The organism is Stenotrophomonas sp. STEN009 (genome assembly GCF_056760395.1).
Genome location: NZ_JBRRES010000003.1, coordinates 57,672 through 112,905, shown reverse-complemented (window position 1 = coordinate 112,905; position 55,234 = coordinate 57,672). Strand labels below are relative to the sequence as shown.

The 55,234-nt window shown below is 66.6% G+C and carries 54 protein-coding genes (2 of these 54 only partly in view); 28 read left to right on the top strand and 26 right to left on the bottom strand.

The annotated features are described in order from the left end of the window. Both hmgA and hppD read right to left on the bottom strand, forming a co-directional pair. A protein-coding gene (gene hmgA / locus ACVOMM_RS02490) for a homogentisate 1,2-dioxygenase (protein WP_065174368.1) crosses the window boundary here: on the bottom strand, positions 1-419 show its 5' end (the start). 880 nt of this gene lie to the left of the window's left edge; 419 of the gene's 1,299 nt are visible here — the first part of the coding sequence; the start codon lies at positions 417-419; its stop codon lies beyond the left edge, outside the window. A gap of 83 nt (positions 420-502) precedes the next feature. Continuing rightward, a complete protein-coding gene (gene hppD / locus ACVOMM_RS02485) occupies positions 503-1,615 on the bottom strand; it encodes a 4-hydroxyphenylpyruvate dioxygenase (RefSeq protein WP_227255313.1) in 1,113 nt (370 codons plus the stop codon). A gap of 129 nt (positions 1,616-1,744) precedes the next feature. Between hppD and ACVOMM_RS02480 the strand changes: the two genes are divergently transcribed. Beyond that, complete coding sequence (locus tag ACVOMM_RS02480; RefSeq protein ID WP_065174367.1) at positions 1,745-2,239, top strand: MarR family winged helix-turn-helix transcriptional regulator; 495 nt, start codon at positions 1,745-1,747, stop codon at positions 2,237-2,239. A gap of 43 nt (positions 2,240-2,282) precedes the next feature. On the opposite strand, the gene ACVOMM_RS02475 is transcribed toward ACVOMM_RS02480, so the two are convergent. The 4 genes from ACVOMM_RS02475 to ACVOMM_RS02460 form a co-directional block, all read right to left on the bottom strand. Beyond that, positions 2,283-3,422: a hypothetical protein gene (locus tag ACVOMM_RS02475; RefSeq protein ID WP_128988911.1), complete on the bottom strand. Its 1,140-nt coding sequence runs from the start codon at positions 3,420-3,422 to the stop codon at positions 2,283-2,285. 131 nt (positions 3,423-3,553) lie between these two features. After that, the gene (locus ACVOMM_RS02470) at positions 3,554-4,153 is read right to left on the bottom strand and encodes a thioredoxin family protein (RefSeq protein WP_053519849.1); all 600 of its coding nucleotides are present in this window, start codon (positions 4,151-4,153) and stop codon (positions 3,554-3,556) included. Between the two features lie 16 nt (positions 4,154-4,169). After that, a complete protein-coding gene (locus ACVOMM_RS02465) occupies positions 4,170-5,669 on the bottom strand; it encodes a peptide MFS transporter (protein ID WP_053519850.1) in 1,500 nt (499 codons plus the stop codon). A 179-nt stretch (positions 5,670-5,848) separates the two neighbouring features. Next, positions 5,849-6,724 carry a tryptophan 2,3-dioxygenase gene (locus ACVOMM_RS02460; protein WP_053519851.1) on the bottom strand — a complete coding sequence of 292 codons (876 nt, stop codon included), beginning with the start codon at positions 6,722-6,724 and terminating at the stop codon, positions 5,849-5,851. Positions 6,725-7,059: 335 nt separating this feature from the next. Between ACVOMM_RS02460 and pdhA the strand changes: the two genes are divergently transcribed. From pdhA to ACVOMM_RS02440, 4 genes are read left to right on the top strand one after another with little or no spacing between them, the layout of a single operon-like run. Continuing rightward, positions 7,060-8,142: a pyruvate dehydrogenase (acetyl-transferring) E1 component subunit alpha gene (pdhA, locus tag ACVOMM_RS02455; protein WP_414488283.1), complete on the top strand. Its 1,083-nt coding sequence runs from the start codon at positions 7,060-7,062 to the stop codon at positions 8,140-8,142. Then, positions 8,135-9,202 carry an alpha-ketoacid dehydrogenase subunit beta gene (locus ACVOMM_RS02450; protein ID WP_053519853.1) on the top strand — a complete coding sequence of 356 codons (1,068 nt, stop codon included), beginning with the start codon at positions 8,135-8,137 and terminating at the stop codon, positions 9,200-9,202. Before pdhA ends, ACVOMM_RS02450 begins: the two co-directional genes overlap by 8 nt. Before the next feature lies 1 nt (position 9,203). Further along, positions 9,204-9,557, top strand: coding sequence for an SH3 domain-containing protein (locus tag ACVOMM_RS02445; RefSeq protein WP_053519854.1), 354 nt, complete (start codon positions 9,204-9,206; stop codon positions 9,555-9,557). Next, positions 9,554-10,939 (top strand): dihydrolipoamide acetyltransferase family protein, encoded by a 1,386-nt coding sequence (locus tag ACVOMM_RS02440; RefSeq protein WP_053519855.1) that lies wholly within the window; start codon positions 9,554-9,556, stop codon positions 10,937-10,939. Before ACVOMM_RS02445 ends, ACVOMM_RS02440 begins: the two co-directional genes overlap by 4 nt. Before the next feature lie 169 nt (positions 10,940-11,108). On the opposite strand, the gene ACVOMM_RS02435 is transcribed toward ACVOMM_RS02440, so the two are convergent. From ACVOMM_RS02435 to ACVOMM_RS02425, 3 genes are all read right to left on the bottom strand, one after another. Beyond that, positions 11,109-11,495 (bottom strand): VOC family protein, encoded by a 387-nt coding sequence (locus ACVOMM_RS02435; protein WP_065174364.1) that lies wholly within the window; start codon positions 11,493-11,495, stop codon positions 11,109-11,111. Positions 11,496-11,617: 122 nt separating this feature from the next. After that, complete coding sequence (locus tag ACVOMM_RS02430; RefSeq protein ID WP_065174363.1) at positions 11,618-12,325, bottom strand: helix-turn-helix transcriptional regulator; 708 nt, start codon at positions 12,323-12,325, stop codon at positions 11,618-11,620. Then, entirely contained in the window at positions 12,325-12,960 is a 636-nt protein-coding gene (locus ACVOMM_RS02425) for a Rossmann-fold NAD(P)-binding domain-containing protein (protein ID WP_262101377.1), read from the bottom strand. Before ACVOMM_RS02425 ends, ACVOMM_RS02430 begins: the two co-directional genes overlap by 1 nt. A 105-nt stretch (positions 12,961-13,065) precedes the next feature. Between ACVOMM_RS02425 and ACVOMM_RS02420 the strand changes: the two genes are divergently transcribed. Next, a complete protein-coding gene (locus tag ACVOMM_RS02420) occupies positions 13,066-14,604 on the top strand; it encodes a GGDEF domain-containing protein (protein WP_053519859.1) in 1,539 nt (512 codons plus the stop codon). A 52-nt stretch (positions 14,605-14,656) separates the two neighbouring features. On the opposite strand, the gene ACVOMM_RS02415 is transcribed toward ACVOMM_RS02420, so the two are convergent. Beyond that, positions 14,657-15,583, bottom strand: coding sequence for a DUF808 domain-containing protein (locus ACVOMM_RS02415; protein WP_065181519.1), 927 nt, complete (start codon positions 15,581-15,583; stop codon positions 14,657-14,659). A 210-nt stretch (positions 15,584-15,793) separates the two neighbouring features. Between ACVOMM_RS02415 and ACVOMM_RS02410 the strand changes: the two genes are divergently transcribed. Next, positions 15,794-17,437: an ABC1 kinase family protein gene (locus ACVOMM_RS02410; protein WP_227255316.1), complete on the top strand. Its 1,644-nt coding sequence runs from the start codon at positions 15,794-15,796 to the stop codon at positions 17,435-17,437. Between the two features lie 283 nt (positions 17,438-17,720). Then, positions 17,721-19,826: a phosphoglycerol transferase I gene (locus ACVOMM_RS02405; RefSeq protein WP_478053500.1), complete on the top strand. Its 2,106-nt coding sequence runs from the start codon at positions 17,721-17,723 to the stop codon at positions 19,824-19,826. Between the two features lie 538 nt (positions 19,827-20,364). Here ACVOMM_RS02405 and ACVOMM_RS02400 read toward each other — a convergent pair. Together ACVOMM_RS02400 and ACVOMM_RS02395 are read right to left on the bottom strand one after the other, a co-directional pair. Beyond that, positions 20,365-22,785 (bottom strand): DUF3772 domain-containing protein, encoded by a 2,421-nt coding sequence (locus ACVOMM_RS02400; protein WP_263176248.1) that lies wholly within the window; start codon positions 22,783-22,785, stop codon positions 20,365-20,367. 113 nt (positions 22,786-22,898) lie between these two features. After that, entirely contained in the window at positions 22,899-23,147 is a 249-nt protein-coding gene (locus tag ACVOMM_RS02395) for a hypothetical protein (RefSeq protein ID WP_053520409.1), read from the bottom strand. A gap of 182 nt (positions 23,148-23,329) precedes the next feature. Between ACVOMM_RS02395 and ACVOMM_RS02390 the strand changes: the two genes are divergently transcribed. The 3 genes from ACVOMM_RS02390 (at position 23,330) to ACVOMM_RS02380 (ending at position 25,650) form a co-directional block, all read left to right on the top strand. Beyond that, positions 23,330-23,824, top strand: coding sequence for a lipocalin family protein (locus ACVOMM_RS02390; protein WP_053520408.1), 495 nt, complete (start codon positions 23,330-23,332; stop codon positions 23,822-23,824). A 9-nt stretch (positions 23,825-23,833) separates the two neighbouring features. Further along, on the top strand, positions 23,834-25,042 hold the full coding sequence (locus ACVOMM_RS02385; RefSeq protein ID WP_481525852.1) for an NAD(P)/FAD-dependent oxidoreductase: 1,209 nt from the start codon (positions 23,834-23,836) through the stop codon (positions 25,040-25,042). 125 nt (positions 25,043-25,167) lie between these two features. Further along, the gene (locus tag ACVOMM_RS02380) at positions 25,168-25,650 is read left to right on the top strand and encodes a hypothetical protein (RefSeq protein ID WP_074900053.1); all 483 of its coding nucleotides are present in this window, start codon (positions 25,168-25,170) and stop codon (positions 25,648-25,650) included. Between the two features lie 86 nt (positions 25,651-25,736). Here the strand turns inward: ACVOMM_RS02380 and ACVOMM_RS02375 are convergent, their stop codons facing one another. Further along, positions 25,737-26,171 (bottom strand): PepSY domain-containing protein, encoded by a 435-nt coding sequence (locus ACVOMM_RS02375; protein WP_053520368.1) that lies wholly within the window; start codon positions 26,169-26,171, stop codon positions 25,737-25,739. A gap of 147 nt (positions 26,172-26,318) precedes the next feature. Here ACVOMM_RS02375 and ACVOMM_RS02370 point away from each other — a divergent pair, with 147 nt between their 5' ends. The 3 genes from ACVOMM_RS02370 to ACVOMM_RS02360 are packed head-to-tail and all read left to right on the top strand — an operon-like array spanning position 26,319 to position 28,608. Next, on the top strand, positions 26,319-26,609 hold the full coding sequence (locus ACVOMM_RS02370; protein ID WP_053520369.1) for a PepSY domain-containing protein: 291 nt from the start codon (positions 26,319-26,321) through the stop codon (positions 26,607-26,609). Continuing rightward, positions 26,609-27,268: a response regulator transcription factor gene (locus ACVOMM_RS02365; protein WP_053520370.1), complete on the top strand. Its 660-nt coding sequence runs from the start codon at positions 26,609-26,611 to the stop codon at positions 27,266-27,268. Before ACVOMM_RS02370 ends, ACVOMM_RS02365 begins: the two co-directional genes overlap by 1 nt. After that, entirely contained in the window at positions 27,265-28,608 is a 1,344-nt protein-coding gene (locus tag ACVOMM_RS02360) for an ATP-binding protein (protein ID WP_481525851.1), read from the top strand. The genes ACVOMM_RS02365 and ACVOMM_RS02360 overlap by 4 nt, the downstream gene beginning before the upstream one ends. Before the next feature lie 27 nt (positions 28,609-28,635). Here ACVOMM_RS02360 and ACVOMM_RS02355 read toward each other — a convergent pair whose 3' ends face one another. Beyond that, positions 28,636-28,956, bottom strand: coding sequence for a DUF6122 family protein (locus tag ACVOMM_RS02355; protein WP_065174355.1), 321 nt, complete (start codon positions 28,954-28,956; stop codon positions 28,636-28,638). A 43-nt stretch (positions 28,957-28,999) separates the two neighbouring features. After that, positions 29,000-30,889: an arginine decarboxylase gene (speA, locus tag ACVOMM_RS02350; protein ID WP_053520373.1), complete on the bottom strand. Its 1,890-nt coding sequence runs from the start codon at positions 30,887-30,889 to the stop codon at positions 29,000-29,002. A 206-nt stretch (positions 30,890-31,095) separates the two neighbouring features. Here speA and speE point away from each other — a divergent pair, with 206 nt between their 5' ends. Further along, a complete protein-coding gene (speE, locus tag ACVOMM_RS02345; protein WP_053520374.1) occupies positions 31,096-31,950 on the top strand; it encodes a polyamine aminopropyltransferase in 855 nt (284 codons plus the stop codon). Between the two features lie 77 nt (positions 31,951-32,027). Here speE and ACVOMM_RS02340 read toward each other — a convergent pair whose 3' ends face one another. Beyond that, entirely contained in the window at positions 32,028-32,933 is a 906-nt protein-coding gene (locus tag ACVOMM_RS02340; protein ID WP_181452161.1) for an aspartyl/asparaginyl beta-hydroxylase domain-containing protein, read from the bottom strand. Positions 32,934-33,380: 447 nt separating this feature from the next. Here ACVOMM_RS02340 and ACVOMM_RS02335 point away from each other — a divergent pair, with 447 nt between their 5' ends. Then, the gene (locus ACVOMM_RS02335; RefSeq protein ID WP_053518133.1) at positions 33,381-34,040 is read left to right on the top strand and encodes an RIO1 family regulatory kinase/ATPase domain-containing protein; all 660 of its coding nucleotides are present in this window, start codon (positions 33,381-33,383) and stop codon (positions 34,038-34,040) included. A 147-nt stretch (positions 34,041-34,187) separates the two neighbouring features. On the opposite strand, the gene ACVOMM_RS02330 is transcribed toward ACVOMM_RS02335, so the two are convergent. Continuing rightward, on the bottom strand, positions 34,188-34,526 hold the full coding sequence (locus ACVOMM_RS02330; protein WP_065174353.1) for a P-II family nitrogen regulator: 339 nt from the start codon (positions 34,524-34,526) through the stop codon (positions 34,188-34,190). A gap of 313 nt (positions 34,527-34,839) precedes the next feature. On the opposite strand from ACVOMM_RS02330, the gene ubiK reads away from it, so the two are divergent. After that, positions 34,840-35,091, top strand: coding sequence for a ubiquinone biosynthesis accessory factor UbiK (gene ubiK, locus ACVOMM_RS02325; RefSeq protein WP_053518135.1), 252 nt, complete (start codon positions 34,840-34,842; stop codon positions 35,089-35,091). 126 nt (positions 35,092-35,217) lie between these two features. Beyond that, positions 35,218-35,652 (top strand): NAD(+)--rifampin ADP-ribosyltransferase, encoded by a 435-nt coding sequence (gene arr / locus ACVOMM_RS02320; RefSeq protein ID WP_065181514.1) that lies wholly within the window; start codon positions 35,218-35,220, stop codon positions 35,650-35,652. 4 nt (positions 35,653-35,656) lie between these two features. Here the strand turns inward: arr and ACVOMM_RS02315 are convergent, their stop codons facing one another. From ACVOMM_RS02315 to ACVOMM_RS02295, 5 genes are all read right to left on the bottom strand, one after another. After that, positions 35,657-36,091 carry a DUF4279 domain-containing protein gene (locus ACVOMM_RS02315; protein ID WP_481525850.1) on the bottom strand — a complete coding sequence of 145 codons (435 nt, stop codon included), beginning with the start codon at positions 36,089-36,091 and terminating at the stop codon, positions 35,657-35,659. Between the two features lie 104 nt (positions 36,092-36,195). Beyond that, on the bottom strand, positions 36,196-36,798 hold the full coding sequence (locus ACVOMM_RS02310) for a DUF998 domain-containing protein (protein WP_481525849.1): 603 nt from the start codon (positions 36,796-36,798) through the stop codon (positions 36,196-36,198). A gap of 557 nt (positions 36,799-37,355) precedes the next feature. Further along, the gene (locus tag ACVOMM_RS02305; RefSeq protein WP_065181511.1) at positions 37,356-40,349 is read right to left on the bottom strand and encodes a TonB-dependent receptor; all 2,994 of its coding nucleotides are present in this window, start codon (positions 40,347-40,349) and stop codon (positions 37,356-37,358) included. A gap of 313 nt (positions 40,350-40,662) precedes the next feature. Next, on the bottom strand, positions 40,663-40,866 hold the full coding sequence (locus ACVOMM_RS02300) for a hypothetical protein (protein ID WP_128988335.1): 204 nt from the start codon (positions 40,864-40,866) through the stop codon (positions 40,663-40,665). Between the two features lie 4 nt (positions 40,867-40,870). Continuing rightward, the gene (locus tag ACVOMM_RS02295; protein WP_481525848.1) at positions 40,871-41,164 is read right to left on the bottom strand and encodes a hypothetical protein; all 294 of its coding nucleotides are present in this window, start codon (positions 41,162-41,164) and stop codon (positions 40,871-40,873) included. A gap of 88 nt (positions 41,165-41,252) precedes the next feature. Here ACVOMM_RS02295 and ACVOMM_RS02290 point away from each other — a divergent pair, with 88 nt between their 5' ends. After that, positions 41,253-42,758 carry a YifB family Mg chelatase-like AAA ATPase gene (locus ACVOMM_RS02290; protein WP_481525847.1) on the top strand — a complete coding sequence of 502 codons (1,506 nt, stop codon included), beginning with the start codon at positions 41,253-41,255 and terminating at the stop codon, positions 42,756-42,758. A 7-nt stretch (positions 42,759-42,765) separates the two neighbouring features. On the opposite strand, the gene ACVOMM_RS02285 is transcribed toward ACVOMM_RS02290, so the two are convergent. Further along, positions 42,766-43,203, bottom strand: a complete 438-nt coding sequence (locus tag ACVOMM_RS02285) for an NUDIX hydrolase (protein ID WP_253119191.1) — start codon at positions 43,201-43,203, stop codon at positions 42,766-42,768. A 194-nt stretch (positions 43,204-43,397) separates the two neighbouring features. On the opposite strand from ACVOMM_RS02285, the gene ACVOMM_RS02280 reads away from it, so the two are divergent. The 4 genes from ACVOMM_RS02280 to ACVOMM_RS02265 are packed head-to-tail and all read left to right on the top strand — an operon-like array spanning position 43,398 to position 47,778. Continuing rightward, positions 43,398-44,093: a response regulator transcription factor gene (locus ACVOMM_RS02280; RefSeq protein WP_053518144.1), complete on the top strand. Its 696-nt coding sequence runs from the start codon at positions 43,398-43,400 to the stop codon at positions 44,091-44,093. A gap of 3 nt (positions 44,094-44,096) precedes the next feature. Next, complete coding sequence (locus ACVOMM_RS02275; RefSeq protein ID WP_065181498.1) at positions 44,097-45,359, top strand: sensor histidine kinase; 1,263 nt, start codon at positions 44,097-44,099, stop codon at positions 45,357-45,359. A gap of 60 nt (positions 45,360-45,419) precedes the next feature. Continuing rightward, complete coding sequence (locus ACVOMM_RS02270) at positions 45,420-45,836, top strand: diacylglycerol kinase (RefSeq protein ID WP_180875596.1); 417 nt, start codon at positions 45,420-45,422, stop codon at positions 45,834-45,836. 49 nt (positions 45,837-45,885) lie between these two features. Continuing rightward, positions 45,886-47,778 (top strand): phosphoethanolamine transferase, encoded by a 1,893-nt coding sequence (locus ACVOMM_RS02265; RefSeq protein ID WP_481525846.1) that lies wholly within the window; start codon positions 45,886-45,888, stop codon positions 47,776-47,778. Positions 47,779-47,991: 213 nt separating this feature from the next. Here ACVOMM_RS02265 and yidA read toward each other — a convergent pair whose 3' ends face one another. Then, the gene (yidA, locus tag ACVOMM_RS02260) at positions 47,992-48,825 is read right to left on the bottom strand and encodes a sugar-phosphatase (RefSeq protein ID WP_065174342.1); all 834 of its coding nucleotides are present in this window, start codon (positions 48,823-48,825) and stop codon (positions 47,992-47,994) included. A 149-nt stretch (positions 48,826-48,974) separates the two neighbouring features. Between yidA and ACVOMM_RS02255 the strand changes: the two genes are divergently transcribed. Beyond that, on the top strand, positions 48,975-49,637 hold the full coding sequence (locus ACVOMM_RS02255) for an exopolysaccharide biosynthesis protein (protein WP_111187236.1): 663 nt from the start codon (positions 48,975-48,977) through the stop codon (positions 49,635-49,637). A gap of 130 nt (positions 49,638-49,767) precedes the next feature. Here the strand turns inward: ACVOMM_RS02255 and ACVOMM_RS02250 are convergent, their stop codons facing one another. Continuing rightward, entirely contained in the window at positions 49,768-51,078 is a 1,311-nt protein-coding gene (locus ACVOMM_RS02250) for a PQQ-dependent sugar dehydrogenase (protein ID WP_481525845.1), read from the bottom strand. Continuing rightward, positions 51,071-51,511: a DUF2231 domain-containing protein gene (locus tag ACVOMM_RS02245; RefSeq protein WP_053518153.1), complete on the bottom strand. Its 441-nt coding sequence runs from the start codon at positions 51,509-51,511 to the stop codon at positions 51,071-51,073. Before ACVOMM_RS02245 ends, ACVOMM_RS02250 begins: the two co-directional genes overlap by 8 nt. A gap of 286 nt (positions 51,512-51,797) precedes the next feature. Here ACVOMM_RS02245 and ACVOMM_RS02240 point away from each other — a divergent pair, with 286 nt between their 5' ends. From ACVOMM_RS02240 to ACVOMM_RS02225, 4 genes are all read left to right on the top strand, one after another. Then, a complete protein-coding gene (locus ACVOMM_RS02240) occupies positions 51,798-53,573 on the top strand; it encodes a S8 family serine peptidase (protein ID WP_065174339.1) in 1,776 nt (591 codons plus the stop codon). Then, the gene (locus tag ACVOMM_RS02235; protein ID WP_481525844.1) at positions 53,573-54,169 is read left to right on the top strand and encodes a S8 family serine peptidase; all 597 of its coding nucleotides are present in this window, start codon (positions 53,573-53,575) and stop codon (positions 54,167-54,169) included. The genes ACVOMM_RS02240 and ACVOMM_RS02235 overlap by 1 nt, the downstream gene beginning before the upstream one ends. Before the next feature lie 181 nt (positions 54,170-54,350). After that, positions 54,351-55,175, top strand: a complete 825-nt coding sequence (locus ACVOMM_RS02230; RefSeq protein ID WP_414487821.1) for an AraC family transcriptional regulator — start codon at positions 54,351-54,353, stop codon at positions 55,173-55,175. Positions 55,176-55,205: 30 nt separating this feature from the next. Beyond that, a protein-coding gene (locus ACVOMM_RS02225; protein ID WP_481525843.1) for an alpha/beta hydrolase family protein crosses the window boundary here: on the top strand, positions 55,206-55,234 show its beginning. The gene runs 1,060 nt beyond the window's last position; the window shows 29 of its 1,089 coding nt (coding positions 1-29); its start codon is at positions 55,206-55,208; its stop codon lies off the right edge, out of view.

The following is a 55,234-nucleotide window of genomic DNA, read 5'->3' as shown; positions in this document are numbered from 1 at the left end:
TCCCGGTTCGCGGCATACAGATGAATGCCGACGCCGGCGTGGGCATCCGGCGAACCATTGCCGCCCATGGTGTACAGCCCTTCGACGAAGTCGGTGGGCAGTTCCGGCAGCGGCAGCGGGCTCCAGCGCAGCTGGTTCGGCGAGGCCGGCTGCGAGCCGAAATCGCACTGCAGGCGCGATTGCGCGAACGGGGTGAACTCACCATGGGTCACCGCCGGGCGGATCCGGTACAGCCAGCTGCGCCGGTTGCTGCCGCGCGGCGCGGTGAAGGCGGTGCCGGACAGCTGCTCGGCATACAGGCCATGGGCCACCTTCTGCGGCGAGTTCTGCCCGACCGGCAGCGCGCCGGCCACGGCTTCGGTGGCGAATTCGTTGCCGAAACCGGACTGGTAGCCACGGGCGGTGATGGAGGTGGACATGGGGGCTCCTGGAACGGCAAGGCCGGAACGGAAAGCCGCCGGGCATGGCCCGGCGCTACCGCTGAGGGTGCAGGTCTGAAACGTTACAGCACGCCGCGGCGGATCTGGTCGCGCTCGATGCTCTCGAACAGCGCAGTGAAGTTGCCTTCGCCGAAACCTTCATTGCCCTTGCGCTGGATGATCTCGAAGAAGATCGGGCCGATGCAGTTCTGGGTGAAGATCTGCAGCAGCTTGCGCTGGTGGGTTTCCGGATCGGCGTCGATCAGGATCTTGTTCTTCGCCAGGCGCGGCACGTCCTCGCCATGGTTCGGCACGCGCTGGTCGATCACGTCGAAGTAGGTGTCCGGTGTGTCGAGGAAATCCACACCCTGCGCACGCATCGCCTCGACGGTCTCGTAGATGTTCTCGGTGAAGCAGGCGATGTGCTGGATGCCCTCTCCCTTGTAGGCATCCAGGTATTCGTTGATCTGGCTCTTCGGATCGGACGATTCGTTGAGCGGAATGCGCACGATGCCGTCCGGCGCGGTCATGGCCTTGGACACCAGGCCGGTCTTCAGGCCCTTGATGTCGAAGTAGCGGATCTCGCGGAAGTTGAACAGCCGCTCGTAGTAGTCCGACCACTGCTGCATGTTGCCGAAGTACAGGTTGTGGGTCAGGTGGTCGATGAAGGTCAGGCCGAAGCCCACCGGATGCTGATCGACGCCGGCGATCGGCTCGTAGTCGCCGTCGTAGATGCTGCCGGCGCTGCCATAGCGGTCGACCAGGTACAGCATGCAGTCACCGATGCCCTTGATGACCGGCGCGCCGACCGCCTTGCTGTCCGGCTTGAAGCCGATGGCCTCGGCACCGTTGCCCAGCGCGGTCTGGTAGACCTCCTGGCCCGGCTTCTTGAAGCGGATGGCGAAGCCGCAGGCGCACGGACCATGCTTTTCGGCGAAGTCGGCAGCGAACGAATCCGGGTCTTCATTGACCAGGAAGTTGACGTCGCCCTGGCGATAGACGGTAATCGGACGCTGCTTGTGCCTGAGCACCGCCGTGAAGCCCATCCTGCGGAAGTAGTCGTGCAGCTCCTGGCCGCGGCCGGCCGGGGCAGCAAACTCGACGAACTCGAAACCATCGATGCCCATCGGGTTCTCGAAGGTGGTGACCTGCATGCCCGGATTGGGATGCGAGGAGGGCTGGACTGCGGTATTCATGGCGGGGCTCCGAATCGGTACCGCATCGGTACAAACCAGGTGCGGGCAGGTAACGACCCGGCGAGAATGCAGGGTCTGGACCCAACCCTTATAGTTACACTTGAAACCACCAGCAAGGTGCACCGCAACATGAGCCCCGCCGATCCCGCTTCGACACGCCTGCGTGCATCGCACGTCCTGCTCGACCTGGAACAGTTCCTGCCCTACCGGCTGAGCGTGCTGTCCAACCGGGTCAGCGGCAACATCGCCAAGCTGTACGGTGATCGCTACGGTCTGGCCATTCCGGAATGGCGGGTCATCACCATCCTGGCGCTGTATCCCGGGTCGTCGGCCAGCGAGGTCTCCGACCGCACGGCGATGGACAAGGTGGCGGTCAGCCGCGCGGTGGCGCGCCTGCTCGAGCGTGGCTTCATCAAGCGCGAGACCCATGGCGACGACCGTCGCCGCTCGGTCCTGGCCCTGTCGGCAGCGGGCTTCGAGGTGTACGAGACCATCGCGCCGCTGGTGATCGAGATCACCCGCAAGCTGATGTCGGTGCTGAGCGAGGAGGAGGAACAGCTGCTGGAAACGCTGATCCTGCGCCTGGCGGGCGATGGCCTGGAACGGATGGGCGAAGGCGTCTGAGGCGTGCCGCCGGGGCTCGGCCCCGGTCTCAGGACAGCACGGTTCAGCTCAGGTGCTTGCGCCGCGCATGGATCCACGGCACTGCGAGTGCCCCGATCGCGCCACCGGCAAAGCCCAGCGACGCGGCAACCGTGGCCGCTTCGACCGCCCCCGGCAGGGCCAGCGCGGCAGCCACCAGCAGCAGGGACGGCACGCCGACGAAGGTGCCGAGGAAGAAATGCCAGCGCGGCGACCACGTGTTGAGCTGCAGCAGGCTGACCGGCTGCCATGCTTCGCCGGCTGCGTCTTCGGCCATCTTCGCCACCACCTTGCCCAGATCCACCTCGGGCAGCGCGCGTCCCTGGCGCGCGGTCGCCAGCGCCTCGGCAACGGCGTCCACGGGCGGGAACGCGGACGGCCACGGCACCGGTGCGGGCACCCCGTACGCCGTCAACAGCGGCACGCTCAGCCATGGCGCGACCAGTGGACGCATGCGACGGCGAGCGTGCACGCACCAGACCTGCGACTGGCCATGCGCGACCACGCTGTACAGCGCCAGCTCGGTGGCCGCCGGATAGCCCAGCATGGTCACCCGCGCGGCCAGGCTGTCCTGCCCCACGGCACGCAGGAATCCCGCGCGGCTGCGCCCCTCCTGCATCCACGCCACGCCCAGCGCCCCGACCAGAAAGGCTTCGGCCACGTCCCTGCCGCCCGCAGTGGCGCGTTCGTCACTGGCCAGGTACCACGCCAGCGACTTCGGTTCGGCCACATCCGGCAGGCCCCAACGGCTGTCGTCGCCCAGCACATGCCGCACCGGCAGGCGTGCGGCCGCGGTCTCGCCACGTTCTCCCGGCTGCAGGAACGGCAGCACGCCCTGGATGAAGGTGGACAGCTCGATGGCGCGTACGCCGTTGCCCTGCCATTCCGGCGGCAGCAGGCCGGCCAGCTGGCCCTGCGACGCCAGCGCATCGAGTCGCGATTTCTGTTCCACCAGCGTCTGCACCGCGCCCTTCAGCACGACGTTGTCAGGCAGTGCGATCTGCGGCAGGCGATGGTGCGGCGGGGCCGCTTCGGGGGCACTGTCGCCGATGCCGACGTCATCCAGCAGTGCGTCCTGTGCCGGCAGGGTCACGCCCTCGCCAGCACCACCCTCGCCCAGGCTGCTGGCAGGATCGGGCAATCGTTCGGCGTGGTCGCTGTGCATGGGCGTTCCGGTAGGGTGCGTCGACGTCGGGTCGACCGGGAGCCTTGCCGGTAACGGCGTGCGTGCGATGAAATTGAGGCGGCGATGCTGGGAATGTGACGGCGCGCGCATCCGCCGGGCATGGCCCGGCGCTACCGATCAGGCGCCCACTGCTTGAGGAAGGCCATCACCTGCGCCGGCAGGTAGGTCTCGCCTCTGCGCATTGCCGCCGTTGCCTGCGGTGCCAGCAGGGTGCCGTCGGCATCGAGCACCAGCAGGTAGGGGTAGTCGCGGCCCATCTCCGGGAACTGGCCGAGGAAAGCGCTGTTGGGCTTCTCGTCGCTCTCATTGACCTTCACCCACACGTAGTGGGCATCGCGGAAACGGCGCAGGTCGCCATCCCCCTCCACGATCTGGTCCAGCGCATGACAGCGGTCGCAGCCGGCGTTGCCGACCTCGAGGATGATGCGCTTCTTGCCACGCTGGGCTTCCACCTTGGCGGTGGCCAGATCGTCGGCGGGGTCGCGGGCCGGGTCGAACTGTGCACTGAGCCCGGCGATGGCGGCGATATCCGCCGCCACCGGGGTGTTGCCCGAGGCCACCGGTTCGCTGGGGTCAGCGACCGGTGGCTCGGTGGGACGGGTATCCAGTGGCTGCGTCGGCCCGGTGGCGGCGGGTGGCGGGGGTTGCGAACACGCGCCGATCAGCGCCGCACAGACCATCCCCATCGCACCACCGAGCTTCGTACGCATGCCAGCTACCCTCTCATCACTTGACGCCGTGCATCAGCTTGTTGATCAGCGGGGCAATCAGGAACAGCACCACGCCGGAACCGATCAGGGCCCAGAAGCCGAAGGTATACCCCTTCAGTGCCGAATCGATCGTCATGCCGCCTTCACCACTGACGGCGCCGGCGAAGATGCCCGACAGGTTGTTGCCGATGCCGGTGGACAGGAACCAGCCACCCATGCCGAAGCCGACCAGGCGGACCGGGGCCAGCTTGGTCACCATCGACAGGCCGATCGGCGACAGGCACAGCTCACCGACGGACTGGATGACGTAGACCATGAACAGGGTCCAGAACGGGATCTTGCCGTCCACGACCATCTGCGACAGGGCAAACATCAGCAGGGCGAAGGCCGCGCCGTTGAACAGCAGGCCCAGGCCGAACTTGCGCGGGATGGACGGATTGGCGCGACCCAGGGCCACCCAGATCCAGGCGATCAGCGGCGCCAGGGTGATGATGGCCACCGAGTTCACCGACTGGAACCACGCGGTCGGGAAGGTCCAGTTGCCGAAGTCACGGTTGACGATGTTCTCGGCCAGGAAGGTGAACGAGCTGCCGGCCTGTTCGAAGAACATCCAGAACATGACGTTGAACGCGAAGATGATCAGCATGGCGATCACGCGGTCGCGCTGCACCTTGCCCTCGCGGATGCCTTCGACCAGCAGCAGCACGGCCAGCGCAGCGAACATCACGCCCAGGATCCAGGCCAGCGCGGTGGCGCCGGTCGCCAGCAGGAAGTAGGCGACCGGGATGGCCACCAGCGCGCCTACCAGCACCATCACGATGCGACCGAAGCCTTCGGCACCGGCCGGCGGTGCGCCGATGCCCTTCAGGCCGGCCCGGCCGATGTAGAACCACACCAGCGAGATCAGCATGCCCACGCCGGAGGCGATGAACACGACCTTGTACGACGGCATTTCCGAAGTGCCGAACACCTTGCGGGCCAGGTACTCGGTCAGCACCGGGGCGATCATCGCGCCGATGTTGATGCCCATGTAGAAGATGGTGAAGCCCGAATCGCGGCGCTCGTCCTTCAGGCCATACAGCTTGCCGACCATGGTGGAGATGTTCGGCTTGAACAGGCCGTTGCCCACGATGATCGTGGCCAGGCCGAGCTTGAACAGATGCTCTTCCGGCAGCGAGATCATGAACAGGCCGGCCGCCATGATGATCGCGCCGGTCAGGATCGAGCGCTGGTAGCCCAGCACCCGGTCGGCCACGTAGCCGCCGAAGATCGCCGCCGCGTACACCAGCGCCAGATAGGCACCGTAGATGCGGCTGGCATCGCCCTCGCCGGCGGCGTTGCCGTTGTAGAACTGGGCGACGATGTACAGCACCAAGGCCCAGCGGATGCCGTAGAACGCAAAGCGTTCCCAGAACTCGGTCATGAACAGCATCCACAGCGGGCGCGGGTGGCCCAGCGTGGTCTTGAAGTCCGGCAGCGCCGGCTCCGGGGTGTTCGCAGTGGCGTTTACGCTCATGCGGGATTCCTGGTTCGGTGGATGACGAGCACGTCCGATGTGCAATGGAGCAACGCGCGAGGATCACCGACTTGTGGCGTTCACGTCAAATACACGCCGTTTGAGGCAGGTGGCCGCCTGCTCGCTGAACTTGCATCTGAAACGATCCAGCCGCCGGCCGGGATCCGGATGAATGGGGATCAGCCCAGCTCCGGCGGGGGCGCGGCCTGCAGCGTGGTCCGCACCTGGAACAGCTCGGGGAAGAAGGTCAGCTCCAGCGCCTGGCGCAGGAAGCCGACCCCGGACGAGCCTCCGGTACCACGCTTGAAGCCGATCACCCGCATCACCGTACGCATGTGGCGGAACCGCCAGAGCTGGAAGGCCGTCTCCAGGTCCACCAGGTCCTCGCACAGCGAATACTCGCGCCAGTAGCGGTCGGTGTCCTGGTAGATGCGCTCGAAGACCGGCTGCAGGGCGTCGTCGGCCACATGCGGCTGGGTCCAGTCGTGGGTCTCGTACATCGCCGGCACGGCGTGGCCGAAGCGGGCCAGGTACTTCAGGAATTCCTCGTACAGGCTGGGTGCCTCCAGCACGCTCCGCAGCTGCGCCTGCCCGGCCGGATCATGCTCGAACACCTGCAGCATCTGCGCGTTCTTGTTGCCCAGCAGGAACTCGATGTAGCGGTACTGCAGCGACTGGAATCCCGAGGAAGGCCCCAGCACGTCGCGGAAGCCCATGTATTCGGACGGGGTCAGGGTTTCCAGCACCGACCACTGCTCGGTGAGCTGGCGCAGCACCTGCTTGCTGCGGGCCAGCACCTTGCGGCACTGCCAGACTTCATCGCGCTGCAGGAAGCCGATGGCCGCGCCAAGCTCGTGCCCCAGCAGCTTCAACCACAGCTCCGACGTCTGGTGCTGGATGATGAAGAGCATCTCGTCATGGTGCGGCGGGTTGGACAGCGGCTGCTGGGCACTGAGCAGCTGGTCCAGCCGCAGGTAGCCGCCGTAGGTCAGCCGGCCGTGCAGGTCGGTGTGGATGCCGGCTTCGAGATCGCGTTGGTTGTTGTCGACGGACATGAGCGGGACCAGATCGGGGGCGGCAAGGGTAGCGCGTTGCCGCCGCGCTGGCAGCCGGAGGGTCCATACCGGGCCGTGCGGTGGGCCGTGGATCACCCGGCAATGGCGGGCCCGCGCGTGGAACCGTTTGCGACGTTGCGCGGGCAGTCAGCCGGAGGCGTATTCTGATGCTATGCAGCAACGACTGAATACGTTGTTGTTATTGGCCCTCCACCCGCCGGCAGGGGTACAACGGGGAATCGCCGTGTTGCGCCGCAGGAAGGCTATTTCGTACGCGTTCCTTAACATGGCGATTCATATCATTTGTAACTTCTCTGTCGAAGGTGCAGTACGCGATGACGGTTGCCGCTGAATTCAAGATCGAATACCTGCAGTATCTGGATGCGGACGGCACGCTCGTCCGCGACGACCTGCCCGAATCCCTGAAGGATCCGCGCGTCCTGGTGCCGCTGTTCAAGCAGATGCTGTACGTACGCACGTTCGACAGCAAATCCATCGCCCTGCAGCGCACCGGCAAGCTGGGTACCTATGCCGCCTGCCTGGGTCACGAGGCGGCGCACGTGGGCATCGGCGCCGGCATGCGCGAAGGCGACGTGCTCGGCCCGAGCTACCGCGAGTACGGCGCGATGTTCATGCGTGGCGTGCGCCCGTACGACGTGCTGATGTACTGGGGCGGCGACGAGCGCGGCAACGACTTCATCGGCAATGCGGTGAAGGACTTCCCGTTCTGCGTGCCGATTTCCACGCAGTGCCTGCACGCTGCGGGCGCCGCGCTGAAGTTCAAGCTCAACAACGAGCAGCAGGTCGCGGTGGCGGTGTGTGGCGATGGCGGCAGCTCGAAGACCGACTTCTATGCCGCGCTGAACTCTGCCGGTGCCTACAAGCTGCCGCTGATCCTGTGCATCGTCAACAACGGCTGGGCCATCTCGGTGCCGCGCTCGGCGCAGACCGGTGCCGAAACGCTGGCACAGAAGGGCCTGGCCGGCGGCCTGCACTGCCTGCAGGTGGACGGCAACGATCTGATCGCGGTGCTGGCGGCGATGGAACAGGCGCGCGAGCGCGGCCTCGCCGGCGAAGGCGGCACCGTGCTGGAACTGATGACCTACCGTCTGTCCGACCACACCACCGCCGACGACGCGCGCCGCTACCGCGACGACGCCGAAGTGAAGGATGCCTGGACCCGTGAGCCGATGCTGCGCCTGCGCAAGTACCTCACCGCCCAGGGCGTGTGGAGCGAGGACGAAGAAAAGGCCTGGGTGGAGCAGTGCGGCGCCAGGGTCGACGAGGAAGTGAACCAGTACCTCAATACCCCGGTGCAGCCGGTCGAGGCGATGTTCGACTACCTGTATGCCGATCCGCCGCCGGATCTTCTGGCCCAGCGCGCGGCCGCCATTGCCCTGGAGCAGCGCCATGGATGACATCAAGACGGGCGCTTCCGCTTCCCAGGCCAATGCCGCCGACAGCGCTGCTGTCGCCGGTGGAGACATCGCAATGACCGCTACCCCCATCACCCTGATCGAAGCCATCACCCAGGCGCTGGCCTGGGAGCTGGAACACGACCCGTCGGTGCTGGTGCTGGGCGAGGACGTGGGCGTCAACGGCGGCGTGTTCCGCGCCACCGCCGGCCTGCAGCAGCGCTTCGGTGCGCAGCGCATCCTCGACACCCCGCTGGATGAAACGACCATCGCCGGCCTCACCGTCGGCCTGGCCGCGCAGGGCATGAAGCCGGTGGCCGAAGCCCAGTTCGATGGCTTCGTCTACCCGATGGTCGACCACATCATCTGCCACGCCGCGCGCCTGCGCACCCGTACCCGTGGCCGCCTGCACTGCCCGATGGTGCTGCGCGTGCCGTGGGGCGGTGGCATCCGTGCGCCGGAACACCACAGCGAAGCCAACGAATCGATCTTCACCAACGTGCCGGGCCTGCGCGTGGTGCTGCCGTCCAGCCCGCAGCGCGCCTATGGCCTGCTGCTGGCCGCCATGCGCGATCCCGATCCGGTGATCTACATGGAGCCCAAGCGCATCTACCGCCAGTACAAGGAAGTGGTCGTCAACGACGGCGAAGCCCTGCCGCTGGACGTGTGCTTCGTGCTGCGCGACGGCACCGACGTGACCTTGGTCGCCTGGGGTGCGCAGGTAAAGGAAGCGCTGGAAGCGGCCGACAAGCTGGCTGGCGAGGGCATCAGTGCCGAAGTCATCGACGTGGCCACGCTGCGTCCGCTGGACTTCGCCACCATCGCCGAGTCGGTGTCCAAGACCGGCCGCTGCGTGATCGTGCAGGAGGCCCCGAAGACCGCGGGCTTCGGTGCGGAAATCGCCGCGCGCCTGGCCGAGGAATCGATGTACGACCTGCTGGCCCCGGTCGAGCGCGTTACCGGCTACGACACCCACATTCCGCTGTTCCGCCTGGAGATGAAGTACCTGCCGAGCGTGGACCGGATCGTGACCGCGGCCAAGCGCGCGGTGGCGGCAGGCTGACATGCGGGCCCGCCTCCTTGGGGCTTACCGCAGCCAGTATCCCAACCCGCTCCGGTTCCGCACCGGCCAGATCGTCGAAGTAGGCGTACGTGACGAGGAATGGCCGGCGTTTGCCTGGGTACGCACCAGCGATGGACGCGCCGGCTGGGCGCCCGTCGCCTGGCTGCAACTGCTGGACGACGGTCGCGCCGAAGCCCTGCGCGATTACGACGCCCGCGAGCTGGATGTGGAAAGCGGCGAGATGGTCAAGCTGCATCACGAACACGGCGGATGGTGGTGGTCCGAGCGCGCCAATGGTGCGACGGGCTGGCTGCCGGCCCGCGAACTGGAACTGCTGGAAGAGAACTGCAAATGAGCCAGACCAAGAATTTCAACCTGCCCGACCTGGGCGAAGGCCTGCCGGACGCGACCATCGTCGAGTGGTTCGTGAAGGAAGGCGATGTGATCAAGCTGGACGAGCCGCTGGTGTCGATGGAGACCGCCAAGGCCGTGGTGGAAGTGCCGTCGCCGGTCTCCGGCAAGGTGCTGAAGCTGTCCGGTGCGGCCGGTGACATCATTCCGACCGGCTCGGTGCTGGCCAGCTTCGAGATCGACCCGAACCTGCCGCAGCGTGCCGATGGCCAGGACACCGGCCACAGCCACGGCCATGCGCCGGCACCGGCTGCGGCCGCAGCACCGACCCCGCCGCCGCTGCCGACTCCGGCACCGGCCGCCGCCGAGGACGCCAAGGCCGAGCGCGATGACGCCGGCACGGTGGTCGGCGCGATGCAGAGCTCCAATGCCGTGCACACCGAGCAGGCGCTGGCCGTCGGTGGCGTCAAGGCCGTACCGGCGGTGCGTGCGATGGCCCGCAAGCTGGGCGTGGACCTGAGCCGCGTGCGCGCCACCGGCAGCGATGGCGCGGTGACCATGGCCGACGTCAAGCAGGCCGCCGCCAACGGCACCGCCAAGCTCGGCGCCGCGCCGGCCCCGGCTGCCGCTGCGGCCTATGCCGCGCCGGCCCCGGCGCAGGTGTCTGCGCCGGTACAGAACGAAACCCGCACCCCCTTGTCTGCGGCGGGCAAGCCGATGCGCACGCAACCGCCGGGCGTGGTCGCCAAGGGCCAGCCGGAACCGCTGAAGGGCGTGCGCCGCAACATGGCGCGGGTGATGGCCGATGCGCACAGCAAGGTCGTACCGACCACGCTCAACGACGACGCCGACATCCATGCCTGGCTGCCCGGCAACGACGTCACCGCCCGCCTGGTGCGTGCCATCGTGGTTGCCGCGCAGAAGGTGCCGGCGATGAACGCCTGGTTCGATGGCGAAGCGCTGACCCGCACCCTGCACGCGCAGGTGGACATCGGCATCGCCGTGGATACCGATGACGGCCTGTTCGTGCCGGCCCTGCGCAACGCCGACATGCTGGACGCCCGTGGCATCCGCGAAGGCGTGAACCGCCTGCGCGAGCAGGTGGAAGCGCGCTCGATCGCGGCCTCGGAACTGAGTGGCTACACCATCTCGCTGTCCAACTTCGGCATGTTCGCCGGCCGCTACGCGACCCCGGTCGTGGTGCCGCCGTGCGTGGCCATCGTCGGTGCCGGCCGTGCCCGCCATCAGATGACCCCGGTGATGGGCGGCGTGGAAGCGCACAAGGTCATCCCGCTGTCGGTCACCTTCGACCACCGCGCAGCCACTGGCGGCGAAGCTGCCCGCTTCCTGCGCGCGATGATGGACGACCTGGCCCTGGCCAGCTGATCGACCACCACCTCTGAAACACAGAAGACGCCGGGCAGTGCCCGGCGTTTTTTGTACGCGCTCTACGGTGAGCCGAGCCCATGCTCGGCAGCTTCTTGCTGGTCAACCGAAAGGTGGGCGGAACCACATCCGGGAACAGCGGAACCGGCAGGTACCGGCTCCCCTCATTTCAACCGCGCGCGGGCAGGCCCTCGGCGCGGCTGTACACACGCAGGCGGTGCCCATCCGGATCAACACCCACGAAGGTATGCCCGAATTCCAGGGTGACCGGGGCCTGCACGATCTGCACGCCGAGTGCGCGCCACGCGTCGTGCATCTGCTGTACAGCCTCCGGGTTGGCGACCACCATCGCCAGTTCCGCGGCGCCGGCCTGCGTGGACACCGGCGGCTGCACGTCATCGCGCTGCCACAGGCCGAGCGCGGCGCCGTCGCCGAGCAGGAACAGGGCAAAGCCGGGCGACTGCTCGACGGGGGGTGTGCCGAGGATGCCGCTGTAGAAGGCGGCGCTGGCAGCGACATCGCTTGCGTACTGCAGCAGGGTGCTGGGCCTGAACATGGGGACGCTCCGTTGTTGGGAGCCTTCATGGTGGTACCGCCCTGCTGACAGATTCTGTCAGCAGCATCGCGATTGTTCGCCCGCTGTTCGCCAAGCTCGAAGGCCGTCGAGCAAGCCCGATGCTACGAACGATCCAACCAGTCCGGTGCGATGCCCTGGGCCTTCTGCCAGCGCCGCAGCAGGATCGCGCGTGGCACGTGATAGCGATCCTCCAGCGCGCGCACCTGCCGGATGCGGTCCAGCCGGAAGTGGCGGAAGTCTTCGCGGCTCTCGCACCACGCCGCCAGCATCGGAACTTCGTCGAAGTAGCCCAGCGCGAAGGGCCAGACGATGCGCTCGCTGCGCTGGCCGTGCGCATCTTCGTAGCCGAACTTCAGGCGCTGCTGTGCGCTTACGGCTTCGCGCACGGCCTGGAGCCGGGCCGCCGGTACCTTCGCCGCTGTTCGTGAAGGGCCCACGCGCAGACCGCTGTCACGCAGTGCCTCGCGGCGGGCGGCGGGCAACACATGCGCGATGCGCGCCAACGCATCACGGGCAGCCTCGGCCAGCGCCGGCTCGGTGCGGGCCGCAACCCAGCGCAGGCCCAGCACCAGCGCGTCGATCTCGGCCGGTGGCAGGGTCATCGGCGGCAGCGTGTCGCTCGGCGCGAGCTGGTAGCCGACGCCGGCCTCGCCGCGCAGGTCAGCGCCCTGCCCGCGCAGCGTCTCGATGTCGCGGTACAGCGTACGCAGGCTGATACCCAGCGCATCGGCCAGCACCTGTCCGGCCACCGGCCGTCGATGGCGGCGCAGCAGCTGCAGCAGCTGGGTCAGGCGCAGCGCACGCGACATCAGCCGACCAGTGCGCTTGATGTCACCACGTGCTCACCCGGTTGCGGGGCCAGCGCGGCTCCGGTCAGTGCCCTGGCGATCTCGACGGCTGGATTGATCCGCCATGCCCGCGGCAGTGCCGGCCCCAGGGCACCGAGCACCGCCAGTGCGAAACGCTCGCCACGACGGACCTCGGTGCGCTCGCCGCCGATCAGTCCAGGCCGCACCAGGGTCAGCGAGGCGAAGCCCAGCGCGCGCAGGTCACGCTCCAGCTCGCCCTTCACCCGGCTGTAGAAGATCGACGACTGCGGGTTGGCACCGGCGGCGGAATTCAATACATAGGTCTTCGCGCCCTGTGCCTGTGCGAGGCGGGCGAACGCCAGCGGATAGTCATGGTCGATGCGGTGGAAGGCCGCGCGGCTGCCGGCCTGGGCGATGGTGCTGCCCAGCGCGCAGATGACCGCGTCCACGCGCGCCCACTCAGGCGAGGCCGGCAGCGCGTCAAAGGCCAGCACCGGGTTCTCCAGCTTCCCATGGGTCAACGCCAGCGGACGCCGGGTGGGCGCGATCACGGCGCTGCAGCGCGGGTCGTCCAGCAGCCCGGGCAGTGTCAGCCCGCCGACCAGGCCGGTCGCCCCCAGCAACATCACGCGCATCACCACCTCCCGTGCGGCATCCTGTCGCCCATCCTAGCCGTTCAAGCCATCGGCAGCCGCGCCGATATGCTGGAACCAGACCCTGCCAGCCCCAGGATTCGCTCCATGACGGACCACCCCGATCCGCGCCCCGCCCCCGGCACCGCCCTCGGTCCGCCGGCACGCGTGCGCGCGGTTGCCGACGCGGGTGAGGGCGAGCGCGTGGTCCTGCAGGGCGGCAGCAGCGCAAGCCTGCAACGGCTCTTTGCCGGTGCCGATGCGCCGGAGCCGCTGCTGGCCGCGTTCGCCAATGGCATGGCGACGCTGCCGGGCGAACTGGGCGACATGGGTGATCGCCTGCAGTCCGCGCAGGCCAGCGCCGACTGGCCACGCTACGGGCGGGCGATGCGGCAACTGATCGACAAGTACATCCGCACCATCGACCAGCATTCACCGGATGGGCAGCCCGACAGCCTGCGCCTGTCCGAACAGCTGCGCCTGCTGCTGGGCGGCGCGGTAGTGGCGCTGCTGCAGCACGACCCGGACCTGCGCGAGCAGGCGCAGGCGCTGTCCCTTCGCCTGCGCCACTGGCAGCCGGGCAGCGCCCTGGAGCCGATCGAGCAGGGTGTGCGCGAGCTCGGCCATCAGATCGGCGTGCGTGCCGGCAGCTGGCAGGAACAGCAGGCGCTGCTGCTGGAGCTGTTCGCACTGCTACTGGAGAATGTGAGCGAACTGCTGGACGATCGCAGCTGGCTGCAGGGCCAGATCGCGGCGGTGCGGCAACTGCTGTCCGGCCCGCTGCAGGCCGAGGCCGTTGAACGAACGCGTGCCGAGCTGCGCGAGGTGATCTACCGGCAGGGCCTGCTGCGCCAGGGCATCGACGACTCCAAGGCGGCGATGCGCGGACTGATGGGGGATTTCATCGAACGCATGGATGGCATGGCCACCAGCACCGGTGAATACCATGACCGTATCGGCAGCTACGCACTGCAGCTGCGCGAGGCGCGCAGCATCGCCGATCTGAACCAGCTGCTGCAGGAGGTGATGCGCGATACCGGCAAAGTGCAGCAGCAGGCCGCGCAGGCACGCGACCACCTGGCTGCCGCACGGCTGGACGTGGAGCGCGCTGAACAACGCATCGCCGAGCTGGAACAGGAACTGCGCATGGCCGGCGACCTCGCGCGCATCGATCCGCTGACCCAGGCACTGAACCGCCGGGGCCTGGACGAACTGCTGCAGCGCGAGCTGGCGCGCGCCGAACGCAACAACACGCCGCTGGGCGTGGCGGTGATCGATCTGGATGACTTCCACCAGACCAACAACGCGCATGGTCACGCCGGCGGTGACGCGCTGCTGCAGCACATGGTGGCGGTGTGCAGGCTGCTGCTGCGCGCCACCGATGGCATCGCGCGGCTGGGCGGCGACGAGTTCGTGCTGGTGCTGCCGGAGACCCCCGGTGCGGACAGCATGGCCACCGTGCAGCGCCTGCAGCGCTCACTGGCGCATCGGGTACTGACCGTGCAGGACCGGCGCGTGCCGGTGCATTTCAGTGCCGGACTGGCGCAATGGCAGCCCGGCGATGACAGCGAGGCGCTGCTGCGACGCGCCGACGAGGCGCTGTACGCGGCCAAGCGGCAGGGCAAGAACCGCGTGCAGGCGGGCTGAAGCGCTCCGCCGGGCATGGCCCGGCGCTACCGCCGCCCGTCCGGCGACGCGGCTACTTCCCGCGCAGCTTCTGGATGCCGGTCACCGCCGCCAGCACGATGGCGCCAGCGACGATACCCACCACCATGTTGGCAACCGCGCCGATCAGCCAGCCCCACTGGCCCTCGCCACCGAGCGCCTGCACCGCGTGGTGCAGCGCCGGCACGTTGTGCACCAGAATGCCGCCGCCGACCAGAAACATGGCCACGGTGCCGGCGATCGACAGGAACTTCATCAACCACGGCGCCGATGCGACCAGGCCGCGTCCGAACGCTGCGACCGCTCCGCCCTTACCCGAGAGGTACAGGCCCGCGTCGTCCAGCTTGACGATGCCGGCAACCAGTCCGTAGACGAACACCGTCATCGCCAATGCGACCACCACCAGGGTGAGCACCTGCTGGGAGAACGAGGCGGCGGCAACCACGCCCAGTGTCAGGACGATGATCTCGGCAGAGAGGATGAAGTCGGTACGGATCGCACCTTTCACCTTGTCCTTCTCCCACGCCACCATGTCCACCTCCGCATCGGCCAGCGCCCTGCGCCGCTCGGCCTGGTGCTCGGCGTCCTCGTCCGCCGAATGCAGGAAACGGTGCGCCAGCTTTTCCACGCCCTCGAAGCACAGGAATGCGCCACCGATCATCATCAAGGGCACGATCAGCGGCACGTTCCAGCCACGACCATGCAGCCAGGCTTCCAGGGCGCTGATCGCCAGCGCGGCCGGAACCAGGATCACCTTGTTGAGCAGCGAGCCTTTGGCCACCGCCCAGACCACAGGCAGTTCACGGTTGGCGGAAACACCGGTTACCTGCTGCGCGTTCAGCGCCAGGTCGTCGCCAAGCACACCGGCCGTCTTCTTCGCGGCCACCTTGGTCAGGATCGAGACGTCATCGAGCAGCGTCGCGATATCGTCGAGCAGGGCAAACAGGCTGGCACCGGCCATGGGGGTTCCAGGAGGGAGGATGGACGGATTCTGACCGATCCAACGGCCCGGGAGGAAGTGGATTCACCGCGTGCCTACCCTGCCCCGGCCAGACTGGCGAGGTGATCCCGTTCCGCCGGGCATGGCCCGGCACTACCGGTCGTTGTCCACAAGGAGTGCCGTTTGAACAATCCGCCCACCGCCACTGGCAATCCACCGCTGGTAAAAGGCATGAGCCGACGCAGCCAGATCCTGCGCCTGCTGATGCGCTACCGTCATTCGGGGGTGTTCTCCGGCATGAACCTGGACGCAGCCGGCAGCCAGGCCGAGGTGCCGGCCGACGGCAATCCCGAGCAGTTCGTCAGTGACCTGGAAGCGCTGGGGCCGACGTTCGTCAAGCTGGGCCAGATGCTGTCCACACGTCCAGACATGGTGCCGGTGGAGTTCGCCACGGCACTGGAGCGCATGCAGGAGAAGGTGGCCGAGATTCCGGTCGAACGCATCCATGCCATCGTCGAGCAGGAGCTGGGGGCACCGGTGAGCAAGCTGTTCGCGGCCTTCGACCCCGAGCCGCTGGGCTGCGCCTCGATCGCCCAGGTCCATCGTGCGGTGATGCATGACGGCCGGCAGGTCGCGGTGAAGGTGCAGAAGCCGGAGGTCGCCGCGCAGCTGCGTTCGGACCTGGAAGCGTTGCGCAGCTTCGCTCTGGCCGCCGATCACCTGACCCAGGTCGGCCGCCGGGTCCGCCTGCGCGACTGGCTCAACGAGTTCGCCAAGACCCTGATGCAGGAGCTGGATTACCACGCCGAGGCCGAGAACCTGGCCCGCTTCGGCCGCCATCTGCGGCCCTTCCGGCGCCTGTGGGTCCCGCAGCCGATCTGGGATTACAGCAGCCAGCGCGTGCTGACCATGGAGCTGGCCACCGGCGTTCGCGTGGATGCGATACCCGGCGTACGCCGTACCGAGCAGTCGATGGACCCGTTGGCAGCCGCGCTGATCCGGGGCTACCTGGACCAGATCTTCGTGCATGGCGAGATCCACGCCGATCCCCATCCGGGCAACCTGCGGGTGATGCCCGATGGTCGCCTCGCCATCTTCGATCTGGGCATGGTCGCGCACATGCCACCGCGGCTGCGCGAGCGCCTGCTGAAGATCCTGTTCGCCGCCGTCGATGGCCGCGGCGAAGAAGTGGCGGACGATCTGATCAGCATCAGCACCCGGCTGGAAGCCTTCGACGAGGAGCGTTACCTGCGCGAGACCGGCCAGTTGATCGCGCGCTATGCCGCCAGCGGCAATTTCTCCGAGGGACGCGTGGTGCTGGACATGGTGCGCATCGCCACGGCCTGTGGATTGCGTACGCCGCCGGAACTGAGCCTGCTGGGCAAGGCGCTGCTGAACCTGGAGACGGTCTGCCGCCTGCTCGCGCCCGAACTGGACACGCGCCGCATCGTCGAACGCCAGCTGCAGCATGTGATGCGCGCGCGCCTGAAGAAGTCGCTGTCGGCCGCCAACCTCGCCAGCGAGGCGATGGAGCTGCAGCAGCTGCTGCGCGATGGGCCGCGCAAGCTGTCGGACATCATGGCCCTGCTGGCCGAGAACCGCCTGCAGATGAAGGTGACCGGGCTGGAGGAATCACGGCTGATGGAGAACCTGCAGAAGATCGCCAACCGCGTGGCGGCGGGCATCATCAGCGCAGCGCTGATTCTCGCCGCATCGCTGATGATGAAGCTCGATACCGGCTGGCATGTGTTCGGTTACCCGGCGATCGCGCTGGTGCTGATGCTGATCGGCGTGGCGTTGGGGCTGGGCATCGTCACCAGCGCGCTGTTGTTCGATCGGCGCGCGCGGGCACGCGAGGAACGCGGCCATCGATGAGCGGAGTGCGTGGTGCGCGATATGTGCACCTGCGCCATACGTCCATCTCCGAAGTGCCGCATTCATGCGGTTCTTAATGCAATCCAACGCGCGTTTTCACGCTCGTTTTACTTGATCGCGCTGTTACCGCACGCGGTCGATCAACAAACATTTCAGTCAGGTTCGTGCATGCACTATCGGGTCATCGGCCTGTCATGCACACATGCTAGCGGCAGCGCCGGTCGGATGGGCACGCGTCGGTACGACGTCCATCGCACCACCCCGTTCACTGCCGAAGCCGCCTATGCTCTGGATCCTTCTGCTGTCGTTGTTGCTGCTGGCCTGGCTGTTCCTCGCTTCCGACAAATGGATGTGGTGGAAGGCCGGTTCGTTCTCACTGCTGTTGCTGGCGCTCAGCACGTGGTGGCTGATCGACAAGCTCTCCGGTGACGGACTCAACGCCGCCACGCTGTACCACCTGGGTGCGGACATGGAGGGTGCCGGCGTCGCCGACTTCAAGGGCTACATCGCCGGCTTCATCGTGCTGGCCCTGGTTTCGCTGCTACCGCTGTTCGCCACGCGGGTCCGCCGCTGGCATCGGCCCGGACGGGGTGCGGCCTGGTTCGCCGGCTTCGCCGTCGCATGGGTGGTCACGCTCATGGTCAGTCCGCTGGCGCGCGACGGCCAGCGTCTTTACCAGCAGCTGCGACCGGTTGATTTCGCGCGCATCGCGCCGGAATACCAGGTGCCTACCCAGCCGTTGCAGCGGCCGCGCAACATCGTCTGGATCTACGGCGAAAGTCTTGAACGCACTTATCTGGACGAGAACGTGTTCCCCGGGTTGATGCCCAATCTCAATCGTCTGGCCGCCAGGTCGTTGGATGTGCGCGGCCTGGCATCGGCCGAAGGCAGTGGCTGGACCATCGCCGGGCTGGTGGCATCGATGTGCGGCGTGCCGCTGACCACCTCGCAGGGCGATGAGAACAGCATGGACCGGATGGGCAGCTTCCTGCCCAAGGCCGTGTGCCTGGGCGATTACCTGAAGCAGCAGGGCTACACCAACCATTATCTGGGCGGCGCCAACGGCCAGTTCGCCGGCAAGGGCCAGTTCCTGGCCAGCCACGGCTTCGACGAAGTACATGATCTGGCGTGGTTCAAGCAGCAGAAGAAGATCGGGCGCATTCACTACTCTGCTTGGGGCGTACACGATGACGTGCTGCTGGACACCGCCTACCAGCGCTTCGAGCAGCTCTCGCGCGCCGGCGCACCGTTCATGCTGACCACGCTGACCATGGATACGCACCATCCCGCAGGCCACCTGCCGGTGTCGTGCAAGGGCGAACGCTACCAGAGCCAGTACGGCAACATCGGCCTGCTCAACGCGCTCAAATGCACCGACCGCCTGATCTCGCAGCTGGTCCAGCGCATCCAGGCCAGTCCGTACGGCAAGGACACGTTGATCGTGATCGCCTCGGACCATCTGGCGATGCCCAACGATCTCAGTCACGTGCTGGCCAGGCAGAAACGCGAGAACCTGCTGCTGTTCCTCGGTGATGGCGTGGCGCCGCGCCAGCTGGCGGCGGAGAACGGCTCGACGCTGGACTCCGGCGCCACCCTGCTGGGCCTGCTCGATCCGGGCCTGCGCACGATGGGCTTCGGCCGCTCGCTGCTGGACGAAACGCGTGCCCCCAGTGCCAGCGTCGCGGCGCGTCGCGATGGCGGCCGCGATTACCCGCAGTACCTGGCATTCGCCCGGTCGCTATGGCTGGGCGAGCCGACCCGCGAACTGAGGATCGACAACGACGACCAGGTGGTGGTGGGCATGCAGCACGTGCAGCCGCCGGTCCTGCTGGAGTACGACAAGGACTGGAGCCTGAAGTCGGTGTATCTGGAGAACACGTCCCGCCAGTTCGACGATGCCGATCCGGACAACACCCTGGCCTATGTGGATCGCTGCACCGCATTCGAGGATGGGTCGGCCGACGGCGACTGGTGCGCCTTGCTGGTGAACCGCGACAACGGCATCAAGCTGTACCGCGACGACGACCTGCGTGGTGGCATCGCGGTGGACGCGCCGCTGGATGCGTTCCAGGGACCGCGCCCGAGCGTGCGCCAGGCCCACATGATCACCCAGAAGGGCCGCCGCACCCGCGCCGGCCAGTACATGCTGCAGTTGGTGGCAAGCACGCGCCCGGATCGCGGTTTCTGGATCGAGGCCGTGTCATCGCAGCGCAAGGTGGTGCTGGCCCAGCAGTGGGTCCAGCCTGATGCCGACGGCAAGATCAATGTGTCCTTCGGACTGGATCATGAAGTGGACGATCTGGAGATCCGCGCCTGGTTGAATCACGCCGAGAAGCTGGCCGTGGATACCTTCGCGCTGGTGCCCTCGCGCAGCCGACCGCGGGGATAGGGTTCTCTGCAGGGCTGCGCCCTGCACCTGCTGCGAGCTGGAGCAAAGGCAACAGCAACAGCGTGCATTCCGTGGGATGGCGGGGCGGTGTAGGTTGGCAGGACACGCCGTAAACCCATCCATGGGGGCTCGATGGCGCCATCCATGGCGCCAACGGTCCTGCCAACCCACACCGCCCCACCTCTGACGGTTTCCGGCAGGTGTGGGTAGGTGTCGACCTTGGTCGACACTTCTGTCAGATATCGAAAGCAATCTGGGGTCAGATCCGTTTTCTGCGGAAGAAGAAGGATCTGACCCCAAAAGCAGTTCCAGCAGATCGCGGAAATCTGTCGAAGGCGGGGTGGGGGGGGGGGGGGGGGGGGGGGGGGGGGGGGGAGGGGGGGCGGACCGCCACGAAAATGGGGTAAACTGATGTCCCCCTCCCCCCCCCCCCCCCCCCCCCCCCCCCCCCCCCCCGCCATCCCATGGAATGCTTGGTGTTGCTGTTGCTGTTGCTCCGGCCTCGGCAGGTGCAGGGCGCAGCCCTGCCGGGAATCCCCTACTCCTGGGGGTCGCGGGTGATGTGGATGTCCGTTGGCGTGGACAGCGGAATGTTCCGCTCCGCCAGGATCTGCAACAGACTGAAATACAGATCGCTGCGGGTGCCGTACACCTGCCGCGGGCTGGCCACGTAGGCGAAGCTGTTGATGGTGATCTGGCCGCCGGCAATGCCGTCGATGTATACCGTCGGCGCGGGCGTCTGCAGCACGCTGGTGTGCGCGCCATAGGCATCCAGCATGGCCTGCCGCAGGCCGGCGACGTCGGTGCTGGTCGGTACCGCGAACTGGATCTGGATGCGGCCCTGGTTGTTGCCCATCGTCATGTTGCGGATGGTCTTGGTGATCAGCTCCGAGTTGGGCACGATCAACGTGGACTTGTCGCCCACCTGGATCTCGGTCGAGCGCACATTGATGCGGCGGATGTCGCCTTCCTGGTCACCCAGCTTCACCCAGTCACCGATCTTCACCGGTCGCTCGGCCAACAGGATCAGGCCGGAAACAAAATTCTGGGTGATCGCCTGCAGGCCGAAACCAATACCCACCGACAACGCACTGACCAGCAGCGCCAGCTTCTGCAGGTTCAGGCCCATCACCGTCAGGGCCCACAGCACTGCGATGATGATGCCAAGATAGCGGGCGACGGTGCTGATTGAATTGCGCGCGCCCAGATCCAGTTCGGTCTTGGGCAGGTAGGTGTCGGCCAGCCAGCGCTGCACCACCTGCATCACCCCCAGCCCGGCCAGCAGCACGCCGATGGCCAGTACGATGCGGCCCGGCTCCAGCGTCAGGTCCTTGGCGATGGGAATGCCATTGGCCAGCGACGCGAAGCGCTCCACGATCGAGCCGACATTGCCGAAGGGCGCGGCCAGTGCCAGCAGCGCGATCAGGACCACGAAGGTGCGCAGCACCGCCGACAGCAGCACGCCGGCCTGCTCCAGCCTGGAGACGCTCAGGCCGGTGCTGAGCAGGATGGTCTGGCCAACCTTGCTGTCGGCGTTCAACAGCCAGGTGCAGAAATCATCGACGAACTTGAACAGCAGTGTGGCTGCCAGCACCACGATGCTGCCGCCGATCAACTGCTGGTTCACGAACTTGGCGAAGTTCACATAGCCCAGCAGCGTGGCGATGATCGCCGCCACCACCGCGATGTTGCCAGCCACGCGCGCCAGTACCAACCAACTGCTGCGGCGCACCGGCTGCTGTGCGCCGAGACCATCGGCCTGCGCTTCCAGCTTCGCTTCGGCTTCAGCCGTCTGCCGCCGGTGCAGGCGTGCCAGGGTCACCAGCATGGCCATGATCAGGCCGAGGTAGGTCAGCGCAATCACGCCATCCAGTGCCACCGTGGTCACGTCGCTGGTGCGGGTGGCACGGTCGATGGCCACCAGCACGTTGCTCAGCCAGGCCAGCGCAGCGGCACCCCAGGCGTACTTGCGCAGCTTCAGCGCGGCGGTGTCATCCAGGTTAAGCAGCCGCCAGGAGGGGCGCCTGGGCATCAGCAGGCACGCGCTGAGCGCGGCGATGAAGGCTGCAGCGAAGGTCGCCGCCACCAGGCCATCGGCCACGTTCTGCAGGCGCGGGGCGATGCCGCCAATGGCATTCAGCGAAGCCACCAGCACCACCACCGCATAGCCCGGCAGCAGGGTGCCCACCAGCAGCAGCCACATGGCCAGGCCGGAACGGCGCAGGCGGCCGTCCGGCGCGCGTTCCGAGGCGGCAAACCGGCGCCCCAGCGCGCGCAGCCACAGGCGCAGCGGGAACATCATCACCAGTGCTGCGGCCAGGCCGAGCAGCAGGGTGCCCCAGCCGTGGGTGTCGATGGCCTTGGCCAGGGTGTCACGCCCCTGTTGCGCCAACGGGCGCACGCGGGCGATGTCATCGGGAAGCTGATCGGCCACCTGCCGCCAGAGCGACGGCGACAGCGGTGAATCGACCTTGCGGCCCAGTTCCTCGCTGATCTGCGCGGAACGTTGCTTGTCGATGTCCGCACTCAACTGCTGGGCACGCACCGCGATGGCTTTGGCTTGGGCCACCGAGGCGGCCAGGGCATCGCTCTCGCGGCTGAGCGTACGTCGCTGCGCGGCCAGGTCGGGGGGCTCGGTGGTGCCCTGCGGCGCTTCACCCAGCTGAGCCAGCTGCTCTTTGAGCTGGTCCAGCTGTGGCTGCAGGGACTTTTCCAGCGCCTCTGCATCCCGCTTGGCCTTCGAGGCGTCCTCTGAAAGCGTGCCGAGTGTTTCGGTGGCTTCGGCGTCGTCGCGCTTGCGCGCGATCTCCTTCAGCGTGCTGTCAATCTGTGCCAGCTGCTGCTTCGGCGTAGGCGCCTCATCCTGGGCGAACACCGGCGCGGACAGCAGAAGGGCGGCGCCCAGCAGCAGGCCCAGCCAGGGCCCGCGCGTGCGGATCGATTGCAGGAAAGAAGACACGCCAGATGCACACCGGTTCGCGCGGACCACCGCGCCTGCGCGCGACTATACGGCACGACCGGTCAAGGTCGGATGCCCGGGGCGGCCCCGCCCGCAGCACCCGCCCCCGCGGTTCAGTACTTCAACCGCAGCTCCTCCACCGTCGGCTGCTGCAGCGCATACCAGTCCTGGAACTCTTCCTCGGTGATTTCGTCCGGGGCGTACACCGCCACCGGAGGCCAGTCGTGGTCGGTCGGCAGCGGCTGGCGCGGACCGGCGCGCAGGCTGTAGCTGACGCCCTCATAGTCCACCAGATCGTCGACCTGCGGCCATTGCTCGCGCGCGAACGCGGTTTCACTCTTCAACAGGATCACCTGGTACATCGGCACCTCCACTTCAGGTTGGATCGGAACACCCGGCGCTGGCGGCAGGATACCGCCGCGCCGATGACAGCGGGAATGACGCCGCGGCGACGCAATGTTCTGGACACCGCCATCGCTCCGGCTTCACCCGCTCGTGGCGAGGCCGTCGGCATCGTGGAGGCCCGTTCCCGCTGCGCCTGCCGATGACCGAACAGCTGCCACTGAAGACCGTCGCCGACCTCAAGCTGCCCCGCTACCTGGGCACCTGGTATGAGATCGCGCGCCTGCCCATGCGCCACGAGCCGGAAGGCTGCACCGATGTCTCGGCGCACTACAGCCTGCTCGACAACGGTAACGTCAGCGTCCACAACCGCTGCCGCATGGACGGCCAGGTCGAGGAGGCCAGCGGCGAAGCCTGCCCCGTCGACAACGACAGCGCGCGCCTGGAAGTGAGCTTCCTGCCCAAGGGCCTGCGCTGGCTGCCCTTCGCCAAGGGCGACTACTGGGTCATCCAGATCGCTCCGGACTACAGCGTGTCGCTGGTTGGCAGCCCCGATCGCCGCTACCTGTGGCTGCTGGCACGCGAGCCGAAGCTGGACGCCACCGTGCGGGACCATTATCTGGCCACGGCGCGGCTGCAGGGCTTCGATCTGTCCGAACTGATCCACACGCCGCACACCGGCCATCCCACCGCCTGACCCATCACCATGGACCTGAAAAGTGGCTATCCCTGGTGGGCCGTACGCAATGGCCTGATCCAGGCATTTCCCCCGCTGGAGGGCGACCTGCGCTGCGATGTGCTGGTGGTCGGCGGCGGCATCACCGGCGCACTGATCGCCGATGAGCTGTCAGGTCACGGTCACGAGGTCGCCCTGATCGAGCAGCGCGACATCGGTTGGGGCAGCACCGCCGCCAGCACCGCGCTGTTGCAGTACGAGATCGACACCCATCTGCTGGAACTGGCCCAGCGCTATGGCCACGACGCGGCCACGCTGGCCTACCGGGCCTGTGCCGAGGCGATCCCGGCACTGGGCGAAGTGGCGCGTGGCCTGAAGGACGTGGACTTCCGGCGCATGGACAGCCTGTACCTGGCCAGTCGCCACCGCGACGTGCCCCGCCTCATGGCCGAGGGCCAGGCACGCCGCAGCGCCGGCCTGGACGCCCGCTGGCTGGACCCGGAGGCGCTGGCGGAGCGCTTCGATGTGGACGCCGGCGGCGCATTGCTGACCCGGCAGGCAGCGCGGGTCGACCCTTACTGCCTCACCTATGGATTGCTGAAGCGGGTGCGCCAGCGCGGCGGCCACATTCACGATCGCACCGTGCTGCACACGCTGACGCCAGGCACACGGGGCGTTACCGCCAAGACCGAATCAGGCGCGACGATCCGCGCAGGCCACGTGGTGCTGGCGATGGGATACGCCAACCAGCGCTGGCTCTCGCAGCGCGTCGCACGCAACCGCAGCAGCTATGCCTTCATTACCGACCCTGTCGATGCCGCGGTGCTGGGCCCCCTGCAGCGCACGATGGTGTGGGAAAGCGCGCGCCCCTATCTGTACCTGCGGGCCACCGGCGACCGTCGCCTGCTGGTGGGCGGGCTGGACGATGCCATCGATATTCCGGCACGGCGCGACCGGCGGGTGGAAGGCAAGGCGGACAAGCTCATGAAGCAGCTGCTGCACTGGTTCCCCAAGCTCGACCCGGTGCCGGCATTCTCATGGGCCGGTACCTTCGCCGAGACCGCCGACGGATTGCCGTTCTTCGGCCCGCATGAACAGTGGGGGCCGCGCGTGCACCTGGCAATGGCCTACGGCGGCAATGGCATCACCTATTCCATGATCGGCGCACAGCTGCTGCGGGCCCGCATCGAGCGGCGCAAGCATCCGCTGGCGGAGCTGTTCGGGTTCGGGCGGCTGTGACCTGCAGCCGGGCATGGCCCGGCTCTACCCCAATCCGGCGCCGACAGGCATCATTCAAGCACGCCCTGCTAGCGTCGGCCTGTAACGCCGCGTGTGGCGTGGTCCCTGTCCGCTGGAGCGCCAAGATGATCCGCCCCCTGACCCTGCTGTTGTGCCTGGCCCTGCCCGGGACCGTGCTCGCCCAGTCCGCTGCCGGCGCCACCGCACCGCAGGCATCCGGGCTGGATCTGACATTGCCGCAGGCGCCGATGCGTTACCTCAACGATCCGACGTTGCAGCAGGACCCGCCGGGCACCTACTACGGTGACAAGAGTGGCCCGCGCGTGCACGACGATGCCCGCATCGCCGACGTGCAGGACGACAAGGTGAAGGTCTCCGGCAGTTTCACCACCGGCATCGGGTACTCCAAGCGGGGCGGCAACAGCCACTACAACGCCGCCACGCTGAATCTGAGCAAGAACTACACCACCGACGAGGGCAAGACCCGCGGGGTGAACCTCAACATCCACGTCAGCGAAGGCGAGGGCCCGGGCTTCTTCGGCCCGTATGGCGGCTACTACGGTCGCGGCCCCGGCTACTGGGACTACCCGCCGCCCTACGGCTGGTAAGCACCTGCGGGCAGCGCCGGGCCATGCCCGGCGAGCGCAGCGCATGCATCAGGCCGCCGGGCATGGCCCGGCGCTGCCCGAGGCGCTCAATCCAGCCAGCCGTCGCGTTCGCTGTGCAGGATGCGGCCGTCATAGCCGCTCAGGCGCACCTCGACCTTCTGGTTGCGGGCATTGCGCGCTTCCAGCGACCAGGTGGCGCCATCGCGCTCCAGCGAGTGGATCTCGCGCAGGCCCTGCGACTGTGCCTTGGCCAGCACCTGCTCGGTCGGCAGCAGCGCGCGGCCGTTGTGCTCATCGAAGATCTCGCCGGTCTTCGGGTCCACGTAGACCTCGCTGAAGCGGCCATCGGCGCGGCTGACGTCGGCTTCCCACAGGCCGTCATCGCGTTCGATCTCGTGGATCTGGGTGTAGCCGGCCTTGCGCAGGGCCTGCTCGGCCTGGGCCATGCCCAGTGGTGCAGCGTGCGCGGCCGGAGCGATGGCCAGCACGGCGACGGTGGCGAGGGTGAGCGACTTCAGCATGGGAGTTCTCCTGTTCGTGGCCGGACCATTCCGGCAGCACCACGATGCCGCGGTCGGCTAACAGCCCCTTAGCGGCCATCGTTAGTCGGCTGTTAGTCGGCGGTGCCATGCTCGCGCCTGTCGCCATCGCCCGAGGATCCGTCACCGATGCTGGTCTCCCTGCCCCTGCTGCTGGCCCTGGCCACTCCGGGCTCCGCTGCCGGCCCTGCGCCGGACCCGGCGCAGCAGGTCGCGCGCCGCGCCGTGCAGCAGGGCCGTTACGTGCCCCTGGAACAGGTGGTGCGCGACGCGCTCAGGCGCCAGCCCGGCCAACTGCTGGAGGTGGAGCTGGACGACGCGGTGTACGAGGTGGAGATCCTGCGTGACGACGGCGCAGTGGTGGAGCTGGACTATGATGCGCGCAACGGGACGTTGTTGAAGATGGAACTGGACGACTGATGCGGATCCTGCTTGCCGAGGATGACACCGAGCTGGCCAAACGCCTGCAGCCCCTGCTGGAGCAGGCCGGCTACGTGGTCGATGTGGCCACCGATGGCCGTCGTGCGGAAGAGATCGGCCAGATCGAGGACCTGCATGCCGCGGTCGTCGATCTTGGCCTGCCCGGCCTGGATGGACTGAGCGTGATCGAGCGCTGGCGTGCCCATGGCCGCGATTTTCCGGTGCTGGTGCTGACCGCACGCAGCCGCTGGCACGACAAGCTGGCCGGCTTCGATGCAGGCGCCGATGACTACCTGACCAAACCGTTCCAGGCCGATGAACTGGTGCTGCGCCTGCGTGCCCTGATCCGCCGCAGCCGGGGCCACGCCAGCCCGCGCCTGCAGTGCGGCCCCCTGCAGCTTGACGTCAACGCCGGTCGCTTTGAACTGGACGGGCAACCGTTGCCGCTGAGTCCCCAGGAGTTCCGCGTACTGAGTTACTTCATCCATCACGCTGGCCGCGTGATCAGCCGCGACCGCCTCGGCGAACAGGTCTTCGAAGGCGGTTACGATCCGGACTCGAACGCGCTGGACGTGCTGCTTGGCCGGGTGCGGCGCAAGCTGGGCGTGGAACTGATCCATACGGTGCGTGGCCAGGGTTGGCGGCTGGCCGAGGCATGAGCGCGCGCCAGCCTTCATTGCGGCGGCGGCTGCTGCTGGTGGGGGGCATCGGCCTGGTGCTGGTGTCGGTGCTGGCCAGCGTGCTGCTGGGCGAGCTGTTCAAGCGCAGCGCGCGCGACCGTCTTGACGGCGAGTTGCAGCAGGACATGCTGACTCTGCTCGCGCAGGCGGAGATCGATCCCGACGGACAGCTGCGGCTGCGCCAGGAACCCAACGACGCGCGCTTCCAGCGTGTGTTCTCCGGCGCCTACTGGCAGATCACCGACCGCAACGGCAAGGTGCTGCTGCAGTCGCGCTCGCTGTGGGACCAGACGCTGCCGGTCACGGCCACCGGCCCGGCCGAGCGCAATCTGAGCGGGCCGATGCAGCAATCGCTGCGTGCCCGTGTGCAGCAGGTGCGCCTGCCACGTGCATCGCAGCCCTACATTGCGCTGGTTGCCCATGATCGCAGCGCGCTGGACGCGGACACCGCCGCCTTCCGTCAGCGCAGCGCGCTGGCGCTGGGCCTGCTGGTCGCGGCATGGCTGGCGGTGCTGGCCAGCCAGGTGCATTTCGGCCTGCGCCCACTGCGCGGCCTGGGCCAGCAGCTGGAACGCATCCGCCGTGGCGATGCCGAGCGCATCGACCGCAGCCGGCTGGATCTGGAGATCGCGCCGCTGGCCGATGAGCTCGATGCCCTGCTCGATCACCACCAGCGCATGGTCGCGCGTGCGCGCAGCAGCGCCGAGGACCTGGCGCATGCCCTGAAGACGCCGCTGAGCGTGCTGGCGGCCGAGGCGGAGGGTGAAGGACGCGGCTGGCGGTGCACGGTGCACGAACAGGGCGCGCGCATGCGTGCGAGCATCGACCGCTACCTGGCCGCCGGCCTGGCCGTGGACCACCACCAGCGCAGCGATGTGGCGCCCGCAGTGGAGGCACTGTGCCGGTTGATGACCCGCGTGCATGCCGGCCGCCGCATCCGCTTCCAGATGGACGTCGCACACGGGCTGACCTTCGCCGGCGCAGCCACCGACCTGGAGGAGATGCTGGGCAACCTGCTGGACAACGCCGGCAAATGGGCCGCCAGCGAAGTACGCCTGCGGGCCCTGGCCAAACAGGACCGGCTGCATATCGAAGTGCGCGACGACGGCCCGGGGCTGGACGAAGCCAAGCTGGAGAGTGTCCTGCAGCGTGGCGTACGCCTGGACGAACGGGTGGAAGGCAGCGGCCTGGGCCTTGCGATCGCCGCGGAGATCGCCGCCAGCCACGGCGGCTCACTGCGCCTTTCCAACGAGAACCCGGGACTGCGCGCACGGTTGGAACTGCCGCTGGCCCCGACGGACGCCCCGCCTCCCCGGTAGAGCCGCCCCGGCGCTGCACGACCCGCCTCAGCGGTGATGCATCCACCAGCAGTCGATGGCGTCGAGCACGATGTGGATCACCAGGCCGATGCCCACCAGGCGGGTCTTCTTCGGCACGCACAGCCCGGCATACACCGCGATCGCCGGCGCGGTGTGCAACGGGTGGAAGCCGATGCTGCAGCGGTTCGGCGCGTAGATCGGATCGGCCAGCAGATGGTCGAGGTCGATGATCCAGCCCAGCAGCATCAGCAACCACGCCGACGCAAAGCGCTTGCGCCAGAACAGCCATGCCAGCAGGGCCGGCACGGCGGCATGCAGGAACAGGTGGAAGATCGCGCGGGCGCTCATCAGGACCGATAGCGCCGGGCCATGCCCGGCGTTGCCGCAGGCATCAGACCAGCGGCTCGTCGGACAGGTAGGTGTAGCCGGTCAGGCCCGCCTCCAGCGCCTGCGACAGTTCCTGCGCACGCTCCGGCGACAGCCCGGCGGCAGCCACGCGCTGGGCATAGGCCGCGCGCAGGTCATCCAGCCGGTAGCCCACGTAGTCCAGCATCACGTCGGTGGTGTCGCCACGACGCTGCTGGGTGATCGCGTAGCCGTCCGCATCGGCCACCACTTCCACCGCGTCGGTGTCACCGAACAGATTGTGGATGTCGCCCAGGATCTCCTGGTAGGCACCGACCATGAAGAAGCCGATGCGGTAGCTCTCGCCGTGCTTGATCGCGTGCAGCGGCAGCGAACTGTCCAGGCTCTCGTTCTCGACATAGGTCTTGACCATGCCGTCCGAGTCGCAGGTCATGTCGGCAATGATGCCGCGACGGTCCGGCACTTCGTCCAGCCGCTCGATCGGCACGATCGGGAACACCTGGTCGATGGCCCACGCGTCGGGAATCGATTCGAACACGCTGAAGTTGACGAAGTACTTGTCGACCAGGCGCTCGTTCAGTTCATCCAGCGCCGGACGGTGGCTCTTCTCGTCATAGCTCAGGCGCGCACGCACGCCGTGGGCGATGGCGTAGAACAGGTCGTCGATGCGCGCACGCTGCGGCAGGTCGATCTGGCCCAGCGCGTAGCTGGACAGGCCTTCGGCATGGAAGTGCTGCGCCTCCTGGAACAGTTCCACCGCCGGGCGCACGTCCAGTTCCTCGTGGATCTCGCGCAGATGACGGATCGAAGCCGGCTCGTCATCGTGCTGGTCCGGCACGCGGCCTTCCTGCGCCTGTTCCACTTCGGACACATTCGCGATCAGCACTGCATGGTGCGCGGTCATCGCACGGCCGCACTCGGTAACGATGCGCGGGGGGGGCAGGCCGTGCTCTTCGCAGGCGTTGGCCAGCGGCTGCACGATGTTGCTGGCATACGAATTCAAGCCGTAGTTGATCGAGCAGAAGCTGCGCGAACGGGTGCCTTCGTAATCAACGCCCAGGCCGCCGCCCACGTCCACATGGGTGATCTTCGCGCCCAGCTGCGACAGTTCAACGAAGTAGCGGGTGGCTTCGCGCATGCCGTTGGCGATGTCGCGCACGTTGGAGATCTGCGAGCCCATGTGGAAGTGCAGCAGGCTCAGGCAATCGGCGTACTCGGTATCGCGCAGCGACTTCCACAGGTCCAGCAACTGGCGCGGGGACAGGCCGAACTTGGCCTTGTCGCCCCCGCTGTTCTGCCACTTGCCGGCGCCCAGCGACGCCAGCCGCATGCGCACGCCCAGGCCGGGCTTCACGTCCAGCGCCTTGGACTCTTCCAGCACCAGCTTCAGCTCGGACGGCTTCTCGATGACGATGAAGGTCTGCAGGCCCAGCTTGCGACCGATCAGGGCCAGGCGGATGTACTCACGGTCCTTGTAGCCGTTGCAGACGATCAGGCCGCCCGGGCGCGACAGTGCCAGCACCGCCATCAGCTCCGGCTTGCTGCCCGCTTCCAGGCCGAAGCCCTCGCCGTGGTGGCTGGCCAGGGTACCGGCCACGCCGCGGTGCTGGTTGACCTTGATCGGGTACACCGCGGTGTAACCACCCGCGTAATCCCAGTCCTGCTGGGCCTGGGCGAATGCCGCCTGCAGCTTGCCCAGGCGCTGGCCGAGGATGTCCGGGAAGCGCACCAGCAGTGGCAGCTTGGCGCCCGCCTCGCGGGCGGCGTCCACCACCTTGGGCAGCGACACCACCGGGCCGTCCGCCCCGGTCGGTCTCACCACCATGTGCCCGGCCTGATCCACGTCGAAGTAACCATCCGCCCAATGCGGGATCGAGTAGGTCTTGCGGGCTTGGTCGAGGGACCAATCGGTCATTTCAGTCGGCCTTGTTGGCAATAAAAGGGGGGGCATGATAACGCCTATATGCCCACAGGTTCGTTATCATGCGCGCCCGCGCCCGTGACCCGGCTCCTGCCGGACCTGAACAGGCCGATCCGTCCGGATGTGGCTTGCGCCACGCGGCCCCGTGCCGCCAACCCGGCTCTACCCCCTCCGAACAGGACCCCAGAAGGACACGTCCCATGACTGACAGCAACAACTGGTACATCGAGCATTTCGAGCGCACCGGCTCGGCCATCGGCTACCGCATCACCGGCAAGCTGGACGAGGTGCAGTCGCCCTTCCAGAAGATCGAGATCTTCCAGACCACCGACTGGGGCAACCTGATGACCATCGATGGCGCCATCATGCTGACCAGCAAGGACAACTTCTTCTATCACGAGATGATCAGCCACCCGGTGCTGTTCACCCATGCCGCCCCCAAGCGCGTGGTGATCATCGGTGGCGGCGACTGCGGCACCCTGCGCGAAGTGCTCAAGCACAAGGGCGTGGAGAGCGTGACCCAGTGCGACATCGACGAGCAGGTCACGGTGATGGCGCGCAAGCACTTCCCGGAGCTGTGCGACTCCAACGACGATCCGCGCGCCGAACTGCTGTTCGACGACGGTGTGGCCTACATGGCCAACTGCCCGGCCGGCAGCGTGGACGTGGTGATCGTGGACTCCACCGACCCGGTCGGCCCGGGCGAAGGCCTGTTCAACAAGGCCTTCTACGAGAGCTGCTTCAAGGCGCTGAAGGACGATGGCATCCTGGTGCAGCAGTCCGAATCGCCGCTGATGCAGCTGGAACTGATCAACGAGATGCGTACCGAGATGGGCAAGGCCGGCTTCGGTTCGTTCAAGACCCTGCCGTTCCCGCAGCCGTGCTACCCAACCGGCTGGTGGAGCGTGACCATGGCGCGCAAGGGCGACAGCAGCTTCGACTTCCGCCAGGCTGATTCGGCCGCCAAGACCTTCACGACCCTGTACTACACCGCCGCGCTGCACACCGGCGTGCTGGTGACCCCGCCGTTCGTGCAGGCGGCACTGAAGAGCTGATCCAACAAAAAACCCGCGCTGGCAGCAGCGCGGGTTTTTCATTTGCAGGCAACGCCGGGCGATGCCCGGCGTTTCGCTTACAGCGCCCAGATTCCGGCAATCACCGCCGCCACCAGGCCCCACTTGATGACCTGGTAGGCCACCACGCTGCGCTCGCGCAGCGCCTTGGCCTTCAGGCGCACCTTGTACAGGCTGCCGAATGCCTTGTTGACACCCCCGGTCGGATCACCTGGCAGGTTCGGCGAAGCGCCACCGGCCAGCAGCGTGGCGGCCACCGCACGGTTGAACAGGCCCGGCAGGCCGAAGCGCAGCGGGCGCGCGATGTCGCAGAACAGGATCACTCGGTCCTGCTCGGTCTCGTTATGCGCGTGGTGGATGTAGGTTTCGTCGAACATCATCCACTCGCCGTCGCGCCAGCTCTTCCGGATGCCGTCCACTTCGATGTAGCAGGCATCATCGTTGGGGGTGCTCAGGCCCAGGTGCAGGCGCAGCGAACCGGCGAACGGATCGCGGTGCGGACGCAGCTCGCTGCCCGGCGGCAGCTGCGCGAACATCGCTGCGCGAACATCCGGAATCGACTCGATCAGGGCCACGGTCTTCGGGCACAGCGTCTTCGCTGACGGGTGCGAGGGGCCGTACCAGCGCAGGTAGAAGCGCTTCCAGCCACGGCGGAAGAACGAGTTGAAGCCCGCATCGTTGAAACTGCTGGACGCAGCGATCTTCTGCGCATCGCGCAGCGCCAGCGCCTCGTCACGGATCATCTGCCAGTTCTGGCGCAGGGGTTCCAGCTGCGGGAACTCCTTGCCCGGGTCCAGAAACGGCGTGGTCGGCACCTTCGAGAACATGTACATGACCACGTTGATCGGGGCCATGAAACTGGAGTGGTCCAGCAGCTGGCGCGACCAGCGCGCGCGGACCCTGCCACGGAAGTGGATGTACAGCACGCAGGCCACGAACAGCACTGCCAGTACGATCTTGATCATCAAAAACTTTCCTCCGGCGGCAGCCGGAACGGGAATCAGGGGGCGATGCACGGCGCAGGCGGCCGGCATCGGTGGCAACGCGGCAGGGGACGGGGACGTGCCGGAACGGGGCGGCCGCCGATGTCGCGGATGAACAGCTTATGGTCGGCAGGCCGTGCGCCGGGGTCAAGCCACACGTGCGCCATGTTCAGCGGCGCTTGGCTGAACGGGTGGATTTCTTCTTCAACTTATTGATTTTCAATGCCCCAAGCCGAGAAGTGAGACGAAATTGTCCGCCCGTGCGCGACGAACTGTTCCAGCCACGGCCCCGACATTTCTCCGACAGAACGTGGATTAGCGAACTTGCCGGTACTAAAATTGACTTAACGAAAGTTTAGCCAGTTTCCCCCGCCTCACCGGTTCGCTTGACGCTTCAGCGCCGCCCACCGGGTCGTCCGAGACCCCGCCATGCCCCTTCCTGCCTCCCCCTGCCAGACCTGCGGCGATGACGCCACCACGCCCCTGCTGCTCAAGCGTGGCGAACGCCTGCTGGCCCCCGATGTCTATCGCACCTGCCTGGATGGCCGCGAGGCCGTCATCAAGGACTACTCCCGCTATCGCGGCACGCCGCTGTCGCTGGTCGCACGCCTGATGGTGCGCCGTGAAGCGCGCATGCTGCAGCGCCTGGGCGGCTGGAAGCACGCGCCGGCGCTGCTGGGAACACTGGGAGGCCTGGCACTGGGCATGGAGTTCATTCCCGGCCAGACCCTCAGCACCGCCCAGGCAGTCGGCAATGAAGTGTTCGAGCAGCTGCAGCACGCACTCAGCCGCCTGCATGCGGCCGGCATCACCCATAACGATCTGCACGGCACCAACGTGGTGGTCAGCGGCGGCGTACCGGTGCTGCTTGACTTCACCTCGGCCTGGCGCGCACCGCGCTGGCTGCGCCGCAATCCGCTAACCCGGCAGATGCGCCGCAGCGACATGAAGAACCTGCTGAAGATCCGCCAGCGCGTGACCGGGCAGGCGCCCAGCGCCACCCAGGCCGCCCTGGTGGCCGACCCCGGCTGGGTGGCCGCAGTGCGCCAGGGCTGGAAGCGGTTCTATAAGTGGGCGAAGCGCCGGTAAGCGTCGCTCCGCTCACCGCTTTACCGCTCCTTGTAGAGCCGAGCCCATGCTCGGCTGCTCTTTGTAGAGTCGAGCAAGCTCGACTCTACATAACGGCGGAACGGCAGCCGAGCATCGGCTCGGCTCTACAACATCCCGCCGGACGGCTTACAGCGCGTCTGCGTCCAGCTCGCCGGTACGGATACGCACCACGCTGCCCAGGTCATACACGAATACCTTGCCGTCGCCGATCTTGCCGGTACCGGCCGCCTTGACGATGGCTTCCACCACCGCCTCCACCTGGTCATCGGTCACCGCCACTTCCAGCTTCACCTTCGGCAGGAAGTCGACCACGTACTCGGCGCCACGGTACAGCTCGGTATGCCCCTTCTGGCGGCCGAAGCCCTTGACCTCCGTCACCGTGATGCCGGTGACGCCACGCTCGGCCATCGCTTCGCGCACGTCGTCGAGCTTGAACGGCTTGATCACCGCCATGACCATCTTCATCGTCGATCTCCTGTCTTCCGGCGTGGAGGATAGCGCCTGAACGCGCCCGGTGCGACGCCGCGGCTGCCTGTCCGGGCAGCGCGCGCCGGCAGTATCCTTGTGGCTGAACGGCCTGCCCCCCCCAGATGGGCCGGCGCCCCCCCCCGCGCCCCCCCAGATAGACCAGGACCCAAAAGCAGAACACGCCCCCCCCCACCCCGCCCGGGGGGCCCCCGGCCGGGGGGGCGGGCGGGGGCGGGGGGGGCGGTCTTTTCGTTGGTGGGTCCCGGCCGGCCCCCCCCGGTGGGGGGGGCCGCCACCCACGGAGCACCCCATGATCGACCTGAACCAAATCGATGACCTCGCCCGCCGCCTCAGCGACCTGGTGCCGCCGGGCCTGCGCGAATCACGCGAGGAACTGCAGGCCACCTTCAAGAGCGCGCTGCAGGCTGGGCTGGCCAAGCTCGATCTGGTCACGCGCGAGGAATTTGAAGTGCAGCGCGCGGTGCTGCTGAAGACCCGCCAGAAGCTGGATGCGCTGGAAACAGCGGTGCGCGAGCTGGAAGGGCGCCGCGCCGCAGAATGAAAAAAGGAGGCGCACTGCGCCTCCCACTTACAGATTATTTCCCGGATGGGGCCTTGCAGCAAGGCCCACCTGGCCCCCTAGACTCGCCGGCCTGTCGATCCGGCAGGACAACCTGGGGGTATCGCGATGACGCAGGACACCGAATGGACACCCGTTTCGCAGGACACCTGCGATCAGGTCGCCGGGCCGTTCTATCACGGCACCCGGGCCGACCTGGCCACGGGCGATCTGCTGGTAGCCGGCTACGGATCCAACTATCGCGATGGCGTGGTGATGAACCACATCTACTTCACCACGATTGCCAAGGGCGCCGGGCTGGCCGCGGAGATGGCCCGGGGCGAGGGACCGCCGCGTGTGTACGTGGTGGCACCGACCGGGCCGTTCGAGGACGATCCGAACGTCACCAACAAGAAGTTTCCCGGGAACCCGACGCGGTCGTATCGCAGTGCGCAGCCGCTGCGGATTGTCGGTGAGATCACCGAGTGGGAACCCTACGATGCGGACTTCATCCGGCAGTTGAGGGAATTCGTCGCATCGGGGAGTGGCGAGATCATCAACTGATGGGCTACTGGCGCTGAGCGTTGCGCACCTCTTCATCGGCATCGTAGATATCAAGGCCGAGCTCGATGCCGCGCTCTCCCAGGGCGAGCAGGACCTTGGGCGAAAGCGAGGCACCATCATTGCTGCTGCCCATGAAAAGGCCGCAGAACAGGTCAGGCCGGAACCGTGCCAGCGACTTCCATATGGCGGGATCCCCGGTGAGCTGATCAAGGATCTCAAAAATCTGAGCCTCCAGATCTTCAGGCTCACGACGCATCGCGGCCATCCGCCAGCTTCCGGTCCTGGCGATACGCACGACGCCTGAGTGGCTGCCTGCAAGTTCCTGGCCCTTGTGATGCGAGGCGGTTGGAGCTGCCCCCAGCAGGGCACTGATCTCATCCGGCAGAAGGTCGTCGCCGAAAAATCGAAGCGTTACCAGGGAATGATCGAATGCTGCCATTGAAGTCGGGTCGTCTTTTCGGAATGTCTTTCAGTATGCGCGTCCCGTCGATGTCAGCCTTGATCGGACCTGCGCGATTGCCGAGTGCCTGGCACGCCTGTCCATCAATGCGCGGGCTGCGTCTGTAGTGCACTTGGCCCCCTGCGCAGCAGGTACAGCGCGACCAGGAAGGGCCACAGGGAGTTGATGGAAGAGAACAGGCGCTGGGTGAGTCCCCTGAAACCCTGCGGATCCGCGCCCACCAGGTTCAACCATAGATAGACCACTGCCGCGATGCTCACCACGGCAGTCACGGCATAGGCCCTTCGGTTGGCCGACCAGGCCCTCAGTTCGATATGCGACATCGCCGGCGCAATGATGTTCGCGATACCGATGGCGTAGAAGCCGTGCATCGGATGACCCATGGGCCAGAGCCCATTGGTCAACATGGAGACGCCAAAGATCATCCAGCAGGCGGCACCCACGGCGATCCGGCGACCGGATTCCCGCCATAGCGCAATGGCAAACAGTACGAACCCCGCCCCGCAGCCGATGGCGGCGATCCGTCCGCACAGGCTTGCGAGCGCGGGTGCCTGCAGCAGCTCGCTGGCGTGCTGTGCAATCGGGTTGTAACCGGGTGCGAGCATCGCAGCAACGGTGGTCCAGAACAGGAACCATGGCAGGGGTATCAGACCCGCGAAAAGAAGAGGTCGGCTGTGACGCAACATCTGCAATGATCCTTGTCGGGGTCTGCGGGGGCGGCGAATCCATTCAAACACCACCGCCTTCTCGTACTGCGGGCAGCCACGTCCAGGTGCCTGCCGCGGCAGTCAGACTCGGCGTGGCGCGCTGGACGGTCAATAGGTGGAAAGTCACTCGCACCTTCGCAGACGCGCGCGCCGCACGCTGTCGCAATCAACGCACTCTTCTCCCTCCAACAGACGAATCTGACGGGGCCGTCGCAGAAGTACCGAAAGCCCCGCCGTTCAAGCCTCTCGCGCCACTCCTCCCTATACGACAATGCCAGAAACGTCTCGGGCCTGGCCGCATTGGCCCCGATCCCTTGGCACTCCCCACAACGGCAGGTAATTGTTGCCCGGCCACCGTGCATCGGTGGCCGGGCCTCGAAAACCCGCCGTTGTGATGAAGTCTCCGCCTGCCGGCCATGGCGGGCGGTGCGTGGGGGCCTCGTGCCCGCCGGCCCAACACAACCCGGTTTTCGAGCCACGCATCGTCCGCCCCCCTACGGGTGGCAGCTTATGCCCGCCCGTGCCGGCGCATTCCCTCAGTAGTCGTAGCTCACGCTGACGCGCAGCGAGCGCGGTGCCTGCCGTACCGTCGCTGCGCCGTACAGCGGGTCCGGCTGCCCCGGATCCAACTCGGAGTACGGCGATTTCCACAACGCCACCTGGCTGTTGAATACATTGAACACATCCAGGTTGAAGCCCAGTCGCCCAGCCGCCACCGAAGGCCGGTAGGAGACTCCCAGATCCAGCTGTTTCAGCCAGGGCAGCCGCCCCTGGCTGCCCGGAGGCGCGGGCTGGCCGTTGTAGAAGTGGTAGGCAATGCCGTAGCCGGAAGGGTCTTCGAAGTTCGGGCCATACGAACCCAATGCGCTGAACGGCGCGCCGGAAATCACCTTGAGGTTGGCCGAGACCAGCCATTCCGGCGTCAACTGGTAGTAACCGTGCAGCTTGAACTGGTGGGTGTGGTCATTGCTCTGCGGCCCGTTGGTGTGCTCCATCAGCTGCGCGTAATCCCAGGCCTGCGTGGTCGACACCGCCGTCTGGCCGATGCCCGACAGCAGCTGGCCTTCGGTGGTGCCATAGCTGCGCGACCAGGTGTAGTCCGCCCGGCCATACCAGCGGCCGTCAAACGGGTGCTCCAGCGACAGGTTCACCGCGTAGTAGTTGCGCTTGAACCTGGGGAAGCCCATCTCGGCATTGGTCAGCGGCACGCTTACGTAGTTGCCGCTGGTGTCGACCAGATTGAAGGTGTTCGCACGGCCAGGATTGATCAACCAGCAACTGACCGGATTGCTGTCCTTGGTGACGTCATACCCCAGGCTGTCGGCCTTGGCCAGCACCGCGCCGATATCGCAGTAGTCATCCACGCCGCTGCGCAGCACCCGATAGGTCGCCTTCGCGCCGTACACCCAGTTCTGGCCGAGCGCCCTGCTGAAGCCCAGGATGAACTCGTCCTGGTAGGACGGCTCGATGCCGGAGGTCGCCACCGTCTTCGGATCGGGCAGCACGCCGTAGTAGTTGTTGGCCGACACCGCGCCGGAGAACGCGGTGAGGTCGGTTGGATAACCGTTGCTGTCGATGCCGCCATAGGTGTAGTACGTCGAGGTGGCCAGCGTCGCGCCCGCCGCGTTGAAGGCCGGGTTGAGCGGCAGCGCGAGGTAGTAGCGACCCGCGTTGCCGAACACCTTGAAGCGCCCGTCGCCGTCGACGTCCCAGCTGAAGCCCAGCCGCGGCGCCCACTGACCGCTGGTCTGCTTGATGTAGGCGTCGCCATCGCGGTTGTAGTTGGTGAACTGATCCAGGCGCAGGCCCAGGTTCAACAGCAGGCGGTCGGTCACCTGCCAGTTGTCCTCGATGTACTGCGCCCGCTGCGAGGCGCGTACCGACGCCAGTGCGCTGTAGATGTACTGGCGCACGTAATAGCCGTCCTCACCATTGCGGATGCCGCCGGTGGCCGGCACGCCCAGGCCGGTATTGAGGGGCACGTTCGGGTTGGACTGGCCATAGATCCAGTAGTAACCGTCGGCGGAGGCCACCGAGCCACGGTTGAGCGCACGGGCATTCTGGTTGTCGATGCCGACCGTGATGCTGTGGTTGCCCCATCTGTAGTTCGCATCCAGTCGCAGGTTGTTGGTGCGGTTGCCGCGATCCGGGTTGACCAGCAGCGACGTGGTCTGCGCATTGGTGATCGGCGTACCACCGTTCAGCGCCGGATTCTGCAGCGTGGCGCTGCTGATGTAGGTCAGGCTGCCGTCGTAGGCCGGGTTGCCGATGTAGTCATCGGTACGCATTTCGCCATACTGCGCGCTGACGGTAAGCCGGTCGGTCAGGTAGCCGGTGTACTTGGCCGTCCACAGGTCGCCACCGGTCTTGGTGGTGTCTTCCTTGCCACGCTGCGCACCGCGGGTGAGCGTGTCGTAGTCGTAAGCGAAGCTATCGCCCCGGAAGACATTGCGGCTGGAGGCTCCGGTCAGTTCCAGCAGGTGGTTGTCGGTGATGTTCCAGTCCAGCTTGGCGTACCAGCGCGGGCGGTCGTACTCATAGCGGGAGTATGCATTGGTCGCCTCCACATTCTTGACGTCGGTGCCCTCACGGCGCTCGAGCTCGTACGAGCCGAAGAAGAACAGCCGGTCTTCCAGGAGCGGGCCACCGGCGTAGATGCTCTGCGTGGTCACCCACTCGCGGTCCTGGCTTTCCGGTGAATACAGCGCGCCATTGCCCGGGTAACGCACATCGTCCTTGTCCGAGCGCGTGGACGCTGGTTCCCAGGTGACCTGGCCACCGAATCGCCACTGATTGGTGCCGCGCTTGCCCACCGCATTGATGACGCCGCCATCGGAACGGCCGTACTTGGCGCTGTAGCCACCGGTGTAGATTTCCTGCTGGTCGATGCTGCCGTAGGGCAGCGTGAGGCCACCCAGACCGCGCAGTGGATCGGTGCTGTTGAAGCCATTGATGTAGTAGGCGTTCTCGGCAGCGGACGAACCGCCGAAGCTCACCAGCTGTGCACCGGTCGGGCCGGCATAGGTGCCATTGCCACTGTTGCCGTTGACCCCGGGCGCAAGCTGCGCGATCGCCTCGGCCGAGCGACCCAGTGGCAGGCGCTGCAGCTGCTCGGCCGTGATCACCGTGCGCGAGTCCACGCTGCTGACATCGATCGCAGCCGCTGCCCGGTCGGCGCTGACCTGCACACCGTCCAGCCGGGTGACGTCAGCGAAGGACACCTCGGTACTGGCGCCTACCGTCAGCGAAATGCCCTCGCGGGTCTGCAGCACGTTCCCTTCGGCATCGCGTGCTTCCACCACGTAGCGGCCCAGTGGCAGCTGGCCGACGGTAAAGCGGCCTCGCCCATCGACCGTCACCTCGCGGGTGAGGCCGGTATCGCTGCGAACGAAGATGCGCTGGGCGGTGGCCGGCGCCTGTCCGGCGATCGCGCCGGTGGTGGACTGTGCATGAAGTGTGGGAGACGCGGTGGCAAGCAACACCGCCAACGCCAGCAATCGCGGGCGCAGTGAAGAACGAGCTGTCGTCATCGTGGGCTGTACGGGTAGTGGGGGAAGCAATGCCAGCCGCAATCGGTGGACCAGACATCGCACATTCATTAACCCCGCCCGCGCCCCAATGCAGAAATGCTCAGTGGTTATCTGCTTTTGGCCGACGGTCATACCCGCCCGCGAGCGTGCCCGATGCCCACCCGCCTCGTGCCACGCAGCTTCGATGAAGTGAGCTTCAACCAGCTGAGCACCGACGACACGGTGCCGCCACTTGCTAGCGAAAATCAGGAGGTCGGCGCCCGTCGCGCATGGACACCACCCGCCGCATACGCGCCGGTTCGGCGTTGCGCGGTCAGCGTGGCGCGGAACGCTTGCCGAATACCGCCATCAGACCGACGCTGGTGCCGATCAATGCGCCGAAGCCACCCCACTTGGCCGGTTCGCCGACTGACAGCACGATGCCCCCCATGTTCATGTCCATGCCCAGGCCGATCAGGGCACAGAGTATGCCGACGGCAACCCAGTAGGCCGGTTTTCCGGGCAGTTCGAACTTCATCCGGTCAATCATTCTTCTTGCCTCTCTTCATTTGGAATACATGAGGTTGCGGCCTTTCATACGACGTTCCCTTCGCGAACTGCTTGCTATCAGCGAAGTCGCCGACGCGATGATTCGCCATCGACTGTCGCATGAACACCGATGCCTCGGCCAGTGCTTTGGACGACGCTACATTGCTCAGGCAGTCGTCGATCAGCGTCGCACGCTCAGCAGGTTCGCGTGGGTCCGGTTCTATCGCCGGATCGAAGCGGACCATGCGGCGCAGGCGCACGTCGCTGAGCGCCAGCTTGCGCAGCAAAGCCCTAGGCGCCTGGCCAGCAATGCCTGATGGCGACGGACAGAGTGACGGCCGCACCATCGAGCCTCTCTCTCTGCAGGAAGCACACATGAGCCTGGCCCTGGTCTACAGCCGTGCCCGCGCCGGGGTCGAGGCCCCGCTGGTGCGGGTGGAAGTACATCTTTCCGGTGGCCTGCCCGCCACCCAGATCGTCGGTCTGGCCGAAACCAGTGTGCGCGAGTCGCGCGAACGCGTACGTGCGGCGCTGCTCTGCGCGCGCTTTGATTTCCCGCAACGGCGCATCACCCTGAACCTGGCGCCCGCCGACCTGCCCAAGGAAGGTGGGCGCTACGATCTGGCCATCGCCCTGGGCATTCTTGCCGCCAGTGGCCAGATCCCGCCGCAGTCGCTGCTGCCGTACGAGTTCCTGGGCGAGCTGGGCCTGACCGGCGAGCTGCGCCCGGTTGCAGGCGCGCTGCCCGCCGCCATCGCGGCGGCCGAAGCGGGCCGCATCCTGGTGGTCCCACCGGGGAATGCGGCCGAATCGGCGCTGGCCGAACACGCCGACGTGCGCGTGGCCCGCACGTTGCTGGAATGCTGCGCCGGGTTGGGCAATCCGCGCCTGCTGCCGCAGGTTGAGCGGGTGGACACCACGCCCCTGCCGCTGCCGGATCTGGCCGATGTGCGCGGGCAGGTGCATGCACGGCGCGCGCTGGAAGTGGCTGCGGCCGGCGGGCACCATCTGCTGCTGATCGGCAGCCCCGGTTGTGGCAAGACCCTGCTTGCTTCACGCCTTCCCGGGCTGCTGCCGGCGTCCACCGAGATCGATGCCTTGCAGCTGGCGGCCATCGCCTCGGTCAGCGGCGAAGGGCTGGACCCGAAGCGATGGCGGCAACGACCGTTCCGCGCGCCACACCACAGCGCCAGCGCTGCGGCATTGGTGGGCGGCGGCAATCCGCCCTGCCCCGGCGAGATATCACTGGCGCACCATGGGGTGCTGTTCCTGGACGAACTTCCCGAGTGGAACCGCAGCGCGCTGGAGACCCTGCGCGAGCCGCTGGAATCGGGCCACATCCGCATCGCCCGCGCTGCACGCAGCGTGATGTTTCCGGCGCGGTTCCAGCTGGTCGCGGCGATGAACCCCTGCCCCTGCGGTTGGGCCGGCGACCGCAGCAACCGTTGCCTGTGCACCGATGAGCGGATTACCCGCTATCGCGCCCGAGTCTCCGGCCCGTTGCTGGACCGCATCGACCTGCACATCGCGGTGACGCGCATGGATGCGGTGGAGCTGCGTGAGAGCACGCCGCTGGGCGAGCCCAGTGATGCGGTGCGCGGGCGGGTGGAGGCTGCGCATGCGCGGCAGCAGATGCGCGGGGGACTCAATGCGCATCTGCCGCCCGCTGCGCTGCGCGCGTGCACGCGGTTGAGCGAGGCCGACCAGGATCTTCTGGAACACGCCATCGAGCGCCTGCAACTGTCAGCGCGCGCGATGCATCGCATTCTTCGCGTGGCACGCACGATTGCCGATCTGGCCGGGTGCGAGAACATCCAGACCGCACATCTGGCCGAGGCGATTGGCTATCGACAGCTGGATCGGGGGAAGGCGAGCCAGTGATGCTGCGTCATGACCGCAGCCGCTCCAGCAATCCCGGCAGCCATTCCGGCTTGAACACGCAGGAAGGCTGCTCTCTCATTTCCTCTGCGCGCCACCACTTCCAGTCTGTGATCGTGGCGTTCTCCTCTTCTGTCCAGCCGTCACGTCGAATGGCTTGCTGTGCGGGAGCGTGAACCAGAAAATACGTCTCCAGCCATCGCGCGGGTGTCGAACGGGCGACCGCATAGACGGCGTCCCTTTCCTCAACAAGCCTGCCGATCTGCAGGTTCAGTCCGGTTTCTTCCCGGAGCTCGCGCCGCGCCGCGTCCAGATAGCTCTCGCCCGGCAGAAGTTCACCGCCCGGGGTCGCCCAGAAGGGCGCGTGGTGTTCGTCGTGGTACCGGAACAGCAGAAGCCTTCCGTCTTCATCGACGATCACCAGGCGCGCCGATCGTCTGGTCTCCATGATTTCCTCCGTCTGTCGATGCCCGCTGGACCGCACACGATAGGCGAAAGCTCAAGAGATGAAAAAGAACATGCGCAGCTGCTTCATGCCGCAGTCACGGCGTGCGGGCCCTTGGCGGAACGGGCGACGAGGCTTGGCAAACGTCGGTGGATCGGCCAAAGTTCGGGCTTCATGTCTCCTCATGCGCGCGGCCCATGACACGCCTGCTCATCATTGAAGACAATCCCGAGCTGGTAGCCAATCTGTATGCGTTCCTGGAACCACTGGGCTACGTGCTGGACGATGCGCGGGACGGCGCCAGCGGGCTGCGCCGCGCGACGGAGAACGACTATGACGCCGTTCTGCTGGACCTGATGCTGCCCCGCCTCGATGGGATGACGCTGTGCCACAGGCTTCGGCAGGAGTTCCAGAACCCCATACCGATCCTGATGCTCACCGCGCGCGACCAGGTGGACGACCGGGTGCAGGGCCTTGCCCTGGGTGCGGATGATTACCTGGTCAAGCCGTTCTCACTGGCCGAGCTGGATGCCCGCATCAAGGCCCTGGTACGTCGAGCCCAGGGCCGGCAGGTGGACACGGTGATCGCGTGGCAGGAGCTGCAGGTGGATACGCGCTCGCCGCAGGCATGGCGGTGCGGCAAGGCGATCAGCCTTACGCCGACGGCCCACAAACTGCTCGTTTCACTGGTGCGGGCGGCGCCGGCCGTCGTGCGCAAGCAGGAGATGGAGTACCTGATCTGGGGTGACGAGCCGCCTGACAGTGGCGCGTTGCGAACGCATATCCACGAGTTGCGCCTGCAGGTGGATCGGCGCTTCGACTACCCGCTCATCGCAACGGTACACAGCGTAGGCTGGCGTCTTTCCAACCCCGCGCCCGGGCAACCGGAGTAGGTCATGCCAACAGGACCGACGGCGTGGACGTCGATCTATCAACGGATGTCGCTGCGGACGCGCATCACGGTCTCCTTCGTGCTGCTGATGGCCGGAGCCATGTGCTTCATCGCCGTGGTCGAGCTCGTCGACTATGACGAGGTACGCGCCTCGGCGGTCTCACGGGCGCAGGATGGCGAGGTACGCAGGCTGGAGGATGCGATCCGCCTTGGATCACCACGCGTGGTCACGCATGACAGTCAGCTCTATGACGAGGAGAACGTGCCGACCGTGCTGCGCCAGTATGGTCCCGGTTACCACGGCGAGCCCGCACCCAACGAGTGGCACCTGCGGGTGTTCGACGTCGAGGGCAAGCGCTACTACCTGCTCCAGGACGGCGAGCACTATGCCTACCTTGAACACCTGATCAATGCCTTCGCCGCACTGGTCATCCTGACCTGCGTACTGTGCGCCTACTGGATCGGGCGACTGACGTCGGCCCACGTCATCGCTCCGATCACCCGACTTTCCGAGGCGGTGCAGCGCACATCCAAGCCGTTCCCGTACCAGGACGCGCGCGACGAAATCGGCGTTCTTGCGCGTGCCTTTGCCCAGCATAGCGATGAGCTGGAGCGGTTCCTGCACCGCGAGCGGTGCTTTGCCGGAGACGCCAGCCACGAGCTGCGTACGCCCTTGGCCATCATCGCTGGCGCGGCCGAGACACTGCTTCACCAGTTGCCGCCCGACAGCCATCTGCTGCCCAGCGCCGACCGCATCCTGCGGACCACACAGGAGATGCAGCGCCAGCTGACCTGCCTGCTGCTGCTCTCCAGATCCCCTGCGAGCCTTTCTCTGACCGACGTCCCGTTGCGTGCCATTGTCCAGGAGTGCATGGCACGCTGTGCACCCTGGCTCGCAGGGAAGCCCGTGACACTGCGGCTGGATGCACCAGAGGAGGTCACTGTGGTCACCCATGCGGAGCTGGCGCATTGCGTCGTGTGGAATCTGCTGCGCAACGCCTGCCAGTACACCGACAAGGGCGAGGTCCGCATCGCCCTGCGGGAGGGCGAGCTGGCCATCGCCGACACCGGTCCGGGCCTGCCCCCGACCATCGACCCTGCCCAGTTCAGCAGGTTCCTTCCCAGCGCACGCCAGGATGGCGAAGGGCTGGGGCTGTCCATCGTGCAGCGCGTGGTAGAGCACCTTGGGTGGCAGATGAAGGTGGAGACATCTGCTCAGGGGTGCCGATTCCTGCTTCACCTGTCCTCGCCGCAAGCGCGTGCCTGACACTTTGCTGACATTGCCCGCCACATTCTGGCCACCTTTTCATGGAGAGGCAGGTCAACAATGCAGCAGCACGCACCGCAGGGTGACGGCAAGTACCGACACGGCAGAACCGGATTCCGACGCATCCTGCACACACTGATTCACTCACGCGACGGTTTCATCGCCACATTCCGCGGGGAGGCAGCATTCCGCCAACTGCTTGTCCTGCACGGCCTGCTCATGACGATGGCCTGTGTGCTGGACATCAGCGCGGTGGAGCGTGCCGTGATGCTGGCCGTCAGCCTGCTGAGCCTCGTGGTTGAACTGCTCAACTCGGCCATCGAGGCGGTGGTCGATCGCATCTCGCTCGAGTACCACCCCCTGTCGAAGAACGCCAAGGACATGGGCAGCGCTGCGCAGAGCGTGGTGCTTGTGATGGTCGCGCTGGTATGGGCGGTGATCCTGCTGGGTCCGCATCCGCAGCTGACAACTTCCTGATGAACGCGTCCAGATACTGCGCGCCTCTCTGGCTCCGCAGGATCTGCACGTGCGCGATTGCTTCACGTGGCATCGGCCACATCCGGTAACGCTTGTCTGGCTCTCGGCCGCGTTCTTCGCAACGGCGGGCAACATGGCCCTCTGGAAGAGCCTGTGGTCCATCGTGGAGATCCATGGCTTTCGCAGCGCACTGTTCATCGGCTCGTTGCCATTGCTGCTGTTCTGCCTGTTCAACCTCCTGCTGACACCCGTCGGGATGCTGCCCTTGCTGCGCAAGCCGCTTCTGGCGCTGCTGCTGATCGTCAGCAGCGCCGCCAGCTACTTCATGCTGCATTACGGCGTACTGATCGACAGAAGCATGGTGCAGAACGTGCTGGAGACCAATCAGGCCGAGATGGCTTCCTACTTCTCGCTCCCGCTGGTGCTGTCCGTCCTCCTGCTGGGCGTGCTGCCCTCATGCATCCTGCTGCTCATGCGGACGGGCAATCACGGCCGTCCGCTGCGATCCTCCCTGGTGTGGCTGGCAAACGTTCTTGCCACGATGATGGTGCTCGTCACCATTGCGTTGGGCTTCTACAAGGACTATTCATCGCTGCTGCGGAACAACCGCTATCTGAGGGAACAGGTACTGCCACTGAACATCGTGCGGCACACCTATGGCCATCTCGGCAGCAGCCACCGCGCCCGTCTCCAGCCGCTGCGCACATTGGCCGACGACGCCGTGCGTGCACGGGGCCCCCGACCCCGGCTGGTGATCCTCGTCGTAGGGGAGACCGCCCGATCCCGGAATTTCCAGCTCAACGGCTACGACAGACCCACCAACCCGATGCTGTCGCGCAAGGACAACGTCATCAGCTTCCAGAGCGTATCGTCCTGTGGGACCGCCACCGCGATCTCCCTGCCGTGCATGTTCTCATCCATGCCGCGCACACGGTTCGATGCGGAGAGGGCCGCGTCGCAGGAGAACGTCCTCGACATCCTGAGGAAGACCGGTGTCGACGTGGTCTGGCGTGACAACAACAATGGCGGCTGCAAGGGCGTGTGTGCGCGGGTGCCGACGGATTACATGGGACAGTTGAAGGTCGACAGCCTGTGTACCAACGACGATGGCACGTGCCTTGACGAAATCCTCCTTCACGGGCTGTCATCGCGCATCGAAGCCATGCAGGGCGACGGCCTCGTCGTTCTGCACCCGCTGGGCAGCCATGGCCCCACCTACTTCCAGCGATACCCCGCAGACGCCCGTGTCTTCAGTCCAACCTGCGACAGCAACCAGATCCAGAAGTGCAGCAATGAAGCGCTGGTCAACACGTATGACAACACGCTTGTCTATACCGATCGCATGCTCGGCAGTGCGATCGACCTGCTGCAGTCCTACTCGGACGACCGCGATGTGGCCCTGATCTACGTTTCCGACCACGGTGAGTCACTCGGCGAGCACGGCCTGTACCTGCATGGAACGCCCTACCTCATCGCGCCACAGGAGCAGACCCAGGTGCCCATGATCATGTGGTTCTCCGCGCAGTTCGCCTCCCATGCAGAACTGGATCCTGTGTGCCTGCGCCGCGATGCGGCTACGCGGGTGTTCAGCCATGACAACCTGTTCCACTCACTGCTGGGCCTGTTCCAGGTCAGTACCACCGAGTATCACGCCGGGCTGGATGTCTTCGCCGGATGCCGCGGGCCATCAGCGGGGTCCGGTCCTCGCGCGATCGCCTGCCCCGCTGCGCGAGGCACCTCTACCCCGGGCAGCGACGGCTGCCAGACGGCGACTGACGAGACCGTAGAGGTCCTGCAGTTCGGCCGAACGCTCGGCAGTGGTATTGCTGCCGAACATGACCCGCGCGAGCGCGACTTCCTGGGTGTCCGCAGGAAATCGCAGGCGGGTGCGGTAGACCGCCTGCAGAACCAGCCAGGCCCGCCGCAGGCCCCCGCCGGGTAGGGGGCGGACAAGACGCTCATAGACCTGCCAGAACTGATATTCGGCGTCGAGATCGACCCCGGGCACAGCGCAGGGCGCGGGTCGCGGGCATGCTCGGACGCCCGGACGGATCGGTGGTTGGGCGGAATCGGACTGGGCCATGCCAGGAAGCATGACGCGGCAACATTGTGTGAACCTTGCGTCGACGCAGGAGACGGCCTACCGCCGCGGACCCTACCGCAGCACGAAGCGCTCGATCGCGCGTGCCACGCCCTCGTCGGCATTGGTGGTGGTCTCGAAGCGCGCCACGGCCTTCACCGCATCGATCGCGTTGCCCATCGCCACGCTGGTGCCGGCGTACTGCAGCATGGTCAGGTCGTTCTCCTGGTCGCCGATGGCCATGACGTTGGCACGGTCGATCCCCAGGTGCTCCGCCAGTTTCTGCAGGCTGGGGCCCTTGCCTGCACGATGATCGAACACCTCCAGGAAGAACGGTGCGCTCTTCAGCACCGCGAAACGCTCGGTCAGCTCACTGGGCAACCGCGCAATGGCCGCATCCAGTACCTCCGGCTCATCAATCATCATCAGCTTGATGAAGGACATGGTGGGATCCATGTCGGCCACTCGGCGGTACGACAGCGGCATGCGCGAGAGGTGCGAGTCGGCCACCGTGTAATAGCTGATGTCCTGGTTGGGCGTGTACATGCGCTGGCTGTCCAGCGCCTGGAAGTGCACGCCCAGTTCGCGCGCCACCTGCTCGCAGAACAGGAAATCGTCAAAGCTGAGCGGGTACTCGACCACCGTTTCACGCGTGCCGATGCGCTGCACCAGGCCGCCGTTGCAGGCGATGCAGTAGTCGTCGTTGCCATCGATGCCCAGTTCGTGCAGGAACGGCGCCAGGCCGGGGACCGGGCGGCCGCTGGTCAGCACGATGTGCACGCCCAGCGCGCGCGCCTGCGCGATAGCCTGCTTGGCGCGTGCGGTGAGCGCGTGGGTGGGATCCAGCAGGGTGCCATCCATGTCGATGGCGACCAGTTCGACGGTCGATTGCCTGCGGCCCATGTCCATTGCGTTCAACTCATGCGGGGCACGCCAGTTTACCCCCTCATGCCCGGTTCACCTCTTTGCCCACGTTGGCCGGGATACTGCCAGAGCCTGTGCGTCCCACACCGCAGGACGGCCCGTTGACCGCCCTTCCCTGGAGAAGCTTGCGACGCATGACCTACCGTGCCCCCGAAACCAACGACAGCGCCCCCTTGGCCCAGCAGATCGAGCAGATGATCGACGAGCTGCCCGGTGACCAGGTCAGCGTCGGCACCTTGCTCGGCGCGCTGGGCGATGAAGGCCTGCTGCTGATCGTGATCCTGCTCTCGGCCATCTTCATCATTCCGGTGTCGATTCCCGGGCTGAGTACCGTATTCGGTGCCTCGATCCTGCTGATCGGCCTGAGCCGGGTGCGCAACCGCCCGCTGTGGGTGCCCCAGAAGCTGGCCCGTCGCGAGATCGCCACCGACAAGCTGAAGGCCAACCTTGGCCGCGCACTGAAGTGGGTGCACCGCATGGAGCGCCTGTCGCGACCGATGCGGCTGGCGGTGATGGTGCGCTCGAAGAGAATGATGCGCCTGAACAACCTGGCCCTGATCGTGGCCACGCTGCTGCTGATGGCGCCGGCCGGGCCGATTCCCTTCAGCAACACGCTGCCGGCACTTGCCCTGATGTCCTTCGCCATCGGCTTCATCCAGCGTGATGGCGCGGCGGTGGCGGCCGGCTATGCCTTCCTGGTCGCCACGGTTGCGTACTTCGGCGTGCTGCTGGGCGGCGTCGGGTTTGCGGCCGAATCGGTGTTCAGCGGGATCCGCAGCGGTACCACGGAACTGTAGAGCCGAGCCCACGTTCGGCTGCTCTTCGACCTGTACGCGGAAACCCAGCGCTGCGCGCGTAGGCCGAGCATGGGCTCGGCCCTACAGAAGCCAGATCCAGAGCAGTCGAGCATGGCTGGACTCTGCAGAGCTACCTGGCCGACACACGCCACACCACATCGCCGACGTCGTCGGCCACCAGCAGGGCGCCCTCGCTGTCGATGGCCATGCCCACCGGTGCGCCCCTCAATGTCGTCTCGTCCTCCGAGGCAAAGCCACTGACCACGGTCTGCGGACGCCCCGTCGGCCTGCCATCCTTGAACGGCACATACACCACTTCATAGCCGCTCAGCGGAGAGCGGTCCCAGCTGCCATGTTCGCCGATGAAGGCGCCGCCGTGGTACTTCGCCGGCAGTGCCTGGCCGGTATAGAACAGCAGCCCCAACGGTGCCACGTGCGAACCGATGGCGTAGTCCGGGCGGATCGCTTTGGCCACCAGATCCGGCCGCTGCGGCTGCACACGCTCGTCCACATGCTGGCCGTAGTAGCTGTACGGCCAGCCGTAGAAACCATGTTCCTGTACCGAGGTGAGATAGTCCGGCACCAGGTCGGCACCGATCTCGTCACGCTCGTTCACCACTGCCCACAGCCTGCCGGTGCTGGGTTCCCAGTCCAGGCCGGTGGGGTTGCGCAGGCCGGAGGCATAGATGCGGCTGCCGCTGGTCGCCACGTCCACCTCCAGCACCACCGCGCGCCGGTACTCGATGGCCAGGCCGTTTTCGGTGATGTTGCTGTTGGAGCCCACGCCCACGTACAGCTTGCTGCCATCGCGGCTGGCCAGCAGATCCTTGGTCCAGTGGTGGTTGACGGTGCTGGGGAGGTCGGTGAATTCGCTGCCCTTGTCGGACATGCGCGTTTCGCCGGGCACGTAGTGGTACTTCATGATGTTGTCGGTGTTGGCGACGTACAGCGTGTCGCCGATCAGGGCGATGCCGAATGGCGAATGCAGGCCCTCGATGTAGACGTGCTGGCTCCATGTGGCAGTGCCAGGCGCGCGCCGCAGCAGCGTGACCCGGTTGCCTCCCTTGCCGGCCTTGCCCGAGCGCGCCTTTACCTTGCCGGCAATCCATTGCTTGGGGGTGGTGACCGGCTCGGTGCCCGGACCGTTGCCTTCCACCACCAGCACATCGCCATTGGGCAGGGTCAGCAGGCGGCGCGGGTGCTGCAGGTTGGCAGCGATGCGCTCGATCTTCAGTCCGTCGGCCACCGACGGCGCCTGCCCAACGGCCCAGCCCACCCCGCGCGGTACCTGCATGGGCGGCATCAGGTAGTTCTCCGGCGCCGGCAGCGGCGGATGCGCACCGGATTGTTCGCTGGGGTGATATTCGGCTTTGCCGGCACACGCCGACAGGATTGCGGCCAGGACCAGCCCGCCTGCAGCAGGCACGATGCGATCAACCATGACGGCCTCCTTGCAGCACCGGCGGCTGCAGTGACAACAGGACATGGCCAAGACCGATCAGTGCAACGGTCAGCGCCGACAGGATCGTGCCGGGAACGGCCACCGCATACGCATCACGGCTGTGCACGAAGGCGTTCCAGATGGCCAGGGCGACCGCCACCAGATTGAGCAGGAAATCGAGGCGGTCGATGCGCGTGGCAGTGTTGCCCCGGCGCCAGACGGCGAACAGGTTGATCAGTCGCGGCACGATGGCGATGAGCAGGCCGAACGTGATCAGCCAGGCCGCGGATTTGCCCCACATCACCTCGGCAGAGTTGAGGTAGATGGCATCGAAGATGAGGGCGCCGACGAAGAAGCCGAACGGGATCGGGTTCAACAGGCTGAACAGCGTCGTGCCAAGGCCACGATGGGCCTGGGCCAGCGGATTGACCATCGTCCTGCTCCATTGCGGGGAAGTGCAGGGGCCTTGGTAGCACAGTCGGTGGTGAAGGCGCGCGATGAGCCTTCGGTTCTGCGACGAGGCCAGGCTCGGCCTTACAACAGGAATGCGCAGTCGTCATTACCGCGGGGCATGAGTGTTTGTGACGCAATCGGCACATCTGCAGATTGCTGCCGTGAAGAGGTAGGGGGTTCTCAGTTGTGTCGCGTTTGGCTCGTTGCGATGGGGCAATTCCGTCCCGCCGTCCTGCCATGCCGATTCACAACAGAAGGATTCGTGTATGAAGCGACACACGCACCACTCCGCGCCACCGCGCTCCGCGCGGCTGGCCCTGGCCACTGCCCTGGTACTGGGCAGCCTGGCCGTGACCGCCCAGGCCCAGCAGGCCGATCCGTTGGCCGGGATCCAGTGGCATCTGCTCAACACCGGACAGGCCGTACAGGGCGACACGCGCCCGGTTGCCGGCAATGATCTGAACGTGGATGGGCTGTTCCGCAATGGCATCCGCGGCGAAGGGGTGATCATCGGCATCGTCGACGACGGCCTGCAGATCGCCCACCCGGACCTGGCCGCCAATGTGGCAGCCGTGGCGGGCAAGAACTTTGCCAACAACTCCAACAACCCCTCCCCCTCCGCTCCGGATGTGGACAATCACGGCACCATGGTCGGCGGCATTGCCGGCGCGGTGGGCGCCAACGGCGTGGGCGTGCGCGGCGTGGCCCCGGCGGCCACGCTGAAGGGCTTCAACGTACTGGCCTCCGATGCAAGCGGCAGCCAGACGGCCAACATCGAGTACTCGTGGTGGGACGGCGCCGAGGCCGCCGACGTGCAGGTGTTCAACAACAGCTGGGGCGCAGGCCCGGGCAACCCGAACCTGCCGTTCGCGTTCAGCGAGAACGATATCCGCGCGTACGAGCAGGCCCTGTCCGGCACGCGCGGCGGCAGCGGCGGCATCTACGTGAAGTCCGCCGGCAACAACTTCAACAACGCATCGATCAGCCAGACGCAGGATGTCTGCACCACCGACACCAAGAACCGCGGCACCGGCTGCGTGCCTGCCGGCCGCGACCCCCGCAACAATCTGTTCAATGTGATCACCGTGGGCGCCGTGCGCGCCGACGGCGTGCGTTCGTCCTATTCGTCCACCGGTGCCGCGCTGTGGGTGTCCGCATTCGGTGGCGAGTACGGCTGGCAGCGGCAGGTCGTCCCGGGCCAGCCTGCCGTCCGCTACGATCCGGCCATCGTCACCACCGATGTCACCGGCTGCGCGCAGGGCAGCAACAAGAACACGAGCCTGCGCAACACACTGGACGGCAATCAGTCCGCTGTCGACAGCACCTGCAATTACACCGCCAAGATGAATGGCACCTCGGCCTCGGCGCCGATGGTGTCGGGCGTGGCGGCGCTGGTGCTGGAAACCAATCCCAACCTGACGTACCGCGACGTGAAGTACATCCTGGCCACCACGGCCACCCGCAACCACCCGAACCAGCCTGCCGTGACACTCGCCGATGGACGCACGCTGGTGCCGGGCTGGACCGTCAACGCTGCAAACCGGGCCTACAGCAACTGGTACGGCTTCGGCGTGGTCAACGCAGCGCGCGCGGTGCAGGTTGCAGAGAACTTCCAGTCGCTGGGCCCGCTGGTGGACAGCGGATGGCGCAACACCACGCGCCGGGTCGCCATCGGCAACACCTCCGCTGCGGCAGCGCGGCTGACGGTGCAGCTGGCCAATGTCGCACGCAACGTCGAATCGGTGCAGCTGGGCTTCCGGGTGAATCACAGCAACACCCGTCAGCTGCAGTTCGTGCTGGTTTCGCCCAGCGGTACGCGCAGCGTGGTGCAACCGGCGTTCACCTCGATCGGCTCCGGCCTGTCGGGTTCCGTGGCGATCCAGCGCAACTTCACCAATTGGGACCTGCTGTCCAGCAACGCCTTCCTGGATGAGACCGGCAACGGCACCTGGACCCTGGAAGTGACCGACATGGGGCAGTCCGCGAACGCAGCGTCGCGCGGCAGCCTCGAATTCTTCAAGATCCGCGTTCTGGGGCACTGATGATGAAGACGACCATTCTGTTGACCACCCTCGCCGTCGCGGCGATCTCCTCTACCACCTGGGCGCAGAGCTCGACCCAGGCCCCCACAGCCCGGAGCCTGTCTGCCGTGGACGCACAGGAACTGAAGGCAAGGGCCACGGGCCGCGCGTTCAACGTGGGCGCGACCCGCTTCCAGCTGGCGCCGTCGGCCACCGTGCAGCAGGCCAAGGGCGGTGAGTTCCGCATCACGCCCTCGACCGACGCACCGGCGCCCGCCACCGGTACCCGCAGCAAGCGCTCCACCGAGGCCAGCAGCACCGGTGCCGCTGCACGTCTGGATGCTGGTGCCGGCAAGTTCGCTGCCGCCATTTCCAGCGACGGCGCGCCGGTGGTGGCCACCTCCCGGGTAAAGGTCTTCTTCACCGATGCAGCCTCCGCACAGCGCGCGGCAACGGCCACCGGCGGCACCGTGGTGAAGGTGTCCAAGGCCTCCGGCCGTGCGATCGTCGAGTACCCATCGGTGAACGCCGCACTGGACGCGACCACACGACTGCTGTCGACCGCCGGCATCCGCGCCGCCGAGCCCGACGTCGTGCAGTGGGAAGAAACCAAGTGAGGTGGTAAAGCGTTGTGTGGTATCCCCGGCGGGCCGGCTCTCCCGGCCGGCCGGGGACTTTGCCGGAGTCGACCGGCGGCCCGGTGCTCTCCCCCATGTCAGCCATCCACTGCGCAAGAACTGCTAAGCGCAGCGGCAGCCGATCCGCTACTGTGCCGGACAGTGCAGCGGGGATGGCGGGATGAGCGCGGCAGGCAAGGCGTTGTGGTACATCGAAACCCATGCGGGCCGTCCGCTGGCGTTGGCCGATATCGCGGCTGCCGCTGGCCTGTCGCCCTTCCATCTGTCGCGTCTGTTCCACGCGCGCACCGGCACGTCGGTGATGCGCTACCTGCGCGGCCGCCGCTTGAGCATGGCGGCGCAGCGGCTGGCCGACGGTGCCGACGAAATCCTGCCGGTGGCGATGGACGCCGGTTATTCCACGCATGCCGCGTTCACCCGTGCCTTCTGCGAGCAGTTCGGGCAGACCCCTGAACGGGTGCGCGAGTCCGGCACTGCGGATCTGGACCTGGTGCAGGCGGCGCGCGTGGACGACGTTCCCACCGCCTGCAGCGTGGCACCGCGCCTGCTCGACACGCCTTCGTTCCAGGTGGCCGGAATCGGCATGCGCCACACCCGCCACAGCAGTGGCGCCATCCCTGGCCAATGGGCGCAGCTCAACCGGGAGTGGCCCAAACCCGCACCGGTCAGTTTTGGTGTATGCCACGACAGCGATGACGACGGCGGATTCACCTACCTGGCCGCATTGCCCAGCGCCGCGCTGACCTCGATTCCAGCACATTGGCAGCGCCTGCAGATTCCCGCGCGCCGCTATCTGGTGGCCTGGCATGACGGCCACATCTCGTCCATCCGCGCCACCTGGTTCTGGTTGCTGGATCACTATCTGCCCACCTCCGGATTGAGTCTTGCCGCGGCGCCGGACCTGGAACGCTACGACGCCCGCTTCGACGAGCACAGCGGCAATGGCGGTGTGGAGATCTGGCTGCCCGTGGACCCCCACCCCTGATGAATGCAACACACTGAAAGGAGTCGTGCGATGCGCTTGATGCACCTGCTGCTGGGCCT

Bases quoted from the DNA above. Each gene is read 5' to 3' on its own strand.
- hppD (WP_227255313.1), bottom strand. From the start codon at position 1,615: ATGAATACCGCAGTCCAGCCCTCCTCGCATCCCAATCCGGGCATGCAG.
- ACVOMM_RS02480 (WP_065174367.1), top strand. From the start codon at position 1,745: ATGAGCCCCGCCGATCCCGCTTCGACACGCCTGCGTGCATCGCACGTC.
- ACVOMM_RS02475 (WP_128988911.1), bottom strand. From the start codon at position 3,422: ATGCACAGCGACCACGCCGAACGATTGCCCGATCCTGCCAGCAGCCTG.
- ACVOMM_RS02470 (WP_053519849.1), bottom strand. From the start codon at position 4,153: ATGCGTACGAAGCTCGGTGGTGCGATGGGGATGGTCTGTGCGGCGCTG.
- ACVOMM_RS02465 (WP_053519850.1), bottom strand. From the start codon at position 5,669: ATGAGCGTAAACGCCACTGCGAACACCCCGGAGCCGGCGCTGCCGGAC.
- ACVOMM_RS02460 (WP_053519851.1), bottom strand. From the start codon at position 6,724: ATGTCCGTCGACAACAACCAACGCGATCTCGAAGCCGGCATCCACACC.
- pdhA (WP_414488283.1), top strand. From the start codon at position 7,060: ATGACGGTTGCCGCTGAATTCAAGATCGAATACCTGCAGTATCTGGAT.
- ACVOMM_RS02450 (WP_053519853.1), top strand. From the start codon at position 8,135: ATGGATGACATCAAGACGGGCGCTTCCGCTTCCCAGGCCAATGCCGCC.
- ACVOMM_RS02445 (WP_053519854.1), top strand. From the start codon at position 9,204: ATGCGGGCCCGCCTCCTTGGGGCTTACCGCAGCCAGTATCCCAACCCG.
- ACVOMM_RS02440 (WP_053519855.1), top strand. From the start codon at position 9,554: ATGAGCCAGACCAAGAATTTCAACCTGCCCGACCTGGGCGAAGGCCTG.
- ACVOMM_RS02435 (WP_065174364.1), bottom strand. From the start codon at position 11,495: ATGTTCAGGCCCAGCACCCTGCTGCAGTACGCAAGCGATGTCGCTGCC.
- ACVOMM_RS02430 (WP_065174363.1), bottom strand. From the start codon at position 12,325: ATGTCGCGTGCGCTGCGCCTGACCCAGCTGCTGCAGCTGCTGCGCCGC.
- ACVOMM_RS02425 (WP_262101377.1), bottom strand. From the start codon at position 12,960: ATGCGCGTGATGTTGCTGGGGGCGACCGGCCTGGTCGGCGGGCTGACA.
- ACVOMM_RS02420 (WP_053519859.1), top strand. From the start codon at position 13,066: ATGACGGACCACCCCGATCCGCGCCCCGCCCCCGGCACCGCCCTCGGT.
- ACVOMM_RS02415 (WP_065181519.1), bottom strand. From the start codon at position 15,583: ATGGCCGGTGCCAGCCTGTTTGCCCTGCTCGACGATATCGCGACGCTG.
- ACVOMM_RS02410 (WP_227255316.1), top strand. From the start codon at position 15,794: ATGAGCCGACGCAGCCAGATCCTGCGCCTGCTGATGCGCTACCGTCAT.
- ACVOMM_RS02405 (WP_478053500.1), top strand. From the start codon at position 17,721: ATGCTCTGGATCCTTCTGCTGTCGTTGTTGCTGCTGGCCTGGCTGTTC.
- ACVOMM_RS02395 (WP_053520409.1), bottom strand. From the start codon at position 23,147: ATGTACCAGGTGATCCTGTTGAAGAGTGAAACCGCGTTCGCGCGCGAG.
- ACVOMM_RS02390 (WP_053520408.1), top strand. From the start codon at position 23,330: ATGACCGAACAGCTGCCACTGAAGACCGTCGCCGACCTCAAGCTGCCC.
- ACVOMM_RS02385 (WP_481525852.1), top strand. From the start codon at position 23,834: ATGGACCTGAAAAGTGGCTATCCCTGGTGGGCCGTACGCAATGGCCTG.
- ACVOMM_RS02380 (WP_074900053.1), top strand. From the start codon at position 25,168: ATGATCCGCCCCCTGACCCTGCTGTTGTGCCTGGCCCTGCCCGGGACC.
- ACVOMM_RS02375 (WP_053520368.1), bottom strand. From the start codon at position 26,171: ATGCTGAAGTCGCTCACCCTCGCCACCGTCGCCGTGCTGGCCATCGCT.
- ACVOMM_RS02370 (WP_053520369.1), top strand. From the start codon at position 26,319: ATGCTGGTCTCCCTGCCCCTGCTGCTGGCCCTGGCCACTCCGGGCTCC.
- ACVOMM_RS02365 (WP_053520370.1), top strand. From the start codon at position 26,609: ATGCGGATCCTGCTTGCCGAGGATGACACCGAGCTGGCCAAACGCCTG.
- ACVOMM_RS02360 (WP_481525851.1), top strand. From the start codon at position 27,265: ATGAGCGCGCGCCAGCCTTCATTGCGGCGGCGGCTGCTGCTGGTGGGG.
- ACVOMM_RS02355 (WP_065174355.1), bottom strand. From the start codon at position 28,956: ATGAGCGCCCGCGCGATCTTCCACCTGTTCCTGCATGCCGCCGTGCCG.
- speA (WP_053520373.1), bottom strand. From the start codon at position 30,889: ATGACCGATTGGTCCCTCGACCAAGCCCGCAAGACCTACTCGATCCCG.
- speE (WP_053520374.1), top strand. From the start codon at position 31,096: ATGACTGACAGCAACAACTGGTACATCGAGCATTTCGAGCGCACCGGC.
- ACVOMM_RS02340 (WP_181452161.1), bottom strand. From the start codon at position 32,933: ATGATCAAGATCGTACTGGCAGTGCTGTTCGTGGCCTGCGTGCTGTAC.
- ACVOMM_RS02335 (WP_053518133.1), top strand. From the start codon at position 33,381: ATGCCCCTTCCTGCCTCCCCCTGCCAGACCTGCGGCGATGACGCCACC.
- ACVOMM_RS02330 (WP_065174353.1), bottom strand. From the start codon at position 34,526: ATGAAGATGGTCATGGCGGTGATCAAGCCGTTCAAGCTCGACGACGTG.
- ubiK (WP_053518135.1), top strand. From the start codon at position 34,840: ATGATCGACCTGAACCAAATCGATGACCTCGCCCGCCGCCTCAGCGAC.
- arr (WP_065181514.1), top strand. From the start codon at position 35,218: ATGACGCAGGACACCGAATGGACACCCGTTTCGCAGGACACCTGCGAT.
- ACVOMM_RS02315 (WP_481525850.1), bottom strand. From the start codon at position 36,091: ATGGCAGCATTCGATCATTCCCTGGTAACGCTTCGATTTTTCGGCGAC.
- ACVOMM_RS02310 (WP_481525849.1), bottom strand. From the start codon at position 36,798: ATGTTGCGTCACAGCCGACCTCTTCTTTTCGCGGGTCTGATACCCCTG.
- ACVOMM_RS02305 (WP_065181511.1), bottom strand. From the start codon at position 40,349: ATGACGACAGCTCGTTCTTCACTGCGCCCGCGATTGCTGGCGTTGGCG.
- ACVOMM_RS02300 (WP_128988335.1), bottom strand. From the start codon at position 40,866: ATGAAGTTCGAACTGCCCGGAAAACCGGCCTACTGGGTTGCCGTCGGC.
- ACVOMM_RS02290 (WP_481525847.1), top strand. From the start codon at position 41,253: ATGAGCCTGGCCCTGGTCTACAGCCGTGCCCGCGCCGGGGTCGAGGCC.
- ACVOMM_RS02285 (WP_253119191.1), bottom strand. From the start codon at position 43,203: ATGGAGACCAGACGATCGGCGCGCCTGGTGATCGTCGATGAAGACGGA.
- ACVOMM_RS02280 (WP_053518144.1), top strand. From the start codon at position 43,398: ATGACACGCCTGCTCATCATTGAAGACAATCCCGAGCTGGTAGCCAAT.
- ACVOMM_RS02275 (WP_065181498.1), top strand. From the start codon at position 44,097: ATGCCAACAGGACCGACGGCGTGGACGTCGATCTATCAACGGATGTCG.
- ACVOMM_RS02270 (WP_180875596.1), top strand. From the start codon at position 45,420: ATGCAGCAGCACGCACCGCAGGGTGACGGCAAGTACCGACACGGCAGA.
- yidA (WP_065174342.1), bottom strand. From the start codon at position 48,825: ATGGACATGGGCCGCAGGCAATCGACCGTCGAACTGGTCGCCATCGAC.
- ACVOMM_RS02255 (WP_111187236.1), top strand. From the start codon at position 48,975: ATGACCTACCGTGCCCCCGAAACCAACGACAGCGCCCCCTTGGCCCAG.
- ACVOMM_RS02250 (WP_481525845.1), bottom strand. From the start codon at position 51,078: ATGGTTGATCGCATCGTGCCTGCTGCAGGCGGGCTGGTCCTGGCCGCA.
- ACVOMM_RS02245 (WP_053518153.1), bottom strand. From the start codon at position 51,511: ATGGTCAATCCGCTGGCCCAGGCCCATCGTGGCCTTGGCACGACGCTG.
- ACVOMM_RS02240 (WP_065174339.1), top strand. From the start codon at position 51,798: ATGAAGCGACACACGCACCACTCCGCGCCACCGCGCTCCGCGCGGCTG.
- ACVOMM_RS02235 (WP_481525844.1), top strand. From the start codon at position 53,573: ATGATGAAGACGACCATTCTGTTGACCACCCTCGCCGTCGCGGCGATC.
- ACVOMM_RS02230 (WP_414487821.1), top strand. From the start codon at position 54,351: ATGAGCGCGGCAGGCAAGGCGTTGTGGTACATCGAAACCCATGCGGGC.